56 protein-coding genes, 4 tRNA genes and 1 pseudogene (2 of these 61 cut by a window edge) are annotated in these 56,335 nt (G+C 67.9%); 30 read left to right on the forward strand and 31 right to left on the reverse strand.

The genetic code is table 11. The features are described from left to right. Both OVA31_RS21795 and OVA31_RS21800 read right to left on the reverse strand, forming a co-directional pair. Positions 1-354, reverse strand: partial view of a DEAD/DEAH box helicase gene (locus OVA31_RS21795; RefSeq protein ID WP_267628638.1) — the start only. The gene continues 1,752 nt to the left of window position 1, outside the view; 354 of the gene's 2,106 nt are visible here — the first part of the coding sequence; the start codon lies at positions 352-354; the stop codon falls past the left edge of the window. Beyond that, a complete protein-coding gene (locus tag OVA31_RS21800; protein ID WP_267628639.1) occupies positions 351-1,349 on the reverse strand; it encodes a PAC2 family protein in 999 nt (332 codons plus the stop codon). The genes OVA31_RS21795 and OVA31_RS21800 overlap by 4 nt, the downstream gene beginning before the upstream one ends. A 187-nt stretch (positions 1,350-1,536) precedes the next feature. Here OVA31_RS21800 and OVA31_RS21805 point away from each other — a divergent pair, with 187 nt between their 5' ends. Continuing rightward, positions 1,537-2,226, forward strand: a complete 690-nt coding sequence (locus OVA31_RS21805; protein WP_267628640.1) for a hypothetical protein — start codon at positions 1,537-1,539, stop codon at positions 2,224-2,226. Between the two features lie 150 nt (positions 2,227-2,376). Next, positions 2,377-3,492: a DUF4192 domain-containing protein gene (locus tag OVA31_RS21810; protein WP_267628641.1), complete on the forward strand. Its 1,116-nt coding sequence runs from the start codon at positions 2,377-2,379 to the stop codon at positions 3,490-3,492. Between the two features lie 4 nt (positions 3,493-3,496). Here OVA31_RS21810 and OVA31_RS21815 read toward each other — a convergent pair whose 3' ends face one another. After that, positions 3,497-4,180, reverse strand: a complete 684-nt coding sequence (locus OVA31_RS21815) for a metal-dependent transcriptional regulator (protein ID WP_267628642.1) — start codon at positions 4,178-4,180, stop codon at positions 3,497-3,499. 161 nt (positions 4,181-4,341) lie between these two features. Between OVA31_RS21815 and OVA31_RS21820 the strand changes: the two genes are divergently transcribed. Continuing rightward, positions 4,342-5,607, forward strand: coding sequence for an acetoin utilization protein AcuC (locus tag OVA31_RS21820; RefSeq protein WP_267628643.1), 1,266 nt, complete (start codon positions 4,342-4,344; stop codon positions 5,605-5,607). A 34-nt stretch (positions 5,608-5,641) separates the two neighbouring features. Further along, positions 5,642-8,554, forward strand: coding sequence for a GNAT family N-acetyltransferase (locus tag OVA31_RS21825; RefSeq protein ID WP_267628644.1), 2,913 nt, complete (start codon positions 5,642-5,644; stop codon positions 8,552-8,554). Positions 8,555-8,557: 3 nt separating this feature from the next. Here the strand turns inward: OVA31_RS21825 and OVA31_RS21830 are convergent, their stop codons facing one another. Beyond that, positions 8,558-9,577: a sigma-70 family RNA polymerase sigma factor gene (locus tag OVA31_RS21830; protein ID WP_164308352.1), complete on the reverse strand. Its 1,020-nt coding sequence runs from the start codon at positions 9,575-9,577 to the stop codon at positions 8,558-8,560. Positions 9,578-9,734: 157 nt separating this feature from the next. Further along, positions 9,735-10,196 (reverse strand): DUF3099 domain-containing protein, encoded by a 462-nt coding sequence (locus tag OVA31_RS21835; protein WP_267628645.1) that lies wholly within the window; start codon positions 10,194-10,196, stop codon positions 9,735-9,737. A 154-nt stretch (positions 10,197-10,350) separates the two neighbouring features. Between OVA31_RS21835 and OVA31_RS21840 the strand changes: the two genes are divergently transcribed. Next, a complete protein-coding gene (locus tag OVA31_RS21840) occupies positions 10,351-10,620 on the forward strand; it encodes a DUF3039 domain-containing protein (RefSeq protein WP_164308354.1) in 270 nt (89 codons plus the stop codon). 13 nt (positions 10,621-10,633) lie between these two features. On the opposite strand, the gene OVA31_RS21845 is transcribed toward OVA31_RS21840, so the two are convergent. Next, on the reverse strand, positions 10,634-11,896 hold the full coding sequence (locus OVA31_RS21845) for a YihY/virulence factor BrkB family protein (protein WP_267631647.1): 1,263 nt from the start codon (positions 11,894-11,896) through the stop codon (positions 10,634-10,636). A 396-nt stretch (positions 11,897-12,292) separates the two neighbouring features. Here OVA31_RS21845 and OVA31_RS21850 point away from each other — a divergent pair, with 396 nt between their 5' ends. Beyond that, the gene (locus OVA31_RS21850; RefSeq protein ID WP_267628646.1) at positions 12,293-14,062 is read left to right on the forward strand and encodes a DEAD/DEAH box helicase; all 1,770 of its coding nucleotides are present in this window, start codon (positions 12,293-12,295) and stop codon (positions 14,060-14,062) included. A 76-nt stretch (positions 14,063-14,138) separates the two neighbouring features. On the opposite strand, the gene OVA31_RS21855 is transcribed toward OVA31_RS21850, so the two are convergent. Next, a complete protein-coding gene (locus tag OVA31_RS21855) occupies positions 14,139-14,345 on the reverse strand; it encodes a DUF7455 domain-containing protein (protein ID WP_161059271.1) in 207 nt (68 codons plus the stop codon). A 257-nt stretch (positions 14,346-14,602) separates the two neighbouring features. Next, positions 14,603-15,562 (reverse strand): sulfite exporter TauE/SafE family protein, encoded by a 960-nt coding sequence (locus OVA31_RS21860; protein ID WP_267628647.1) that lies wholly within the window; start codon positions 15,560-15,562, stop codon positions 14,603-14,605. A gap of 320 nt (positions 15,563-15,882) precedes the next feature. On the opposite strand from OVA31_RS21860, the gene OVA31_RS21865 reads away from it, so the two are divergent. Next, positions 15,883-16,275: a DUF952 domain-containing protein gene (locus tag OVA31_RS21865; protein ID WP_267631648.1), complete on the forward strand. Its 393-nt coding sequence runs from the start codon at positions 15,883-15,885 to the stop codon at positions 16,273-16,275. A 39-nt stretch (positions 16,276-16,314) separates the two neighbouring features. Here OVA31_RS21865 and OVA31_RS21870 read toward each other — a convergent pair whose 3' ends face one another. Both OVA31_RS21870 and ppgK read right to left on the reverse strand, forming a co-directional pair. Beyond that, positions 16,315-17,763, reverse strand: coding sequence for an RNA polymerase sigma factor (locus tag OVA31_RS21870; protein ID WP_267628648.1), 1,449 nt, complete (start codon positions 17,761-17,763; stop codon positions 16,315-16,317). Between the two features lie 182 nt (positions 17,764-17,945). Further along, positions 17,946-18,734 (reverse strand): polyphosphate--glucose phosphotransferase, encoded by a 789-nt coding sequence (gene ppgK, locus OVA31_RS21875; protein WP_267628649.1) that lies wholly within the window; start codon positions 18,732-18,734, stop codon positions 17,946-17,948. A 192-nt stretch (positions 18,735-18,926) separates the two neighbouring features. Here ppgK and OVA31_RS21880 point away from each other — a divergent pair, with 192 nt between their 5' ends. Further along, positions 18,927-19,829 carry an inositol monophosphatase family protein gene (locus OVA31_RS21880; RefSeq protein ID WP_267628650.1) on the forward strand — a complete coding sequence of 301 codons (903 nt, stop codon included), beginning with the start codon at positions 18,927-18,929 and terminating at the stop codon, positions 19,827-19,829. 61 nt (positions 19,830-19,890) lie between these two features. On the opposite strand, the gene cei is transcribed toward OVA31_RS21880, so the two are convergent. Continuing rightward, on the reverse strand, positions 19,891-20,610 hold the full coding sequence (gene cei, locus OVA31_RS21885; protein ID WP_267628651.1) for an envelope integrity protein Cei: 720 nt from the start codon (positions 20,608-20,610) through the stop codon (positions 19,891-19,893). Between the two features lie 442 nt (positions 20,611-21,052). Between cei and OVA31_RS21890 the strand changes: the two genes are divergently transcribed. Further along, the gene (locus tag OVA31_RS21890; RefSeq protein WP_161059266.1) at positions 21,053-21,352 is read left to right on the forward strand and encodes a DUF4193 domain-containing protein; all 300 of its coding nucleotides are present in this window, start codon (positions 21,053-21,055) and stop codon (positions 21,350-21,352) included. Positions 21,353-21,400: 48 nt separating this feature from the next. Here OVA31_RS21890 and OVA31_RS21895 read toward each other — a convergent pair whose 3' ends face one another. Further along, the gene (locus OVA31_RS21895; protein WP_267628652.1) at positions 21,401-21,985 is read right to left on the reverse strand and encodes a DUF3093 domain-containing protein; all 585 of its coding nucleotides are present in this window, start codon (positions 21,983-21,985) and stop codon (positions 21,401-21,403) included. A 22-nt stretch (positions 21,986-22,007) separates the two neighbouring features. Between OVA31_RS21895 and dut the strand changes: the two genes are divergently transcribed. Both dut and OVA31_RS21905 read left to right on the forward strand, forming a co-directional pair. Next, complete coding sequence (gene dut / locus OVA31_RS21900) at positions 22,008-22,538, forward strand: dUTP diphosphatase (protein ID WP_267628653.1); 531 nt, start codon at positions 22,008-22,010, stop codon at positions 22,536-22,538. A 52-nt stretch (positions 22,539-22,590) separates the two neighbouring features. Then, the gene (locus OVA31_RS21905) at positions 22,591-23,415 is read left to right on the forward strand and encodes a DUF3710 domain-containing protein (RefSeq protein WP_267628655.1); all 825 of its coding nucleotides are present in this window, start codon (positions 22,591-22,593) and stop codon (positions 23,413-23,415) included. Positions 23,416-23,433: 18 nt separating this feature from the next. On the opposite strand, the gene OVA31_RS21910 is transcribed toward OVA31_RS21905, so the two are convergent. After that, positions 23,434-24,144 (reverse strand): alpha/beta hydrolase, encoded by a 711-nt coding sequence (locus tag OVA31_RS21910; RefSeq protein WP_267628656.1) that lies wholly within the window; start codon positions 24,142-24,144, stop codon positions 23,434-23,436. Between the two features lie 117 nt (positions 24,145-24,261). Here OVA31_RS21910 and OVA31_RS21915 point away from each other — a divergent pair, with 117 nt between their 5' ends. Together OVA31_RS21915 and OVA31_RS21920 are read left to right on the forward strand one after the other, a co-directional pair. Continuing rightward, complete coding sequence (locus OVA31_RS21915) at positions 24,262-24,639, forward strand: OB-fold nucleic acid binding domain-containing protein (RefSeq protein WP_164308364.1); 378 nt, start codon at positions 24,262-24,264, stop codon at positions 24,637-24,639. Continuing rightward, positions 24,620-25,390 (forward strand): DUF3159 domain-containing protein, encoded by a 771-nt coding sequence (locus tag OVA31_RS21920; protein WP_420714100.1) that lies wholly within the window; start codon positions 24,620-24,622, stop codon positions 25,388-25,390. The genes OVA31_RS21915 and OVA31_RS21920 overlap by 20 nt, the downstream gene beginning before the upstream one ends. A 45-nt stretch (positions 25,391-25,435) precedes the next feature. Here the strand turns inward: OVA31_RS21920 and OVA31_RS21925 are convergent, their stop codons facing one another. Both OVA31_RS21925 and OVA31_RS21930 read right to left on the reverse strand, forming a co-directional pair. Beyond that, complete coding sequence (locus tag OVA31_RS21925; RefSeq protein WP_164308366.1) at positions 25,436-26,095, reverse strand: potassium channel family protein; 660 nt, start codon at positions 26,093-26,095, stop codon at positions 25,436-25,438. 19 nt (positions 26,096-26,114) lie between these two features. After that, entirely contained in the window at positions 26,115-26,780 is a 666-nt protein-coding gene (locus tag OVA31_RS21930; protein WP_267631650.1) for a potassium channel family protein, read from the reverse strand. A 148-nt stretch (positions 26,781-26,928) separates the two neighbouring features. On the opposite strand from OVA31_RS21930, the pseudogene OVA31_RS21935 reads away from it, so the two are divergent. The 3 genes and pseudogenes from OVA31_RS21935 (at position 26,929) to dxs (ending at position 32,436) form a co-directional block, all read left to right on the forward strand. Then, positions 26,929-28,942: pseudogene (locus OVA31_RS21935) on the forward strand (APC family permease). Next, the gene (locus OVA31_RS21940) at positions 28,939-30,276 is read left to right on the forward strand and encodes a class I SAM-dependent RNA methyltransferase (RefSeq protein ID WP_267628657.1); all 1,338 of its coding nucleotides are present in this window, start codon (positions 28,939-28,941) and stop codon (positions 30,274-30,276) included. The pseudogene OVA31_RS21935 and the gene OVA31_RS21940 overlap by 4 nt, the downstream one beginning before the upstream one ends. Positions 30,277-30,441: 165 nt before the next feature. After that, a complete protein-coding gene (gene dxs, locus OVA31_RS21945) occupies positions 30,442-32,436 on the forward strand; it encodes a 1-deoxy-D-xylulose-5-phosphate synthase (protein ID WP_420714101.1) in 1,995 nt (664 codons plus the stop codon). A gap of 16 nt (positions 32,437-32,452) precedes the next feature. On the opposite strand, the gene OVA31_RS21950 is transcribed toward dxs, so the two are convergent. Then, positions 32,453-33,751, reverse strand: coding sequence for a ribonuclease D (locus tag OVA31_RS21950; RefSeq protein ID WP_267628658.1), 1,299 nt, complete (start codon positions 33,749-33,751; stop codon positions 32,453-32,455). Positions 33,752-33,769: 18 nt separating this feature from the next. Next, positions 33,770-34,402 carry a DUF3000 domain-containing protein gene (locus tag OVA31_RS21955; RefSeq protein WP_267628659.1) on the reverse strand — a complete coding sequence of 211 codons (633 nt, stop codon included), beginning with the start codon at positions 34,400-34,402 and terminating at the stop codon, positions 33,770-33,772. 69 nt (positions 34,403-34,471) lie between these two features. Here OVA31_RS21955 and hemE point away from each other — a divergent pair, with 69 nt between their 5' ends. The 3 genes from hemE (at position 34,472) to hemQ (ending at position 37,689) form a co-directional block, all read left to right on the forward strand. Beyond that, positions 34,472-35,539 (forward strand): uroporphyrinogen decarboxylase, encoded by a 1,068-nt coding sequence (hemE, locus tag OVA31_RS21960; protein WP_267628660.1) that lies wholly within the window; start codon positions 34,472-34,474, stop codon positions 35,537-35,539. Further along, positions 35,539-36,927, forward strand: a complete 1,389-nt coding sequence (locus OVA31_RS21965) for an FAD-dependent oxidoreductase (RefSeq protein WP_267628661.1) — start codon at positions 35,539-35,541, stop codon at positions 36,925-36,927. Before hemE ends, OVA31_RS21965 begins: the two co-directional genes overlap by 1 nt. Positions 36,928-36,993: 66 nt before the next feature. Continuing rightward, positions 36,994-37,689 (forward strand): hydrogen peroxide-dependent heme synthase, encoded by a 696-nt coding sequence (gene hemQ / locus OVA31_RS21970; protein ID WP_267628662.1) that lies wholly within the window; start codon positions 36,994-36,996, stop codon positions 37,687-37,689. 74 nt (positions 37,690-37,763) lie between these two features. Here hemQ and msrB read toward each other — a convergent pair whose 3' ends face one another. The 4 genes from msrB to OVA31_RS21990 all read right to left on the reverse strand — a co-directional run bounded on the left by msrB (position 37,764) and on the right by OVA31_RS21990 (position 41,988). Further along, positions 37,764-38,192 carry a peptide-methionine (R)-S-oxide reductase MsrB gene (gene msrB, locus OVA31_RS21975; protein WP_267628663.1) on the reverse strand — a complete coding sequence of 143 codons (429 nt, stop codon included), beginning with the start codon at positions 38,190-38,192 and terminating at the stop codon, positions 37,764-37,766. Beyond that, a complete protein-coding gene (locus tag OVA31_RS21980) occupies positions 38,189-39,475 on the reverse strand; it encodes a glycosyltransferase family 87 protein (protein WP_267628664.1) in 1,287 nt (428 codons plus the stop codon). Before OVA31_RS21980 ends, msrB begins: the two co-directional genes overlap by 4 nt. A gap of 74 nt (positions 39,476-39,549) precedes the next feature. Then, the gene (locus OVA31_RS21985) at positions 39,550-41,088 is read right to left on the reverse strand and encodes an alpha/beta fold hydrolase (RefSeq protein WP_267631652.1); all 1,539 of its coding nucleotides are present in this window, start codon (positions 41,086-41,088) and stop codon (positions 39,550-39,552) included. Between the two features lie 108 nt (positions 41,089-41,196). Then, on the reverse strand, positions 41,197-41,988 hold the full coding sequence (locus OVA31_RS21990; protein ID WP_267628665.1) for a dihydrofolate reductase family protein: 792 nt from the start codon (positions 41,986-41,988) through the stop codon (positions 41,197-41,199). A gap of 35 nt (positions 41,989-42,023) precedes the next feature. Between OVA31_RS21990 and zapE the strand changes: the two genes are divergently transcribed. After that, a complete protein-coding gene (zapE, locus tag OVA31_RS21995) occupies positions 42,024-43,037 on the forward strand; it encodes a cell division protein ZapE (RefSeq protein ID WP_267628666.1) in 1,014 nt (337 codons plus the stop codon). Between the two features lie 13 nt (positions 43,038-43,050). Here the strand turns inward: zapE and OVA31_RS22000 are convergent, their stop codons facing one another. The 4 genes from OVA31_RS22000 to OVA31_RS22015 are packed head-to-tail and all read right to left on the reverse strand — an operon-like array spanning position 43,051 to position 45,359. Further along, complete coding sequence (locus OVA31_RS22000; RefSeq protein WP_267628667.1) at positions 43,051-43,611, reverse strand: GNAT family N-acetyltransferase; 561 nt, start codon at positions 43,609-43,611, stop codon at positions 43,051-43,053. Between the two features lie 29 nt (positions 43,612-43,640). Further along, positions 43,641-44,090: a DUF1622 domain-containing protein gene (locus tag OVA31_RS22005; protein WP_267628668.1), complete on the reverse strand. Its 450-nt coding sequence runs from the start codon at positions 44,088-44,090 to the stop codon at positions 43,641-43,643. Between the two features lie 38 nt (positions 44,091-44,128). Continuing rightward, on the reverse strand, positions 44,129-44,767 hold the full coding sequence (locus tag OVA31_RS22010) for a carboxymuconolactone decarboxylase family protein (RefSeq protein WP_267628669.1): 639 nt from the start codon (positions 44,765-44,767) through the stop codon (positions 44,129-44,131). A gap of 25 nt (positions 44,768-44,792) precedes the next feature. Further along, positions 44,793-45,359: a VOC family protein gene (locus OVA31_RS22015; protein WP_190268292.1), complete on the reverse strand. Its 567-nt coding sequence runs from the start codon at positions 45,357-45,359 to the stop codon at positions 44,793-44,795. 58 nt (positions 45,360-45,417) lie between these two features. On the opposite strand from OVA31_RS22015, the gene OVA31_RS22020 reads away from it, so the two are divergent. From OVA31_RS22020 to OVA31_RS22040, 5 genes are all read left to right on the forward strand, one after another. Then, complete coding sequence (locus OVA31_RS22020; protein ID WP_267628670.1) at positions 45,418-46,050, forward strand: TetR/AcrR family transcriptional regulator; 633 nt, start codon at positions 45,418-45,420, stop codon at positions 46,048-46,050. Between the two features lie 41 nt (positions 46,051-46,091). After that, positions 46,092-46,520, forward strand: coding sequence for a nuclear transport factor 2 family protein (locus tag OVA31_RS22025; protein ID WP_267628671.1), 429 nt, complete (start codon positions 46,092-46,094; stop codon positions 46,518-46,520). Continuing rightward, a complete protein-coding gene (locus tag OVA31_RS22030; protein ID WP_267628672.1) occupies positions 46,517-47,710 on the forward strand; it encodes an acyl-CoA dehydrogenase family protein in 1,194 nt (397 codons plus the stop codon). Before OVA31_RS22025 ends, OVA31_RS22030 begins: the two co-directional genes overlap by 4 nt. Positions 47,711-47,715: 5 nt before the next feature. After that, entirely contained in the window at positions 47,716-49,077 is a 1,362-nt protein-coding gene (locus OVA31_RS22035) for a phosphotransferase family protein (RefSeq protein ID WP_267628673.1), read from the forward strand. Between the two features lie 251 nt (positions 49,078-49,328). Continuing rightward, positions 49,329-50,312, forward strand: coding sequence for an alpha/beta hydrolase (locus tag OVA31_RS22040; RefSeq protein WP_267628674.1), 984 nt, complete (start codon positions 49,329-49,331; stop codon positions 50,310-50,312). Positions 50,313-50,366: 54 nt separating this feature from the next. Here OVA31_RS22040 and OVA31_RS22045 read toward each other — a convergent pair whose 3' ends face one another. The 4 genes from OVA31_RS22045 to OVA31_RS22060 all read right to left on the reverse strand — a co-directional run bounded on the left by OVA31_RS22045 (position 50,367) and on the right by OVA31_RS22060 (position 51,045). Then, positions 50,367-50,633, reverse strand: coding sequence for a hypothetical protein (locus OVA31_RS22045; RefSeq protein WP_267628675.1), 267 nt, complete (start codon positions 50,631-50,633; stop codon positions 50,367-50,369). 144 nt (positions 50,634-50,777) lie between these two features. Continuing rightward, positions 50,778-50,852 (reverse strand) — tRNA-Val (locus tag OVA31_RS22050). A 22-nt stretch (positions 50,853-50,874) separates the two neighbouring features. Next, positions 50,875-50,948, reverse strand: a tRNA-Cys gene (locus OVA31_RS22055). Between the two features lie 24 nt (positions 50,949-50,972). Continuing rightward, positions 50,973-51,045, reverse strand: a tRNA-Gly gene (locus OVA31_RS22060). A 212-nt stretch (positions 51,046-51,257) separates the two neighbouring features. Between OVA31_RS22060 and OVA31_RS22065 the strand changes: the two genes are divergently transcribed. Beyond that, positions 51,258-51,332: transfer RNA gene (locus OVA31_RS22065), tRNA-Val, on the forward strand. Positions 51,333-51,627: 295 nt separating this feature from the next. Here OVA31_RS22065 and OVA31_RS22070 read toward each other — a convergent pair. Then, positions 51,628-52,935 (reverse strand): glycosyltransferase, encoded by a 1,308-nt coding sequence (locus tag OVA31_RS22070; RefSeq protein ID WP_267628676.1) that lies wholly within the window; start codon positions 52,933-52,935, stop codon positions 51,628-51,630. Then, a complete protein-coding gene (locus tag OVA31_RS22075; RefSeq protein ID WP_267628677.1) occupies positions 52,932-53,519 on the reverse strand; it encodes a TetR/AcrR family transcriptional regulator in 588 nt (195 codons plus the stop codon). Before OVA31_RS22075 ends, OVA31_RS22070 begins: the two co-directional genes overlap by 4 nt. A 143-nt stretch (positions 53,520-53,662) precedes the next feature. On the opposite strand from OVA31_RS22075, the gene OVA31_RS22080 reads away from it, so the two are divergent. The 4 genes from OVA31_RS22080 to thrS form a co-directional block, all read left to right on the forward strand. Beyond that, positions 53,663-54,238: a dihydrofolate reductase family protein gene (locus OVA31_RS22080; RefSeq protein ID WP_267628678.1), complete on the forward strand. Its 576-nt coding sequence runs from the start codon at positions 53,663-53,665 to the stop codon at positions 54,236-54,238. Positions 54,239-54,411: 173 nt separating this feature from the next. Continuing rightward, the gene (locus tag OVA31_RS22085) at positions 54,412-55,740 is read left to right on the forward strand and encodes a glycosyltransferase 87 family protein (protein WP_267631653.1); all 1,329 of its coding nucleotides are present in this window, start codon (positions 54,412-54,414) and stop codon (positions 55,738-55,740) included. A 44-nt stretch (positions 55,741-55,784) separates the two neighbouring features. Beyond that, positions 55,785-56,201, forward strand: coding sequence for a TIGR02611 family protein (locus tag OVA31_RS22090; RefSeq protein ID WP_267628679.1), 417 nt, complete (start codon positions 55,785-55,787; stop codon positions 56,199-56,201). 127 nt (positions 56,202-56,328) lie between these two features. Then, on the forward strand, positions 56,329-56,335 hold the start of the coding sequence (gene thrS, locus OVA31_RS22095) for a threonine--tRNA ligase (protein ID WP_267628680.1). The gene runs 2,069 nt beyond the window's last position; only the first 7 of its 2,076 coding nucleotides appear in the window; the start codon lies at positions 56,329-56,331; the stop codon falls past the right edge of the window.

The following is a 56,335-nucleotide window of genomic DNA, read 5'->3' on the forward strand; positions in this document are numbered from 1 at the left end:
CGGGGCATCGGCGTTGACGGCGGCGTCACCGGTGACCAGGCCAACCGACGCCGCGCCGAACATCGCACACAACTCGAAGAACTTCTCGCTCACCAACGCCTTGATGGGTGCCGTGTAGTACACCCGCTCGCCGCGGCAACGCGCGAAATGGATCGCGCCGGCAGCGACGAGGGATTTGCCGGACCCGGTGGGAGTCGCCAGGATCACATTGCTGCCGGCGACGAGTTCGAGAAGAGACTCTTCCTGGTGCGGGTAGAGCTCGATGCCGCGGTCATTCCACCAGTCGGTGAACGTCTCGAATGCGGTGTCCTCGTCGGCGACCGGGGTCAGGACCGACCCCGGTGCCGCGCTCACATCGGGGATGGGGGACCGCCTGCACCGTCGTCCGGGGCACCCGGATCGCCGCCATCTGGATTACCGCTGTCGCGAACCTGCTCCGCGAGGAAGCGTTCGAGTTCGGCACCGAGTTCGTCACCGCTCGGGAGGTCCTCTTCCGCTGCCAGCAAGGACGCTCGTTCCTGCTGGGCCTGCGTGAAGGTGTCGTACTGCGTCTCGAGCGCCGCCACGACCGACTCGATCTCGGCGTTGCCCGACACCTCGTTGTCGACCTGTAGACGGACCTTCTCCGCTGCGTTCTCCAGGGCGGCGACCGGCAACTGCAGGCCGGTCAGCTCGCCGACGGCGTCGAGCAGCCGGGCGGAGGCCGCCGGGTAGTCGGTCTGCGACAAGTAGTGCGGTACGTGGACGGACAGGCCCGCGGCGCGGTGATCGTGTTCACCCATCCGCAATTCCAGCAACATCGACGCGCTGGCCGGGAGCTTCATCTCCGATCCCCAGCGCGGGAGGTCGCCGAGCCGGTCCGGGTCGTCGCCGTGTGCGGTGATCGACGGCGGGCGGGTGTGCGGGACGGCCATCGGGATGGCGTTGAGACCGATGACGTCGGTCACCCCGAAGCGCTCGGCAAGCCGGCGCACCGCCTCGACGAACTGTTCCCAGCGCAGGTCGGGCTCCGAACCGGCGAGCAAGAGAAACGGTCGGCCCGCGGTGTCGCGGATCGCATGCATCGTCAGTGACGGCATCTCCACATCGGTGAACTTGTCGCCGCTGAAGGTGATCGTCGGTCGGCGCGACCGGTAATCGATCAACTCATCGGTGGAAAATGTCGCAACCAGTTCGGAATCGAACGCATCGCGCAGATGCCGTGCTGCCAGCGCGACAGCGTGTCCTGCGTCCGCAAACCCCTCGAGGGCGTGGAGCAGCACCGGTCCGGTGCCCTCGTCGTTCGAGACCTGGGGCGCGGGGAACTCCAGCGAGTACAGCGAACTGTTCTCGGCGGGCCGCTCGTCCATGGGTCGTCCCTCCTCGTCGTGTGTCTGTCGATTCTCTCGCATCGGCGCCCGGCAGGGCCAATTTCGCAGATCGATGCGGTATTCATTGGTGTCAACACGCCGGTGCCGGTCGCGATTCCCGCCCGGCCGGATTCGCCGGGGTGTCGGTGCGCCGGGCCTGCGCTCGTCGATGGCACAGTAGGCCCTTGTGACCACAACCAAGAGGCACCAGATACGACGTCCCGTCGTGCTCGCCCCGATGCTGGTCGGGACGGCGATTCTCGTGGCTTCCGGGTGCACGGTGGACGGACAGGGGGTCGCCGGAGCGGCCGATCTCTCCGGCGACTCGGTGGCGGCATCGGATTTCCCCGGCGGTTCGGCGAGTCGGGTGCCGGCACCCGCGGTGCCTGCCGCCCTCGCCGACATCACCGGCCGTCCGCTCCACGGATCGGTGACGCCGCCGCAGTGCACACCCGCCGGCCTGCCCGCCGATGGTGCGGCGGTGTTGGTCGGTCCGGATCCCGACGATTCGACCGCGACCTTCACCTCCGCGGTCACCCGAGCGGGCACGTCGCTCGCCGACGTGACCACGCGGGCCAGGAATTGCCCACGGGTGCTCTCCGGTTCGGCCCCGACCGCGACGTCGCTGGTGACCGTCCAGGTCCTCAAGGCCCCCAAAGCGCAGTCGATCGACACCGCGGGTCTGCGTCGGCAGATCGCGACGGGCAATGTCGGGTCGTCGGCGCTGACGACCGGGACCACCACCCTGATGGCCCAGCGCAGCGGGGTGCGGGTCACCGTCGAATACCGGCATCAGGGCGCGGAGCCGATGTCGGCACGAGAGAGCGATCAACTCGCGTCACTCTTCGACAAGGCGGTCGACGCGGCCTTCGGCTGACTCGAGGACCGTCGATCGCAGGATGCGCCTGTCGCATCGTGCCTGCGTGATCTGTGGATTTTCGCGGAGGTGTGGACAACCTCGTGTCAACCGGCGGTCGCGGGGGTCGGCGGCGGCAGATGTGCCGGCGGTGCAGCCGACGATGACCGCATGTCTGCATCCATTGATTCCCGGTCCCTGTCATCATCTGCACTGCTGACGGCCGTGCCGGGTCTGCTCGGCTTCATCCCCGATCGTTCCTTCATCCTGATCGCATTCGGCGACGACCCGCACGTGGTCCGGACGGCGATGCGTCACGACCTCGTCCTCGACGAGAGCGGAGAGATCGTCCCGGCCCTGAAATCGGTGTTCGGCGATCTCGCAGAGGTGTGCGTACGCAACGAGATCCGTGATGTCGTCGCCGTCGTCGCCGACGATCGTCACCCGGCAGGCGACGATCGATATCGCCGGATCTGTGCCATCGCCGATCGCCGATTCGCCGAGATCGGCGGGATTGCAGCGGGGTTCGTGGTGCCGGAGTTCACCGACGGGGCGCGTTGGCAGCGGATCTGGGACCCACGCCCACCGACTGCCCGGCCGATGTCCACGCCGCCGATCGCACGGTCGGCGTCGCCCCGCGGTCGGCTGGGCAACCCACACACGAGCCCGACCGCCGTTCACCACGCGGTCGCCACGGGCAGGCGGGTGCTCGCCCGCCGCTCGGACATGGTGGCGATGCTCGCGCCTCTCGACCATTGCACCGGTGATCACCGCGACGCGAGCCAGGGCGAGGCCGGCCCCGCGAGCGATGCCGGGCTGCTGCGGGGCGTCGTCGAGCAGGTCATCTCCACGATGCCGACGCCGACGGGCGAGGTGGACCGACCACGCGAGCTCGACTGCGCGACGGTGACGATGCTCGGTACCGCGCTCACCCGGCTGCCGGTCCGGGACGCGGCACTCGCCCTCGCGGTGACCGATCTACGGCATGCCGCCGAGATGTTGTGGCGGGAGCTGGCGCGGCGACTGACCGGCTCGCAGCGGGCGAGTGCGGCAACGCTCCTGGCGCATCTGCACTACATCAACGGGGAGGGAGGATATGCCGGTGTCGCGCTCGACTGCGCGCTTGCGGCCGACCCGGGATGGTCGTTGGCCGTGCTGCTCGACAGCGCGCTCCGCGGCGGCATGCCACCACGGATGCTGCGGGCCATGCTCGACGACAGTTACGAGATCGCGCACTCCCTCGGGGTTCCGATGCCTGCGCCGACACCGGAGCTCGAGGCAGGCTGAACGATCACACCTTGTCGACGAAGACCGAGTGGGCCATCTCCTCGGACAGCTCCAGGCCGTCGTGGCCCGGTGAGTTGACCATCGCCTTCTCACGATTGATCGTGACCGTCACACGGGCATTGGGCACCACGCCTGCATCGCGCAGTTCGCTGATCAACTCATGATCGGACTGGGCGTGTTCGGACAGCCGGCGCACGATCACGACGACGGGGTCACCCTGGGGCAGGTCGGAGAGCCGGGTGGCGCCGTCGGTCAGGGGGGCCTGCTCGGCGCCCAGCAGTTCGAGCCCGGGAATCGGGTTGCCGTAGGGGGAGGTGGTCGGGTTGTCGAGAACGGTCAGCAGTCGCCGCTCGACGTTCTCGCTCATCACGTGCTCCCAGCGGCAGGCCTCCTCGTGGACCTGGTCCCAGGGCATCCCGATGACGTCGACCAGCAGTCGCTCGGCCAGGCGATGCTTGCGCATCACGGCGACGGCCAGGTCACGGCCTCGATCGGTGAGCTCCAGGTGCCGGTCGCCTGCGACATGCAGGAGGCCGTCACGTTCCATCCGGGCCACCGTCTGCGACACGGTCGGACCGCTCTGCTCCAACCGTTCGGCGATGCGTGCGCGGAGGGGGACGATCCCTTCTTCTTCGAGGTCGTAGATCGTCCGCAAGTACATCTCTGTGGTGTCAACCAGATCGTTCACTGTGCGCAGTCCCTTCGTCTAGGCCCAAGGGTACCCTGATCAGGCCATGTGACTTTCGCGCGTGTCGGACGACACGCATCGAGGTGCGACAGCGCGGTACCGCGATGCCGCGCTCGGGACGAAGTGCGTCGGTGGCCATCGGAAGCCACTAGCCTGAGGTCGTGACGCGGACGACGAGCGACGAAGCGGCGGCAGTCATCTGGAGCGAGGATTTCCTGTCCTACAAGTGGGCGCACACCCACCCGATGAACCCTGTCCGCCTCGCCCTGACGATGACGTTGGCGCAGAGCCTCGGAGTGCTCGACGGTGTCGACAGCCGCGCCCCGCTCGACATCGACGACTCGGCACTGACCGTGGTGCACTCGACCGACTACGTCGATGCGGTGCGGGCGGTCGGGTCGGGGACGGCATCTCTCTCGGGGCCGCTGCTCGAGCGGCTCTTCGGGTTGGGGGATTCCGACAATCCGGTGTTCGACGGGATGCACGAGGCCGCCCGGTTGCTCGTCGGCGGCACGCTGGCAGCCGCACAGGCGGTGGCGTCTGGGTCGGTGCGACGGGCGGTGAACATCGGTGGTGGCATGCATCATGCGATGAAGGCGAGGGCGGCCGGCTTCTGCATCTACAACGACTGCGCCATCGCCATCCGGTGGTTGCTCGAGAACGGGTATGACCGGATCGCCTACGTCGACATCGACGCGCACCACGGGGACGGTGTCCAGGTCGAGTTCGCCGCGGACCCGCGGGTACTGACCGTCTCGCTGCACCAGCACCCGGCGACACTGTGGCCCGGAACGGGATGGCCGACCGAGGTGGGTGAGGGTGACGCCCAGGGGTCCGCGGTGAACGTGGCCCTGATGCCGGACGTCACGGATCGATTGTGGCTGCGTGCTTTCCATGCGGTGGTGCCCTCGGTCCTCGAAGAGTTCCGGCCGCAGATCCTGATCAGTCAGTGCGGCGTGGACAGTCATCGCGCCGACCCCCTCACCGATCTGGCGCTGACGGTCGACGGCCAGCGCGCCGCGATGCAGGCGATGCGCGGGTTCGCCGACAAGTACTGCGACGGGCGTTGGATCGCGGTCGGCGGCGGTGGCTACGGCGTCGTGAACGTGGTCCCCCGCAGCTGGGCCCATCTGATCGGGATCGTGCTCGGCCGCGACGTGGACGTCGACACCACGATCGACGAATCGTGGTGTGCCACGGCCGAGCAGATCGCCGAGCAGGTGCACTCCGACTACTCGCAGGCCCCGGTGACGGTGATGGGCGACGGCGGAGATGTCGGCTACGTGTCGTGGGACGGCGACACGGGTCAGGATCCGCCGGAGGGGATCAGCGACTCCGCCCAACGCCAGACCGACCGGGCGATACTCGCCACCCGCCGCGCGGTGTACCCGTTGCACGGTCTCGATCCGGAGGACCCCCGTGACTGATCCGAGTGACGACCAGACCCCATCGAGAAACCCTGTGACGGAATCGAATCCGACGGGCTCCGCGAAACCGGACGTCGCGGCGGAGGCGACCGGGGAGGCGGCCGACCGGCCCCAGCCACGCGAGCCGTGGGACTACCCGCGCCATTGGATCGCCGATGTGCTGGCCTCCGATGGCGGCGTCGTCCACCTGCGACCGATCATCCCCGACGACGCCGATCGCGTGGTCCGGTTCCATGCCGGGCTGTCGGAGCGGACCCGATACATGCGGTACTTCGGGCCGACACCGACGTTGCCGCCGCGCGAGGTGGCGCGTATGACGACGGTCGACTATCAGAAACGTGTCGCGCTGGTCGCGGTCCTCGGGGGCGACATCATCGCGATCGGCCTCTACGAAGGACTCGAGTTCGACGGCAAACCCGAGTCGGCCGAGGTGGCATTCGTGGTCGCCGACGATCACCAGGGTCGTGGGCTCGGCCCCATCCTCCTCGAACATCTGGCCGGGGCGGCGGCGGAGAGTGGCTTCGTCCGTTTCGAGGCGGAGGTACTGAGCGAGAACCCGAACATGGTGGCCGTGTTCCGCGATGCCGGCTACCAGCTGTCGCGAAGCTTCGACGGCAGCACCGTGCACGTCGAGTTCCTGATCGACCCGACCGAAGCATTGCTGTCGGTGCGCAACGCGCGCGAACGCGCCTCCGAGGCGCGCAGTGTCGCCAATCTGCTCCGGCCGTCGTCGGTCGCCGTCATCGGCGCCTCGACCGACCCGAAGAAGGTCGGTAATGCCTTGCTCGCCAACATCATCGCCGGAGGTTTCACCGGCCCGGTGTTCCCGGTCAACGGGCCCGGCCCGGCCGACGACGAGAGCTCAGCGGAGACCGGTGCGCAGGCGGCGCCGCACGGACCGGGCCCGGGTCGGTCCACACCGGCGCAGCGGCGTAGTCACGAGCGTCCGCCGTCGGTGCGCGGCATCCGGGCGTACCCGACCGTGCGTGACATCCCGGATCCGGTGGATCTGGCCGTGGTCGCGGTACCCGCGGCCACCGTCGACGACGTCCTCGACGACTGCCTCGTGAAGGGGGTTCGGACGCTGGTGGTGGTCTCGTCGGGGTTCGGCGAGAGTGGTGAGGCGGGCCTGGAGAGTGAGCACCGACTCCTCGAGCAGGTCCGGGAACACGGCATGAGGCTGGTGGGCCCCAACGCACTCGGTGTGGCCAACAACGAACCGTCGGTGGCGCTCAACGCGACGCTGGCACCGCGCATCCCGGCCGCCGGGCGCGTCGGCTTCTTCTGCCAGTCCGGCGCGTTGGGGATCGCGATCCTGGACACCGCAGCACGCCGCCAGATCGGCCTGTCGACCTTCGTGTCGGCGGGTAACCGCGCGGACGTCTCGGGCAATGACCTGCTCCAGTACTGGGACAGCGACACCGCCACCGACGTGATCCTGCTGTACCTCGAGAGCTTCGGAAATCCGCGCAAGTTCTCGCGGATCGCCCGGCGGGTCTCGCGTTCGAAGCCGATCGTGGCGGTCAAGTCGGGCAAGGGCGCGATGACGGCTGCGCGCGCGGCCCGGTCGTCGGCGGCCAGCCTCGACGACCAGATCGCCCAGATGGTGCTGGAGCAGGCGGGGGTCATCCAGGTCGACACCATCTCCGAACTCTTCGACTGCGCAACGATCTTCGCGTACCAGCCGCTGCCGCGCGGTCCGCGTACCCGCATCATCGGCAACTCGTCGGTGCTGGGCAGCCTGGCCGCGGAGACCGCCCGCGGTGGTGGGCTGGAGGTGACCGAGACGATCGACCTCGGCGCGGGTGCGAGCGAGGACGCGTTCGAGGCCGCGGTGACCGACGCGATGGCCGATCCGTCGGTGGATGCGGTGATCGTCGTGTTCGTCCCACCGGTGGCGGTGGACGCCGACTGGCATGCGCGCGCGCTGATGGCGGCCGCCAACACTCAGATCTCACGTGCCGCAGACGGCGAAGGCGGGCCGGACGCGAACCACCCGAAACCGATCGTGACGACCTTCCTCGCGGTCGAGGGCATTCCGCCCGGCCTGATGAAGCCCGGCGTCAACGGCCTGCCCGACGTCGGGTCGATCCCGTCCTACGGGAGCCCCGAGCGTGCGGCCAATGCGTTGGCCCGCTCGTGGCAGTACGCGCGGTGGCGGGAGCGGCCCGAATCGGAGATCCATCGGCCCGACAACACCGATCCGGGGGCAGCGCGCGGGTACGTCCGGGAGGCGATGGAGGATCTCGTCACCGACGGCGGCGACACCGATTCCGGCCTGACTCTCGGCCATGTCGAGTCGGCGACCGTGCTCGGCTGGTACGGCATCTCGATCGTGCCGTTCCGCGAGGTCACCACCATGCATGAGGCGTCCGCCGCGGGACGCGAACTCGGATTCCCGGTCGCGGTGAAGGCGACCTCCCAGACGTGGCGCGGTCGTCTCGACCGCGAGGGCGCCCGTCTCGACCTCCCCGATGCGACCGCGGTGGTCACCGCCTTCGCCGAGCTCAGCGAGCTGACCGGTGATCAAGTGCTGCACATCCAGAAGATGGCGCCGAAGGGGATCGGGACGATGATCCGGGTGCGCGACGACCGTTCGTTCGGATCGCTGATCTCGTTCGGGCTGTCGGGGCGGACGTTCGATCTGCTGGGAGACCACGGATACCGGGCCATCCCGCTGTCGGCGCTCGATGCATCGGAACTGATCGACGAACCGCGGTCGTCGGCACTGCTGCGGGGATATGCCGGCGAACCGCCGGTGGACCGCACGGCGCTCGCCGATCTCCTCCTGCGGATCTCGACGCTCGTCGAGGACATCCCCGAGGTCCGTGAGGTGGTCCTCGACCCCATCCTGGCCTCTCCGGACGGCGCCGCGGTGCTCACGGCCCTGATACGTGTCGGTCCGGTGCCCACACGAGCGGACACCGGACCGAGACGATTGGGTTAGAGATCAGCTGGCATAGGCGCGCAGGCGCTCGGCGCGCTCGCCCTGACGGAGCTTGCCCATGACCTCGCGCTCGATCTGCCGCACGCGTTCGCGCGACAGCCCGAACATCCGGCCGATCTGGTCGAGGGTGCGCGGCTGACCGTCGTCGAGGCCATAGCGCATCCGGATGACCTGCTGCTCACGCTCGTCGAGCGTCGACAGCACCGAGCGGATGTCGGAGTGCAGCAGACCGGCAATCACGGCGTTCTCGGCGGAGGTCGCCTCGGCGTCCTCGATGAAGTCGCCCAACGGCGCCTCCTCGTCGCTGCCGACCGGCATGTCCAGGCTGACCGGATCACGGCTGTGGTCGAGAAGATCGGCGATCTTCTCCGCCGGGATGCCGGACTCGCTGGCGAGCTCGTCGTCGGTGGCCTCACGGCCGAGCTGCTGATGCAGTTCACGCTTGATCCGCGCCAGCTTGTTGACCTGCTCGACGAGGTGGACGGGCAGGCGGATGGTGCGACTCTGATCGGCCATGCCGCGGGTGATGGCCTGACGGATCCACCACGTCGCGTAGGTCGAGAACTTGAAGCCCTTCGCGTAGTCGAACTTCTCCATCGCGCGGATCAGACCCAGGTTGCCTTCCTGGATCAGGTCGAGCAACGGCATACCGCGACCGGTGTACCGCTTGGCCAGCGAGACGACCAGCCGGAGATTGGCCTCGAGCAGGTGCGCCCGTGCCGCCTCGCCCTCGCGGACGATGACGGCGAGGTCACGCTTACGGGTGGCCGACAACCGCTTCTTGGTGGCCAGGAGGTTCTTGGCGTAGAGGCCCGCCTCGATCATCTTGGCGAGTTCGACCTCCTGCTCGGCGTTGAGCAGAGCCGTACGGCCGATGCCGTTGAGATAGACGCGAACGAGGTCGGCGGCCGGGGACTGTGCATCCAGATCCTGCTCCGTCATCGCGGGGCGGGTCCGGGTGGAATCGAGATCGTCGGCGAATCCTGTAGTCGTGGTCGGGCGTGAAACTGTCGAGCGTGACATTCGGCCTCCTGACTTGAGTGCGTTCATGAGGTCCAACGCGTTCGAGGGGGTGAAAGTTCCCGGGGGTTCCCGCGACTGTGTCGACGGAGATACGGGTGACCAGCGGTTTCCGCGAGACGATTCAGCGGGCTACATGAGAAGTTGCTGAGAGTGTCGGTCAGCGGGAACCGCGTTCCGAATCGCCCTCGGCCTGTTCGCGCCCAGTGTCAGTGGTCGAGTCGACGACGCGGGATTCGGGGCCTGCGGCCGGGCCGCCCAGCGACATCGGTCCGACGACGGAATGATCGGCGCCGTACTTGTATTGCGGTGCCTCGCCACGCTTACGCGGCGGGCGGTCGTTGGCGATCAGGACCGCGACCCACGGGATGGGTATCGAGATCGCGACGATGGCGAGTGCGAGCAGCCCGTTGTGCGTCGAGCTGTAGACGATCCCGGCGATCACCAGGGCGGGAACGCGAAAGGCCATCAAGGTCAGGTACTTGCGCACCCGGGCGCGTTGCTGATCTTCGAGGGATTGCTGGGCATCGGTGATCAGGAAGGCGTCGCGGTCGTCGCGATGGGGTACTCGGGCACCATCTGTACCGGTGCCCCCTCGTGCCCCAGATCCGTCGCCAGCCATGGTTCCACTGTCCCACTTTCGGGTGGGGATTGCACCGGCGGGATCCCGGCGCCCGGATCCACCGCGGGGGTGCCTCCGACGATCGATCGGAGCGCGACGGCAGGTGATCGACGCGGCTGGCCGCGGACACCGGCTTTGTCGCACAATGGAGCCCATGGGAACGCAGACGATTGAGCGGCCGGACCTCGACGAACGGACCGACGTCGACGAACGGCCGGATGCCGACGCCACCGACAGGGGCGACGACGATCGGCCAAAATTCTTTCACTATGTGAAGAAGAACAAGATCGCCGAGAGCGCCGTGATGGGGAATCATGTGGTCGCGCTGTGCGGCGAGACCTTCCCGGTCACACGCTCGGCCAAGCCCGGGTCACCGGTGTGCCCGAAGTGCAAGAAGATCTACGAGCGGATGAAGAAGAGCTGAGCGTCGCGGTCGCTCACGCGACCGGACCGTCGTCGGGCGGACGTGCGCGGGTGGGTCGTGCACGTATCGGCTGATCGTGCCCGCTGCCGGGATCGCCGGAGGACCGGCCACGCCGGATCGGTCCGGAGGACAGGCGGTCGGGCAGTGTCTTGAGCTGACCGGTGATGTCGGAGGTCTGCGACGACACCCAGTCGCGCACCTGGGTAGACGCGGCAGGCTTTGCGGGCCACAGCGACTGGACCGCGGCGTTGAACTCGGCACCGACGACGATCGCGAATCCCAGGAAGAACGTGAACAGCAGGAACGCGATCGGGGTCGCCAGCGCGCCGTAGGTGTAGCCCGCCCGGGTGATCGCGGTCAGGTAGATGCGCAGGATGTAGCTCGCGATCCAGAAGAACACGCCGGCCACCACGGCGCCGCCGACCAGGCGATGCCAGGGCAGCGGATTGGGCAGCGCCAGGTGGTAGAGCGTGGTGAGCACGATCAGCATCAGCGCCGCGACGAACGGGAAGTAGCCGTAGTCGATCAGATGGGTGACGATCGGATCCCAGGATTCGGGCACGATCTCGTGCAGATAGTTCGGACCGAGCGCGACCAGTGGCAGCAGGAACACCGCGATGATCAGGAACCCCACGTAGAGGAACAAGGCGAAGAAGCGCTGCCACACGGGGTTTCGTACCTGGTGCTGGTCGTGGGCTCGCACGATCGACGCGACGAAGCAGGAGACCGCCGACGAGCCGGCCCACAGGGAGATGATGAAGCCCGCCGAGATCACCACGACCTTCCCGCGCCCGAGGACGTTGTCGACGGTGGGTTTGATGATGTCGCTGACGACGTTGTCGGAGAAGGTGCGGTTGGCGAACGCGATGATGCGCTCGTAGATCACCTCGACGGTGTCGGGGCCGAACCATCCGGCGATGTAGCCGACGCTCCCGAGGATCCCGAGTACCAGCGGTGGCAGCGAGAGGGCCTGCCAGAAGGCGGCCTGGGCGGCCCAACCGACGATGCCGTCGTCCCAGGACTTCTTGATGGTCCGCCACACCAACCGGTGCAGATTGGGCAGCACCGGCGGGCCGGGCGGGTGCGGGAGCTCGACGGCCGGGTCATCGTGGCCGGCCGGCTCCGGCCCATCGGTGCGCCGGGGTGCACCGCTCTGTCCGGCGTCGAGTGGCTCCGCGTCGAGTGGACGTTCGGGGGTCCGTCGTGGTGGAGGCCCGGAATCCCGACGCGGCGGCCGGGCCGACTGGGGGACGGTGGGCGGCGCGGGGCCGACGATCGGGGTGGTCGGCGAGGTGGCGTCGGGGGGACGGCCCGCATCGCCCCGGTTCCGCGCATAGCGCCCAGCCGCCGACGACGTGCTGTCCTCGGTGATCGGTACGGGGTTCCGATTGCGACTGTTTATGGCTCCAGCATCCCTGATCACGTACCGAAGCGGGTGACCCGGTCCCGGCGTGGTGTGTGGTCTGTCGGATCCGTCACCCGACGGCCGCGACGATCTGTGCGACACCCGCGGCCGAGTGCGCGTCGCCCGAGCCGTCGTCGGTGACCCCCGGTAGCATGGCCCGCGTCCCCTTGAGTGTGCGGATGGATCAGGAGCCGAGCGACCGGGCCGGCCGAAGATCGCGTGCACGAGGGGATGTTTCATGCCCCCGGAACGTGGTGTCCGGCCCCGATGACAGGTGTCAGGAGCAGTGCAGGAGTGACTTCAGCAGCCCACGACGACCCGCCCGCCGACGAGGTGCCAGTCCCGGCAGACCCGGCGCTGCGCGCCTGGCAGCGGCGCGCACTGACGAAGTACCTGACACGCCGTCCGCAGGACTTTCTCGCGGTTGCCACACCCGGCGCAGGCAAGACGACCTTCGGGCTCCGGGTGGCGCGCGAACTGCTCGACGACCGTACGGTCGACCAGATCGCCGTCGTCGCGCCGACGGAACATCTCAAGCACCAGTGGGCCGAGGCGGCCGCCCGGGTGGGAATCGCCCTGGACTCGCGGTTCAGCAACTCGACCGGCCAGACCAGTTCGGATTACCACGGGGTCGTTCTCACCTATGCGCAGGTCGCGGCCCATCCGACTCGCCATCGTGTGCGGACCGAGAACCGGCGGACCCTGGTGATCCTGGACGAGATCCACCACGGCGGTGACGCCAAATCGTGGGGCGACGCGATCCGCGAGGCATTCTCCGATGCGACACGGCGTCTGGCATTGACCGGAACGCCGTTCCGCTCAGACGACTCGCCTATCCCGTTCGTCACCTACGAACCCGAAGCGGGCGGGGTGTTGCGATCGAAGGCCGACCACACCTACGGCTATGCCGACGCGCTCGCCGACGGAGTGGTCCGTCCGGTGGTCTTCCTCGCCTACAGCGGACAGGCCAGCTGGCGAACCAGCGCAGGCGAGGAGTTCACGGCGCGCCTGGGCGAGCCGCTGTCCCAGGAGCACACCGCGCGGGCCTGGCGGACCGCCCTCGACCCACACGGCGATTGGATTCCCGCTGTCCTCGAGGGCGCGCACACGCGCCTGCGCCAACTGCGTGCCGGCGGTATCCCCGATGCGGGTGGCCTGGTCATCGCCACGGATCAGACGACCGCCCGTGACTACGCCGAGCTGCTCACGGCGATCACCGGGAAGCGGCCGACCATCGTGCTCTCCGACGATCCCAAGTCGTCGTCGCGCATCGCCGAGTTCTCGGCATCGGACGACGAGTGGATGGTCGCGGTGCGCATGGTGTCCGAAGGCGTCGACGTGCCGCGTCTCGCGGTCGGTGTCTACGCCACCAGCGCCTCGACACCGCTGTATTTCGCACAGGCGATCGGTCGCTTCGTGCGTTCGCGGCGACCGGGGGAGACCGCCAGTGTCTTCCTGCCGTCGGTGCCGGTACTCCTGGGCCTCGCGAGCGAGATGGAGGCCCAGCGCGACCATGTGCTGGGCAAACCACACCGCGAGAGTGACGGTCTCGACGACGCGCTGCTGATCGATGCGAACAAGCAGAAGGACGAGCCCGGCGAGGACGAGAAGGCGTTCGAGTCGCTCCACGCCGACGCCGAACTCGATCAGGTGATCTTCGACGGTGCGTCGTTCGGCACGGCGACCTTCGCGGGCAGCGACGAGGAATCCGATTACCTGGGGCTCCCGGGCCTGCTCGACGCCGATCAGGTCCGTGCGCTGCTCCGTAAGCGGCAGGCCGAGCAAGTGTCTGATCGGACGGCCGCGGCAGCCGTGGACTCACCTGCACCCACGCCGACCCCCCGTCCCGCGGGGGAGAACCTGCACGCGTTGCGCAAGGAGCTCAACGGGCTGGTCGCGATGCACCACCACCGGACGGGCAAGCCGCACGGGATGGTGCACAACGAGCTGCGTACCCGACTCGGCGGGCCCCCGACGGCCATGGCCAGTGCCGATCAGCTGCGTGAACGGATAGCTGCGCTGCGCGAGTGGCGCTGACACGTCACCGTCGGACACGGATACGACAAGACCCGGCCGGAAACCCGGCCGGGTCTTGTCGGTTTGCTCGTGTCGATCAGACCAATTCGCTCGCGGACTCCACGACCGTGGCGGACAGCTCGACGAGCTTCGCCTCGTGCTCGTTGAAGTGATGACGGCAGAAGAGAAGCTCTCCGCCCGCAGGCAGTACCGCCCGAACCTTGGCGGCTGCGCCGCAGCGGTCACAGCGGTCGGCAGCAGTGAGCGGCATGGAGATCGGGGATGTGGTGGCGGTGTCTGACATGTTTCCTCCGTCCCGGTCCGGCGGGTCCGTCCGAGGCCGGTCGCCTTTCCCTTCGTGAGCCGACACATCGGTCTGATGCGTCGCCCTCACCTTCTCAGACGTTTGGGGGTTTCGTATTGTTCCGAGAGCCCGCGCGGGTGTGTCGTCACTCACCCGTAACACAGCGATCTGCTCTGGCAACAAGGCCGCGATCGGGTGTTACACGTGGTGCGACCCCGATCACACTCCGGGCAGCACTCACGCCTCGCGGCCGACGCTCAGCCCGCGGGTGACACGGACTCGACTCCGGCCGGTGTCACCTCGACCTCACGTTCTTCGCGCGCCCGGCTGATCGCGTCCGAGGACTCGTTCTCGCGGTCGCGCAGGTACTCGCGCAGCGAATAGGCGAACGCGGCAGCCCAGACGGCGACGACGACCACGTAAATGGCCGTCTGTGCTGCGGACGGGACGTCGACGAGGTCGCTGCGCAGCAACGAGCGGGTGTTGGTGAGAACGATCAGGCCGCCGACCGACGCGCCGAGCAACCGCGGCGGGATGTGGCGCACCAGCCAGGCCGCGATGGGAGCGGCGATGACGCCGCCGACCAGGATCGCACCGACCCACGCGAAATTGATGCCCTGCGATCCGAGGCTGAACAGGAAGCCCAGGCTCGCGGCGACCGCGATGATGAACTCGCTGGTGTCGATCGAACCGATGACCTTGCGCGGCTCGAGTCGGCCACTGGCGAGGATCGCCGGCGTGCCGACCGGCCCCCAACCGCCGCCTCCGGTGGCGTCGACGAATCCGGCGATGAGGCCGAGAGGGGAGAGGAAGCGTTTGCGCAGCGGCTTGCCGAGGTGATGGCGGGGGATGCCCTGCAGGGTGAAGCGGGCCAGGATGTAGATGCCCAGGAGCAACAGGATGATCGCCATCAGCGGTGCGGCGGCTTCGGTCGACAGTTTCGACAGCACTGTCGCCCCCAGGAAGGCGCCGATGGCTCCGGGGATCGCGATCCGTCGGACCACCTTCCAGTCGACGTTGCCGAAGCGCCAGTGGGAGATCCCGGACACCAGAGTGGTCCCGATCTCGGCGAGGTGGACGGTGGCCGACGCCGCGGCCGGATTGGTGCCGACGGCGAGGAGCAGCGTGGTGGTGGTGACGCCGTAGGCCATACCGAGGCTGCCGTCGACGAGTTGTGCGGCGAGGCCCACGAGGCCGATCAGAACGATGGTTCGCATGGTGGTCGGGATCTTTCAGGTCAGGTGACGGTGACTGAGCAGAAGTCGACCGGACACGGACCGTGCCACCAGCGGTGGCGGGTACGGGGGATCGTGACCGGGACTTCGCGGGTCGAGGCGCCGCGGGGATCAGGTGATCGGGCCGCGACGCCGACGACACAACATCGACGCCACGCGCAGCAGGTCGACGGTCCGTCGGGTCACAAGCATGCGCAGAATCCTAGGACGTGCGGCCCCGAAAACGGACATTGCGCACCTCGTGGAAATCTCCGCGGGCGCAACCTTGACAAATGGTCTACCCATGGGCGTTGCTGATCGGCATGACCGGACCCGATGAATCACACGTCGCCGTCGACGACGACCGGCCGCGACTCCTCGTGCATCTGTGCACACGCGACGAATGGGACACCGCGCGGCACACCGGCCACCGTGAGCCGCCATCGCTCACCGATGCCGGGTTCGTCCACTTGTCCGATCCCGGACAGGTACACCTGCCGGCGAACCGACTGTTCGGGGGGCGCGACGACCTCGTGCTGCTCGTCGTCGACAGCACCCGGCTGGACGCACCCGTCGTGTGGGAACCCGGGATGCCGGACGATCCCGAGGGTATGCGTTTTCCACATCTCTACGGCGCACTGCCCGCCCACGCGGTGGTCGAGGTGCGCACCTACCGTCCGGACGGTGCCGGTACGTTTCTGCCGCCGTCGATCTGAGATCGACGGCGGCAGAAACGCAGGTTGTGGTGGTCGGGCCTAGTCGAGATAGTCGCGCAGCACCTGCGAACGCGAGGGGTGCCGCAACTTCGACATCGTCTTAGACTCGATCTGACGGATGCGCTCGCGGGTGACGCCGTACACCTGCCCGATCTCGTCGAGGGTGCGCGGCTGACCGTCGGTCAGCCCGAAGCGCAGGCGTACCACGCCGGCCTCGCGTTCGGAGAGCGTCTCGAGCACCGACTGCAGCTGATCCTGCAGCAGGGTGAAGCTCACCGCGTCGACCGCGACGACGGCCTCGGAATCCTCGATGAAGTCGCCGAGTTGGCTGTCGCCCTCGTCGCCGATGGTCTGATCCAACGAGATCGGCTCACGCGCGTACTGCTGGATCTCCAGCACCTTCTCGGGCGTGATGTCCATCTCCTTGGCGAGCTCCTCGGGAGTGGGCTCGCGGCCCAGGTCCTGGAGCAGCTCGCGCTGGATACGGCCCAGCTTGTTGATGACCTCGACCATGTGGACCGGGATGCGGATGGTGCGTGCCTGGTCGGCCATCGCGCGGGTGATCGCCTGACGGATCCACCAGGTCGCGTACGTGGAGAACTTGTAGCCCTTGGTGTAGTCGAACTTCTCGACCGCACGGATCAGACCGAGGTTGCCCTCCTGGATGAGGTCCAGGAACGCCATTCCGCGGCCGGTGTAGCGCTTGGCCAGGGAGACGACCAGACGGAGGTTCGCCTCGAGCAGGTGGTTCTTGGCGCGGTTGCCGTCCCGGGAGATCCAGTTCAGATCACGCTTGGACGCCGTGCTGATCTTGTCGCCGGAATCGACGAGCCTGCGCAGTCGCTCGGTGGCGAAGAGACCTGCCTCGATGCGCTTGGCGAGCTCGACCTCCTCCTCCGCGTTGAGGAGGGCGACCTTGCCGATCTGCTTGAGGTAGGCGCGGACCGAGTCGGCCGATGCGGTGAGCTCGGCATCCTTGCGCGCCTGACGGAGCGCCTCTGACTCGTCCTCGTCCCAGACGAAGTCGCCTGCCGTTCGTTCTTTCTCTTCCGGGACCTGTTTGCTCTTGGCAGCGGCAGGCTTGGCTGCGCCTGCTGCTGCCGGGACCACCACGGTCGTCTCGGCGTCATCGGTCTCGGCGTCCTCGCTGTCGGGCGAGTCGTCGTCGTCGTCATCATCGTCGACGGCGATGTCGTCGATCTCGACATCCTCGTCGAGCTCGCCGTCGGGGGCGTCGATGTCGTCGATCGTGCCGGTGTCGTCGGCGTCCTCGGTCGACTCGACACCGTCGGCATCCGACGGTTTGGTGGCCTTCTTGGCTCCGCGCTTCGCAGGGGCCTTCTTTGCCGCCTTCTTGGCGGTTGCCTTGCGAGCGGGCGCCTTCTTGGCCGCTTTCTTTGCGGGTCGCTTGGCCGGCGCGTTCTCCGTGGCGGTCGTCGCGTCTGTCGAATCGTCGACGTCGGCCTGGCGGGTCTGGGTGGCTGCCACGTACAACCTTTCGGAACTGACTATCGTGAATCTCTCACGGCGGCATGCGCCGACGCGGATCAGGGCTTGATTTCTCGGTGCGTGATCACCGGTGAGGACCATTGTAACGACATCGCCCCGCCGGATGTGACAAAGACCAGGTCAGTGAGTTGTCGAGACGGCGCCGACGGTCCACAACCGGACTAGGTGCGAAGGCCGGCATCGACAGCCATCGCCGCACCCACGATACCCGCGGTGTTGAGCAGGGTGGCCGGCACCACGGGCGTCTTGTTGGTCAGGTGGGGGATCCATTTGTCGGACTTGCGGCTGATCCCGCCGCCGACGATGAAGAGCTTCGGCCACAGCAGTGCCTCGTATGCCTCGAGGACATGTGAGAGCTTGTGTGCCCACTTCTCGTAGGTCCACCCCTTGTCCTCCTTGACCTTCGACGACGCCCGGTGCTCGGCCTCCTTGCCGTCGATGATCATGTGGCCGAGCTCCGTGTTGGGGACCAGGGTGCCGTTGATGAGGATGGCGGTGCCGATGCCGGTGCCCAGGGTGAGCAGCATGACCACACCGTCGACGTCTGCGCCACCGCCGTGGCGGTCCTCGGCCATCCCGGCCGCGTCGGCGTCGTTCAGGACGGAGACGGTCCGGCCCGACAACGCGGAACTGAAGAGTTCGTACACGTCCGTGCCGATCCAGCCCTTGTCGATGTTGGCGGCGGTGCGCATCGTGCTGTCGGTGATCACGCCGGGCAGCGTGATCCCGACCGGTCCGGTCCAATCGAAGTGACCGACCACCTCGGCGACAGCGCCGGCGACGGCGTCGGGGGTGGACGGTTGCGGGGTCAGCACCTTGAACCGGTCGCCGACGAGCAATCCGGTGTCGAGGTCGACGACCCCGCCCTTGATCCCGGAACCGCCGACGTCGACTCCGAATCCGAGATTGGCTCCCGGTTGGGCGGTGCTCGCTACCTCGGCGTCGGTCATGTCGGAGTCCTCTCTGATCCACCCAATGGGAAATGGCGCGGCCTCAAGGCTATCCAGCCGGTGCGCACCGTGCGCGGGGTCGATGCAAAGTCGTCACCCACCGGACGGCTGCCGTTGCCGACACGCAGCACGCGATTGCTCGGGACCGAGCCCCTGTCGGCGGATCCCGCGCCGGTGTGCTCACATAGGGGCGTGACCGATCATTCCGGGCCAGAGGTCCTCGAGCGCGTCGCGATCGACGTGGCGCAGCGTGCGGCCGACCATGTGCGACGACGCCGCCCGGAGCTGTTCGGTCCGGGACCGGGCCACGATCCCCACGCGGTGCGCGCGGACGCGGACGACCCGGACGAGGACGCGGCGCCCGTCAGCACCAAGTCGACCCCGACCGATCCGGTGACCCTCGCCGACACCGAGACCGAGCAGCTGATCCGCTCGGAGCTGCGGTCCCGGCGCCCGGGGGACGAGATCCTCGGAGAGGAGGCCGGTGGCACCGTGGACGTGCCGTCCGGGGTGCGGTGGGTGGTCGATCCGATCGACGGCACGGTGAACTTCATGTACGGCATCCCTGCTTACGCCGTCTCCGTCGCGGCGCAGATCGACGGCAGGTCGGTGGCCGGTGCCGTGGTCGACGTGGCTCGCGCCGTCACGTACTCGGCCGCGCTCGACGCCGGCGCCTGGGTGGATGCCGGTGACGGGCGGATCAAGCTGTCCTGCAACCCGATCGGTCGCCTCGATCTGGCGCTGGTGGCCACCGGTTTCTCCTACGACGCGAGTCGACGGGCCACCCAGGGCGCGATCATCGCGGAACTGCTCCCGCAGGTGCGTGACATCCGCCGGGTCGGTGCCGCCGCGCTCGATCTGTGCATGGTGGCGAGCGGTGCGGTGGACGCGCATTTCGAACACGGGCTCAGTCCGTGGGACTGGGCCGCCGGTGGGCTGATCGCGGCCGAGGCAGGCGCGCGGGTGTACATGCCGCCCCCGGACTCGCGTTCGGGCGACGGCCATCCGACGATCGCGGTGGCGCCGGGAATAGCGGACGAATTCCTACGACTGCTCGACGGCCTCGGGGCACGAAGCATGATGCCGTCGGCCTGAGACCCTCGGCCTGAGGTCGCCGCCGCCGCGCCGGGATGGCCTCGTCAGCGCGACAGTGGTCTCAGCAGGACGCCGAGTGGACGGCTTTGACCAGCGTCGGGTCGGCGCCGGTGCGCGGGTCCTTCGGATCGGCCGATCGCAGCGCCTCGAGGGCGGCCTGTGCATCCTGCGATTGCTCGCGGCCCTCGTAGTACTTGCCCAGCGCGACGTCGACGCCGGTGCCCTGGCGTCCGTCGTCGACGAGCTGGGCACACGGGATGGCCAGCCAGACCGCGGCGGCGCTCGCCTTGCCCGCCGGACCGAAGCGGATCTGTGCGTAGCAGGACAGGTCCTGGTTGGTGTAGACGGTGTCGTCGCCATACGGGTTGTCGGGGACCGGATTGAAACCCTGGGCGGTCAGGTCGTCGGAGACCGATCGCGCCGCGCCGCGTTGCGACGATGCATTGAGCACCCGGACCTGGAACGTCGACAAGGCGGCCGGGGTGACGGCCAGCATCTCGTCGCGGTTGGCCGGGGCAACCGTCGCGGGCGCCGCGGAAGGCGCGGGCAGCCCGGGATCCGGAGCGGCCGCGGCGGCGGAGGGTTCGGCGGATGCCGGAGTCGGCTGGTTGCAGTTGGTCGGCACGGCCACCGGACCGGAATCGGCGAGCGCGACCGCCCAGGTGATCAGACCTGCGACCAGCAACACGACGGCGACGATGATCGCCGGGCGCGTTCGGCGACGACGGAACGGCCGACCTCTCGCGTCGACCGAAGACCCCGATGTTAGCTGCGACACCACCGTGAACTGGCTCCTTCTCCGACGCCCAACCTTGGCGCCCACTGTAAACGGTGGTCGTCGGCGCGCGGCGCAGGCAGGCCGCACCGGCGGATAACGCCTGTACAGGCCGCCTGCCCGCTCCGTCGGGAGTACGGGTCCGGCCCGATCGCGCCGTGTGCAACGACGCGCGGGGAATGATCCGGCCGAGGAGATCGTTGACCGAGCCACGCCGGTGGACTAAGCTTCGGGCGCCCGCCCCTCCAAACAGTGGGGGGCACGTGGATTGAATGTGATGGAGATCACGCCGATCTGCAGGGTTCTGGGTAACGAATTGCACCGGTCACGACGTTGTAGAGACGCCGCCGGCAAGACAATCCCGGCGGGCTCGCGCACCTACGTTTGTTCGGTCACAAGCCGACATCCGAGAGCGCCCCTCACACTCTCTCAATAGGTAAGGCACACAATGGCTACTGATTACGATGCGCCACGACGCACAGAGACCGAGGACATCAGCGAGGACTCCCTCGAGGAGTTGAAAGCGCGACGCAGCGAAGCCCAGTCCTCGGCCGTCGATGTCGACGAGAGCGACACCGCCGAATCGTTCGAGCTGCCCGGTGCGGATCTCTCGGGCGAGGAACTGTCGGTCCGGGTGATCCCCAAGCAGGCCGACGAGTTCACTTGTACGAGCTGCTTTCTCGTCTACCACCGCAGCCGGCTCGCCCGCGAGAACGGCAATTCGATGATCTGCGTGGACTGCGCCTGACGAACCGATGAGGGAGGCGGGTCGTCGATACCGAACCCGCCTCCACGCTCAGTCGGCGATACCCGCCTCGGCTGCCGCATCGGGTAGGTCGAGAGCGGCCAGCAACGCCGACGGATCCCGGGTGGACACGAGCCAATACGGTGTCGGGTCATCGGGATCGTCGAGCACCAGCAGGACCATCGTCTTGACCCATGCCTTGTGCATGAGGAATGCGGCCGGATCGAGCTGGCGACCCAGTGCTGCACTCTTCGCCGTCGCGGGCACGGTCGCCCCGCGAGCGATGACCGCCCGCGGTAGGCGGGCTCGACCGGCATGGAGTTCACGATCCGGGGTCACCCGGACCGACGCGCGGCCGAGCGACCACAGCATCCACGCGCACAGCAATCCGACCGCCACGTAGCCCACCACGCTCCACGCCGCGCGGTGTGCCGACAGCTGGATCTCGTAGCCCAGTACCCCTGTCACGACCGCTGCGGCCACCCACCACCACCACGGCACGTGGAGGCGTTCATGGAAGCGGTCGGAACCCGAGTTGCCTTCTCCCGCCGATCGGTCTGCGTCGCCGGGGACGCCGGGATGATCGTCGCCGGACGACGAATCGGCCGGATTCTCAGGTGATGCTGGAGGAGTCACGCGACCAGCGTAGTCTGCCCTCGTGACGCCGAAATCCTCCACCGCGGCATCTGACCGACCCGACCCGATCGGGTCGCTGCGGGTCCGCCGACTCGACCCGGACATCCCGTTGCCCACCCGCGCACATCCCGGCGACGCGGGTGTCGACCTGTGTTCGACCATCGACCTCGAACTGCCGCCCGGTCGTCGCCAGCTGGTCGGGACGGGCCTTGCCGTGGCCCTGCCCGTCGGCACAGTCGGGCTCGTTCATCCCAGGTCCGGGCTCGCCGCACGGGCCGGACTCTCGATCGTCAATTCGCCGGGCACGATCGACGCCGGGTATCGCGGGGAGATCAAGGTGTGTCTGATCAATCTCGACCCCGACGAATCGATCTCGATCGCCCGTGGGGACCGGATCGCCCAACTGCTCGTCCAGCGCGTCGAACTGCCGGAGCTGGTCGAGGTCGACGAACTCGACGACACGAGTCGCGGTGGCGGGGGGTATGGCTCCAGCGGTGGCCATGCGGTGCTGGCAGAGGCCGCTCCGGAGATCGACGGGGATTCGGGTCCTTGACCCGACCGACGGTCCACCCCGACGAGCGAACACTTCCCTAGGAGTACACGACATGGCACGAGATGAGCAGGGCGAGTTGAGGATCGGTTCGGCAGAGGGTCCGTACGACATCGAGGCCCTCGACACCCCCGCCGAGGAGCTCGAGAACTCGCATCTCGACCTGGGATCGGTGCTGGTGCCGGTGGTCGAAGGTGGTCAGGTCACGGTGGAGATGTCCGCCGAGCACGAGCCCGAGGCCGTCTACCTGGTCACCCCACACGGGCGGATCAGCGTCAGTGCGTTCGCCGCACCGAAATCCCCGGGCCTCTGGCGAGAGGTCGTGACCGAGCTCGCCGCCTCTCTGCGTGACGAAGGCGCGCAGGTGGCGATCGAAGACGGCCACTGGGGACGCGAGATCATCGCCACCGTTCCCGGTGCCGCACATCGTTTCGTCGGCGTGGACGGCCCGCGATGGATGGTGCGCTGCATCGCCAGCGGGCCCGACGAGACCGCAGACGAGCTCGGCAGGCTCGCTCGCGCGGTGTTGGCCGAGTCCGTGGTGCGTCGCGGTGACGAGCCCCATCCGCCGCGGGACGCGCTGCCGATCGTGTTGCCCCCGGTCCTCGCCGAGCAGGTCGCCGCCGCGCAGCAACAGATGCTCGACGACCAGACGCCGGTCGATGAGGCGGGCACACCGGCAGGTACCGCGGACGCGTCGGTGCCCGGTGGCGCGCTGGAGCAGGTCGCCTCGGCGACGGTGATCAGTGACGAGGCCGTTCCGGCGCCGACGACAGGCGAACCCGCGCCGATCGAAGAGCCCGAGGTGGAGGACGACGAGCCGATGCCGCGCTCATCCGGGTCGGCGATGCAACGCTTCCGGCGCAACCGGCGCAGCTGAATCGGCCGACCGGCCACGTCAGCTGATACCGAGCCACCCTCGCGCGCAACCGAATCCGAGAACGGCAGGGTTGTTGCCCCAGTCCGCGAGGGTCACCTCTGTCAACGCGGACCTCGGTGCCGCCGCCGCCCAGTCCCGACCGACCTCACCGGGATGGACCGGGTCGTCTACGGCCGCGGTGATCGCCAGCGGCGCGGTCAGGGTGGCGATCTGCGCGAGGTCGGGGGAGTGGAACCCGGCGGCCTCGGTGAGCTGATCGGTGAGGCCGGGATGCAGCGCCCGCCATGAACGACTCAGTTCGGCCGCGAGCCAATCGGGACTCGACGCGGCCATCGCGACGATGGTCGGTTCGAGGCCGTCGGTGGCGAGCGCGCCTGCCGTCGCGCGGGCACTCCATGCGGCAGGCGCGGCCTCCGGATCGCCGGTCCAGGCCGGCAGGGCCGCCCACACCCCGGCGCACGGGGTACGCAGCGCCCAGGAGAGCGCGATCGCGGCACCGATGGACACGCCGCCGACGATGAGCGGACCGGCGCTCTCGGCGAGCTCGTCTAGACGTCTGAGATGCCCGTCGACCAGGTTTTTCGACGGTTCGAGCGCGATCAGTGTGAGACCGATCTCATCGGCGGCGGGCCCGAAGGCGCGGTGCACGTAGTCGGCATCGGACCCGGTACCGGGCATGGCCACGATCGTTGTCGGCACCCTCCGATCCGACCTTGCTGTATCGGGCATGTCATGATCATCCCCGACGTTGAACAGGGAGCAAGAAGAGGATTACGCTGGCGGGTGCGAGCAGGGCTTTTCAGCTCAGCCCACTTCGCCTCGCAACAAGTCACCCAGGAGGGTGTGATGGCTACCACCGGTTATCTCAAACGGTTGACGCGCCGGTTGACCGAAGATCTCGGAGATGCCGACGCCGTACAGATCGCGGAGGAGTCGCGTGCCACGGGTGCGCAACGCGCCGCCGAGTGTTGTCGTGGCGATGAGGTCACGATGCACGGTGAGCTGCGGGCTGTGGAGACCTGTTCGCGGTCCGCGAAGGTAGGGGTGAAGGCGGAGTTCTTCGACGGTTCCGACACCGTCGTACTCAAGTGGCTGGGCCGGAACCGGATCCCCGGGATCGAACCCGGCCGGAAGCTGACCGTACGGGGTCGGCTGGCCGAACACGACGGCACCAAGGTGATCTACAACCCGTACTACGAACTCTATGGCTCAGACGACGAATGATCCGTCGGCCGGTGGCCCTGCCGACGACGCAGTCGGTGCCCACAGCCGACCGGACCGTCTCGACGAACCCACCGACGATGACCCAACGCCCGCACCGACGATTCTCGAGCAGATGGGCGGGGTCTCCGGCCTGATCTACTCGACGGTGCCGATCGTGGTCTTCGTCCCCGTCAATGCGGTGTGGGGCCTCACGGCCGCGATGATCGCGGCCCTCGCCGTCGCCATCGCGATCTTCTGTGTGCGCCTCGTCCGCCGCGAGCCCCTCAACCCGGCCATCTCGGGTCTGATCGGTGTCGCGATCTGCGTGTTCATCGCGCACAGGGTCGGAGACGCCAAGGGCTACTTCCTTTTCGGCATCTGGACAACCCTCGCGTACGCCGTGGTCTTCGTGGCGTCGATCGTGGTCCGATGGCCGTTGGTCGGCGTCGCGTGGAACCTCATCAGCGGCGAGGGCATGGCGTGGCGAAAGCATCGAAAGACCTTGCTCGCCTACGACATCGCCACCGCGTTCTGGGCACTGGTGTTCCTCGCCCGATACCTGACCCAGTCCGAACTCTATGACCACGGCAGCACCGGATGGCTCGCCGTCGCGCGCATCTCCATGGGCTGGCCGTTGACCGCACTCGCGGTGCTGGCAACCGTTCTGCTGGTCCGGCGCGCGACGCGGGAAGAGGATCGCATGGAGATCTCCGACGATGCCGCCGGACCGGATCGCGATGGCGCGGAGATCACGGACAACCCACCGCGCTGAACCGCCGCGCTGCTGACGTCCTGCCCACCATCGCGGTTCGGCGGCTCAGTGGATCTGCATCGCCTCGTGCAGTGCGGGCTCGGCTTCGGCGGGCGCGATGAACACCAGCTCGTCGCCGCCCTCGATGGCGTCGTCGCTCTGCGGCACGATCACCCGGCCGCCGCGCAGGATGGTGACGAGTGCAACATCCCGGGGGAGCTCGAGCTTGCGTACCGGCTTGCCGGCCAGCGGGGTGTTCGGAGGCAGGGTGAGCTCGACGAGGTTGGCCTGCCCCTGACGGAACGTCATCAGGCGGACCAGATCGCCGACCGAGACCGCCTCTTCGACCAGGGATGCGAGGATGCGTGGCGTCGAGACCGCGACGTCGACGCCCCAGTCGTCGTCGAAGAGCCATTCGTTGCGCGGATCGTTGACCCGCGCCACCACCCGGTTGACCGCGAATTCGGTTTTCGCGAGCAGGCTCACGACGAGATTGGCCTTGTCGTCACCTGTTGCCGCGACCATCACGTCGAACGTCTGCAGTGACGCCTGCTCGAGATTGCTGAGCTCGCAGGCGTCTGCCTGCACCCACGTCGCCTCCCGCACCGACTCACGGTCGATGTGGGAAGGGTTGCGCTCGAAGAGGGTGACCTCGTGGGAATTGAGCAGGAGCTCACGGGCGATCGAGCGCCCGACTGCGCCGGCACCGGCGATGGCGACCTTCATCGTGTGTTCTCTCTCACCCTCAGTCAGATGTGGTGTACGGGGACCGTGCGGTTGCGCGGGCATTGACGAGATTGTCGATCAGTGTGGCTGCGTAGATGACATCTTCTTGTTGGAGAACGGTTTTCATATCCGGGAGAATCGGGCGGCCGAGTCGGGTGAGGAAGGCGATCCGGGCGCCGGTCTCCTCCTGGAACTTCCCGACGGTCACGCCGATCCACGTCTCGTCGATGTCGAGCTGGGCGATGGCCAGCGACCCCGACGGATCTCGCCACGCAGTGGTCGTCGAGGTCTCCCCGAGAGCCGAGACGAAGCGTTCGGTCGTCCACGGCACGGTCGCGACGGTCGGGATGCCCAGTCGTTCGTAGACCTCGGCGCGCTTGGCGTCGTAAATGCGTGCCACGACCCTTTCCACGCCGAATGTCTCGCGGGCGACACGTGCCGCGATGATGTTGGAGTTGTCGCCCGAGGAGACTGCGGCAAATGCGTCTGCGGTCTCGATCCCGGCCCTTGTCAGGACATCCCGGTCGAATCCGACGCCGATCACGGTGGTGCCGCGAAAATCAGGGCCGAGCCGGACGAAGGCCGAATGGTCGCGATCGATGACCGCCACGGTGTGGCCGCGCTTCTGCATCGCCATCGCCAGCGACGACCCAACGCGCCCGCACCCCATGATGACTACCTGCACGTCCATCCTCTCCACGGCCCTTGTGCCCGAGTCGGTGCCCGGCGCGATACGCGCTGGACGCATCGAACCTACCCGCACGGGGTGGACCCCCGTGCCGGACCTTCGGCCCCTTGTGGCCTTTGTCTACTACACGCTCTAGTGTTGCCTGGTGTCCACCGTGTCCAAGGTGTCCGTGGCGACAAAACGTCTGCTGCTCGGCCGCCCGTTCCGTAGCGACAAACTGGGTCACACCCTGTTGCCCAAGCGCATCGCGCTTCCCGTGTTCGCCTCCGACGCGATGTCGTCGGTGGCATACGCGCCGCAGGAGATCTTCCTCGTCCTGTCCGTCGCGGGCCTGAGCGCGCTGGCCTTCACCCCCGTGGGTCGCCCTGGCCGTGGCCGTGGTGATGGTCGTCGTCGTGGCGAGCTATCGGCAGAACGTCCACGCGTATCCCTCCGGCGGCGGCGACTACGAGGTGGCGACGGTCAACCTCGGTCCCAATGCGGGTCTGACGGTCGGCAGTGCGCTGCTGGTCGACTACGTCCTCACGGTCGCGGTGTCGATCTCGTCGGCAGCGGAGAACATCGGCTCGGCGATCCCCTTCGTGTCTCAGCATCGAGTGTGGTTCTGCGTGGCCGCAATCGTCCTGATGGCCGCCGTGAACCTACGCGGTATCAAGGAGTCGGGCTCGGTGCTCGCCATCCCGACCTATGCGTTCATCATCGGTGTTCTCGTCATGCTCATCTGGGGATTCACCGAGCTGTACATCCTGGACGAGCCGGTCCGGTCAGAGGCCGCGGATTTCGGGATCCGTCCCGAGCAAGATCACCTCGCCGGGATCGCCTTCGTCTTCCTGATCGCGCGGGCGTTCTCGTCGGGTTGTGCGGCGCTCACCGGTGTCGAGGCCATCAGCAACGGGGTGCCTGCCTTCCGCAAGCCGAAGTCCCGCAACGCGGCGACGACACTGTTCCTGCTCGGCGCGTTCTCCATCACCTTGCTGCTCGGTATCGTCCTGCTCGCACAGCGCATCGGTGCGAAATATGTGATGAACCCGGCCACCGACCTGATCGGCGCACCCGAGGGGTACCAGCAGAAGGCGATGATCGCCCAGCTCGCCCATGCCGTCTTCCATTCGTTCACGCCCGGCTTCTATTTCGTCGCGACGGCGACCGCCCTCATCCTGCTGCTGGCCGCGAACACCGCGTTCAACGGCTTCCCGGTGCTCGGCTCGGTGCTCGCGCAGGACCGCTTCCTGCCCCGGCAGCTGCACACCCGCGGAGATCGCCTCGCGTTCAGCAACGGCATCCTGTTCCTTGCCCTGGCGGCCATCATCTTCGTGGTGGCCTTCGGGGCCCAGGTCACCTCGCTGATCCAGCTCTACATCGTCGGCGTGTTCGTGTCGTTCACCCTCAGCCAGACCGGCATGGTGCGGCATTGGACGCGTCATCTGCGCACCGAGACCGACCCGCGGGCCCGGCGGCGGATGATGCAGTCGCGGGTGATCAACTCGATCGGCCTGGTCATGACGGCCACCGTCCTGGTGGTGGTGCTGATCACGAAATTCCGTGCCGGCGCGTGGATCGCGATCCTGGCGATGGTGGCCATCTTCGTGATCATGAAGCTCATCCACCGGCACTATGCGACCGTGCAACACGAACTCGAACTCGAGGAAGACGAACCGGTGCTGCCCAGCCGGACACACTCGATCGTCCTGGTGTCGACACTGCACCTGGCCACGAAACGCGCGGTCCTCTACGCCCGCGCCACCCGACCGGACGCCCTCGAGGCGATCACGGTGAACGTCGACGACCGCGACACCCGCAAGCTGGTGTCGCAGTGGGAGGCGAGCAACATCACCGTGCCGCTCAAGGTGATCGCCTCCCCATATCGTGAGATCACGCGTCCGGTCATCGAATACGTCCGGCGGGTCCGGCGCGAATCGCCCCGGGACGTCATCACCGTGTTCATCCCCGAGTACGTGGTGGGGCACTGGTGGGAGCAGATCCTCCACAATCAATCGGCCCTGCGTCTCAAGGGACGTCTGCTCTTCGAGCCCGGGGTGATGGTGACATCCGTTCCGTGGCAGCTGACGTCGTCGGATCGCCTGAAGAATCGCGATCTCGCGTACTCGGCTCCCGGCGACACCCGTCGTGCCCTCGGCGGCGACTCGGATCAACCGTGAACGAATCCATCGGCGGCGCAGATGGCGTGGGTGCCGAACTGATCGTGCGGCCCGACCGCCCGGCCAACGGCGGTGAGTCCGTCGGCCGCGTGGACGGGCGCGTCGTGTTCGTTCGTGGCGCCATCCCCGGCGAGGAGGTCCGCGTGCGGATCACCGACGACCGGCGGGAGAGTTTCCTGCGCGGTGAGGTGATCGAGGTCCTGGAACCGTCGATGCACCGGATCGATCACCTCTGTGACGCCGCCCACCACGGAGCCGGTTGTTGCGACCTCGGTTTCGTCGACCTCGCGCACGCCCGGGATCTGAAAGAACAGGTCGTCCTCGACGCGCTCGACCGGATCGGCGGGTTCTCGGCGGCCGATCTCGACGGCGTCGGCGCGGGTGAGGTCGTCTCGCTCGGGGACGACGGCACCCACTGGCGAGTCCGCACCCGACTCGGTGTCGACGCCGCCGGTCGCGCCGGGATGCATGCGTTTCACGGTTCGTCGATCGTCACCGACCATCCTTGTGTCGCACCGGAATCCGGGATGGTCGACGGACTCGACGGGTACACCTTCACGCCGGGTGCCGATGTCGCCGTGGTCGCCGACATGGCAGGCAGGCGCCACATCACCGAGATCGCTCCACCGCGGGTGCGCACCCGCGGGCGTCGTCCCGGTGCCCGAGGGCGCACGCAATCTGCACGCCGGGGCCGCGAGGCCCCCCGCGCCCACCGGGTGGTCGACGGTGAACCGGTCGCCGCCCATCGCGTCGGAGACCGGATCTGGCAGATCCCCGTCACCGCGTTCTGGCAGGCTCACCGGGCGGCGCCGTCGGCGTATGCGCAGACCGTGATCGACCTGCTCGCCGACGCGGAACTCCCGGCCGGGCCCGACCCGCTCGTCGCGTGGGACCTCTACGGCGGTGCCGGTGTCTTCGCGGCGGCGATGCTCGACGCCCGGATCGATGTGCTCGACGCGCTCGGTGCCGTGCACGTGGTCGAGTCCGATCCGGCCGCCCTGTCCGCCGCCGAGCAGACGTTCGCCGACGACGACCGCGTGGTCCTGCATCGCGGCGAGGTGGCAGGCGTGGCGGCCGATCTGCCTTCGCCAGACGTGGTGGTCCTGGATCCGCCGCGCACCGGCGCCGGGTCTGCGGTGATCGACGTCGTCGCCGATGCCGACCCGGCCGTGATCGTCCACGTGGGCTGCGATGTGGGCCGCTTCGCCCGTGATCTGGCGCTCTTCGCCGAACACGGGTATCGGCCTCGGGCGATCCGCTCGTTCGATGCTTTTCCGCTGACACATCATGTGGAGGCCATCGCCTGTCTGGTGCCTGCGCATCGCGGGGTGTGACGGAGTCGTCGTCGGGGCGCCGCCTTGCGGGGCGAGGAGCCGATGGTCGGGTCCGTAGACTGTTGAGAACATGACCGTGTGTGCCGTATGGGCCCGGTATGCCGATCGCGCCGACAGCCCCGGTGCGCTCACGAACCGGACCGTGGAATTGTGATGGAGGATTCGATGGGCGTGCTGGACACGATCGGTTCGCCGGCCGACCTGCGGGCGCTGTCGTCGGAGGAGATGACCGCTCTCGCCGCGGAGGTCCGGGAATTCCTCATCGAGAAGGTCTCGGCCACCGGCGGGCACCTCGGTCCGAATCTCGGCGTGGTGGAGCTGACGCTCGCATTGCACCGCGTCTTCGACTCGCCCGCCGATCCGATCGTCTTCGACACCGGTCATCAGAGTTACGTCCACAAGATCGTCACCGGCCGCACGGGGGGATTCGACACGCTGCGGCAGAAGGACGGTCTGACCGGCTACCAGGACCGGGGCGAGAGCGAACACGACTGGGTGGAGTCCTCGCATGCGTCGGCGGCGCTGTCCTACGCCGACGGGCTCGCGAAGGCCTTCGAACTCACCGGGCAGGACACCCGCACGGTGGTCGCGGTGGTGGGCGACGGCGCGCTCACCGGCGGCATGTGCTGGGAGGCCCTGAACAACATCGCCGGTGGTGACCGGCCGCTCGTCATCGTCGTCAACGACAACGGACGCTCCTACGCCCCGACGATCGGCGGGCTGGCGCGGCACCTGTCGGGGCTTCGCCTGCAGCCGGGTTACGAGCGCTTTCTGGACGAGAGCCGCAAGGTGGTCAAGCAGCTGCCCGTCGTCGGGCCGCCGGCCTACGCCGTCCTGCACGGCATGAAGAGCGGGTTGAAGGATCTGATCGCGCCGCAGGCGATGTTCACCGACCTGGGACTGAAGTACGTCGGCCCGGTCGACGGGCACGACATCGGCGCGTTGGAGTCGGCATTGGGTCATGCGAAGGCCTTCGGCGGTCCCGTGATCGTGCACACCGTCACCCGTAAGGGGATGGGCTATGCGCCTGCGGAGAACCACGAGGCCGACCAGATGCACTCCACCGGCATCATCGATCCGCGGACCGGTCGCGCCACCAGTGTCTCGCCGCACGACTGGACGTCAGTGTTCTCGGCCGCCCTGGTCGAGGCGGGGGCACGCCGCGACGACGTCGTCGCCATCACGGCAGCCATGCCCGGGCCCACCGGATTGACGCCGTTCGGCGAGAGATTCCCGGAGCGCATGTTCGACGTCGGGATCGCCGAGCAACACGCGATGACCTCGGCCGCCGGGTTGGCGCTCGGCGGGTTGCATCCGGTGGTCGCGATCTACTCCACGTTCCTCAACCGCGCGTTCGATCAACTGCTGATGGACGTGGCGCTGCTGCGGCTGCCGGTCACGGTGGTGCTCGACAGGTCGGGGATCACCGGCCCCGACGGTCCCAGCCATCACGGCATGTGGGACCTGTCGCTGATGTCGCTCGTCCCCGGGCTGCGTGTGGCAGCTCCGCGTGACGCCGTGCGTCTGCGCGAGGAGTTCGACGAGGCGCTCGCCGTCACCGACGGTCCCACTGCGGTGCGCTTCTCGAAGGGCGCTGTGCCGGAGGACATCCGGGCGGTCGAGCGTCTCGACGACGGCGTCGATGTGCTACATCGGGCCGCACCCGGGGTCGGAGAGGCATCCGGTGACGTCCTGATCGTCGCGGTCGGTGCGTTCTGCGGGCTCGCGGTCGACACGGCGCAGCGTTTGGGTCGGCAGGGCATCGAGACGACCGTGGTCGACCCTCGATGGGTGCTGCCGGTCGCCCGGTCGATCCCGGCTCTCGCCGCGCGGCATCGTCTGGTCGTCACGCTGGAGGACAGCGGCGTGCGCGGTGGCGTCGGGTCGGCGGTCAGCGACGCGCTCTCGATGGCCGATGTCGCGGTTCCGGTGCAACACCGGGGGATACCGCAGGAGTTCGTCACGCACGCGTCGCGCGGGGAGTTGCTCGCCGAATTCGGTATCACCGCACAGGATCTCGCGCGCACCATCACGGCGACGGTGGCCGGTATGCAGGCCGTGCCGGGCATCGACGACACGTCCGACCTCGGTGACCGCACGGAGAGCGCGGAGAGCACGAACGTCGAACCATCGAGTCGGAGCGTCGACCCGGACGCCTGAGCCCTTCGGGCGGGCGTCAGTCCGTCGGCTCGACCGTGACGTCGTTCAGCGCTTCGGCGATGGCCGCCGCGCACAGGTCGCGCTGCCACTGCCGGGCGCCGAGCTCGGCGAGACGATGGTCGACGGACTCCGCGCTTGCGGGGAGATCGACACCATCCCAACACAATTGGCGAACCGTGTCGGGTGCGAGCAGGTTCTCGACCGGGAGATCGTGCGCTTCGGCGATGTCGCGGACCAGAGGTCGGACCTTGGCCGCACGGGCAGCCGCATCCGGATTGCGCTGATCCCATCGGTTCACCGGTGGGAGGCCGATCGATGGTGACTTGCGCGACGGCAGTTCGTTGTCCGGCAGTTCGCGGGCGCGCTGTAGCGCCGCGAGCCAGATGCGCGCGTGCCGGCGCTGCCGGGGTCCACCGAACACCGGCAGCCGGACGAGCTCGGCCTGCGTGGTCGGGTCGGCGTTGGCCGCGGTGACGATCGCCGAGTCCGGCAGGATTCGTCCGGGGGCGACATCTCGGCGCTGCGCGAGTTCTTCGCGGGCTGTCCACAGTTCCCGGACCGCTGCCAGGGTGCGGGTGTTCTTGATGGTGTGGATGTTGGAGGTCTTGCGCCAACGGTCGGTCCGCGGCGGCGGGGCCGGACGCTCGAGAACGGCACGGAACTCCTCGCGGGCCCAGTCCGACTTCCCCGCCTCGACCAGCGCGGCGTCCATCGCGTCGCGTAATTCCACCAGGACCTCGACGTCGAGAGCGGCGTAGTTGAGCCAGTCGTCGGGGAGTGGGCGTCGTGACCAGTCGGCGGCGCCGTGGCCTTTGACCAGGCCGAGACCGAGGAACTCGGCGACCATGGCCGCGAGATTCACCTTGGCCAGGCCGAGTAGACGTCCGGCCAGCTCGGTGTCGTAGAGATCCCGGCAGACGAAGCCGAGTTCGCGCAGACACGGCAGGTCCTGGTCGGCGGCGTGCAGAACCCATTCCGGGCCGTCGAGGGCGGCGATGACAGGTGCGAGCGCGTCCGGGTGTTCGATCGGGTCGAGCAGAAAGGAGCCGGCGCCGAGCCGTCTGATCTGCACCAGATACGCCCGCTGGGAGTAGCGGTAGCCCGACGCCCGTTCGGTGTCGACCGCGATCGGCCCGTCGGCCGCCGTGATCAGCGCGGCCGCCTCGGCGAACTCCGACGGCGTGGTGAGCACCGCGGGAACGCCGTCGGCGGGGTGGAGGAGCGGAGTCGTGGGCGGTCCGGCCGGTTCGCCTGCTTGCGCGTCGTCGGGCTCACCCGGTGGTGGGCCCGTGGGCTGATCGTCACCGGTGGTCATGGCCGAATCCGTGGCGACTCAGACCGAACCCAGCTCGGTGACGCCGGCCGGTGGCAGTCCGGCCGCCGCTGACAGGACATCGCAGAACGCCTCGAGGTGCGCACCGAGGTCGAGGCCGGTCGCGGTCCACGAGGCGCGCAGTTCGAGCTGATGAGCCCGCGGCGGCCCGGCGATGTCGCCGTAGCGCACCGACGTCGTCGAGGTGACGGTGCCGCCGAGTGCGGTCACCTCGACGACGCGTTCCGTCGACGACGCCTCGGTGGTGGCGGTCTCGCCCGGCGGCACGCCGAGGGCATCGGACAGCCAGCTCCAGGCCACCTCGGGTAGGAGCGGGTCCATTGCGAGCGCGGCCTCCACCTCGGCCTGGATGTAGGCGACCAGGCGCATCGTCCCGTTCCAGGCGTCCTGGCCTGCCGGGTCGTAGAGGAGGATCAGGCGGCCGAAGGAACTGCCGGTCGAGTCGACCGGGATCTCGTCGGCATCGTCGGTACCGGGCCGGACCTCGGCACCCACCGCGTAGCTGTAGGGGGCCAACCGTTGCGGTGGGCGGATCGGACCGACCTCGATTTCCGGCCGGATCCGCGCGGCGTGCAATGACTCGACCGCGGTGCGGAAGTCAGCAGGCTCCGTCGGAGCTCCAGAAGAGGTCACCGTTCGACGGTAGGGCGGGCCACCCCACCGCCGTCGGAGGCGCGCCGACACATGGCAGAGTAGGCAGTGATGTCCGAGAAAACGCGATCCCAGGCCCGTCGTGCGCACCATCGTCCGCTGGTCGCCGCCGCCACCGGTGGGACACCCAGCCGTCGACCCGTGTGGTTCATGCGCCAGGCCGGGCGATCCCTGCCGGAGTACCGCGCCATCCGGGCCGACCACGGGATGCTCGAGTCGTGCTTCGATCCGGAATTGGTCTGCGAGATCACCATGCAGCCCGTGCGCAGGCACGACGTGGATGCCGCGATCCTGTTCTCCGACATCGTGGTGCCGTTGAAGGCAGCGGGCATCGACCTCGACATCGTGGCAGGCACCGGGCCGGTGATCGCGCAGCCGATCCGGACGTCCGCCGACGTCGCGGCACTGCCGCGGCTGGAGCCCGAATCCGTCGGCGCGATCGCCGGTGCGATCGAGCTCCTTCTCGACGAACTTCCCGAGGCCGCGGCACTGATCGGGTTCGCGGGCGCGCCGTTCACCCTGGCGTCGTACCTGATCGAGGGCGGCCCGAGCCGGAACTACGCGCGGACCAAGTCGTTGATGCACGGTGAACCCGAGACGTGGCATGCCCTGATGGGCCGGCTCGCCGACATCACCATCGCCTTCCTGCGCGTCCAGCTCGACGCGGGCGTCGATGCCGTTCAGTTGTTCGACTCCTGGGCCGGCATGTTGTCGCTCGCCGACTACCAGACCTATGTGGCGCCGCACAGTGCACGTGTCTTCGCCGAGGTCGCCGACTACGGCGTGCCCCGCATCCACTTCGGCGTCGGAACCGGCGAACTGCTGGCCGCGATGGCCGACGCGGGCGCCGACGTGATCGGGGTCGACTGGCGCGTGCCCCTCGACGAGGCGGTGCGCCGGGTCGGACCCGGAAAAGCCGTCCAGGGCAACCTGGACCCGACGCTCCTGTTCGCCGGTTCCGACGTCGTCGAGCGTGAGGTCCGGCGGGTGATCGCCGACGGCGAGCGGGCGGTCCGCGCGGGCGCGACCGGGCACATCGTCAACCTGGGCCACGGTGTGCTGCCCGACACCGACCCCGAGGTGCTCACCCGGGCCGTCGAGCTGATCCACACGATCTGATGACGCGGGTCGCGGTGGTCGGCGGCGGCATCTCCGGACTGACGGCCGCATACCGACTGCGCCGGGCACTGGGCCACGACGCGCAGATCGACCTCTTCCAAGCGGGTGAGCGACTGGGCGGCGACCTGCGGACCCTGGAGGTCGGTGGTCAACCCGTCGACGTGGGGGCCGAGGCGTTCATCGTGCGCCGGCCGGAGGCGCTGGACCTGATCACCGAACTCGGACTGTCCGACCGGATCGTCTCGCCGACCGCGCGTCGGCCTGCGGTCTGGGCCGGGGGGCGGCTGCACCCGATGCCCACCCCGGCGCTGATGGGCATCCCCGTCGGCGCGGAAGCCGTTGCCGGACTGGCCGATCCGGACGACTTGGACCGGATCCGGGCCGAACCAGAGCGAACCCTCGACTGGCATGCGGACAGCGCACCGACGGTGGGGGAGCTGGTGGCGGACCGCTTCGGCCCGTCGGTTGTCGCGCGCAGCGTCGACCCCATGCTGGGTGGCGTCTACTCGAGCCTGGCGGGCGACATCGGCGTGCGCGAGTCGATTCCGGCCCTCGCGGCCCGCCTCGATGCCGGCGCACCGAGTCTGTCGGCGGCGGTGGCGGATCTGACCTCCCAGGCGACGGGGTCCGGTCCGGTGTTCGGGACGCTGATCGGCGGGTACTCCGTACTGCTCGACACCCTGGCGGACGCCGCCGGGATCGAACCGCAGTTCTGCTCGTTCGTCACAGGAGTGACGCCACGGTCGGGTGGCTGGACCCTCGACCTGGGTGACCGGGCCGCCGACTACGACGGGGTGGTGCTGGCGATCCCGGCCTGGCTGGCCGGCCACATCCTGCGCCGCTCGCTGCCGGACCTCGCCGCTCCGCTGATCGCCGTCCAGCGGGCCTCATCGGTGGTGGTGTCCATCGCGCTCGCGCCGGGCACGCCGCTGCCGGACCATTCCGGGGTGCTCGTGGCCACCGGAGACAGCTTGCGCGCCAAGGCCTTCACCTTCAGCTCGCAGAAGTGGCCGCATCTGTCGGGCGACGACCGTCCGGTGTCTGTGCGGGCGTCCTTCGGCAGGTTCGGCGCCCCGGTGCCCGACGACTGCAACGAGGAAGGAGTCGACACCCGGATTCGCGACGAGGCTCTGGAGGATCTCGACGACGTCTGTCGGGCGGCGGGAGTCCCGGCGCCGTCGGCACGCGTGACCGACGTGTTCGTGCAGCGCTGGACGAACGGGTTGCCGGTCTATCGTCCGGGACACCTGGCGGCCATGGCCGACGTCGTGCGGTCACGGCCCGCCCGCCTGGCTTTCGCGGGCTCCGCCTACGCCGGGGTCGGCGTACCGGCCTGCATCGGCCAGGCCGGGCGCGCGGTGACCGACCTGCTCGCGGATCTCACCTGATCGAGCCGACCTCGACTCGCTCGACCTGACTGTCCGGATGGTTTCGTCCGGTGGCACCATGAACCCATGAGCCGCTTGGACTATGCAGAACTCAATGCCACCGTTCGTTATCTGATGTTCTCGGTGTTCGCGGTCCGCCCCGGCGAGCTCGGGACCGACCGCGATCAGGCGAAGGCCGACGCCACGGACTTCGTCAAGTCGCTGGAGGACTCCGGGGTGGTGGTCCGCGGCGTGTACGACGTCTCCGGCCTGCGCGCCGACGCCGACTTCATGATCTGGTGGCATGCCGAGGAGGTCGAGCAGCTACAGGCGGCGTATGCGCGGTTCCGTCGGGAGACGATCCTCGGAAAGGCGTGCGATGCGGTGTGGAGCAACGTCGCATTGCATCGTCCGGCCGAGTTCAACAAGAGTCACATCCCGGCGTTCCTGGCCGGCGAGGAGCCCGGCAACTACATCTGCGTCTACCCGTTCGTCCGGTCCTACGAGTGGTACCTGCTGCCCGACGAGGAACGCCGCAAGATGCTCGCCGACCACGGCATGGCCGCCCGCGCCTACAAAGATGTCCGAGCCAACACCGTGTCGTCGTTCGCGCTCGGCGACTACGAGTGGCTGCTCGCCTTCGAGGCGCCGGAGTTGCACCGGATCGTCGACCTCATGCGCGACCTGCGCGCCACCGAGGCACGTCTGCACGTACGTGAGGAGACCCCGTTCTTCACCGGCCCGCGGGTCGAACCCACCGCGCTGATCGATGCACTGCCCTGAGTGTTGCGTGGTCTCGATATGCCGACGAACCTCGATATGCCGACGAACGGAGTGAGGGCGTATCGAGACTGCTCTCAGTCCTCGGCCGGCTCGAGCGTGAGGCTGATGGAGTTGATGCAGTACCGGAGATCGGTCGGGGTGTCGTAGCCCTCGCCTTCGAAGACGTGGCCCAGGTGGCTGCCGCAGTTGGCGCACAGCACCTCGACGCGGCGCATACCGAGTGAGCTGTCGACGCGTTCGATGATGGCGTCCCCGGCGAGCGGGGAGAAGAACGACGGCCATCCGCAGTGCGACTCGAATTTCTGCTCGCTGCGGAACAGTTCGGCCTCGCACGCGCGGCAGCGGTACACGCCGAGGGTTGTGGTGTCGGTGTACTCGCCGGTGAACGGTGCCTCGGTGCCTGCCTGCCGCAGGACGCGATACTCCGCTGGGGTCAGCCGTTCACGCCACTGCTCGTCGGTGATCTCGGCGGCATGGGAGTCGGCAGGAGGGTTCGAGGTCATTTCTCCACGGTAGCCACTGCGCCGCGACCCTCGCCACCGTCGCCGGACCGCTCGGTCGGCGACGGCTCACCGACATCGGCTGCGGCGTCGTCGTCGAGCGACGTGACGCCGTCGCGACGCATGTCGAGGTATCGGAACAGCAGCGAGCAGAAGACTGCGATCATCAGCAGCGACCAGCCCCAGGTGACCTTGTTGAACTCCAGCTGCCGGCCGAAGGCTTCCCACCGTACGGAGTAGAACGAGTCGAAACTCATGCAGCCGTACACGCCCAGCCATGCCGGCCAGTTGCGCATCGTCGAACCGGTGAGGAAGACGGTCATCAGCAGCGGGAACAGGAGCATCGAGTAGTAGCCCTGACCCAGTGCGCCCACCAGGAAGGTGGTCACCAGCAGCACCCCCGACGACGTGGTGAGCCACAGGAGCTCGTCGGTGCGACGGTAGTAGCGATAGAGGAACCAGAGGGCGAACACCGCCATGGCCAGGAACGCGACGCGGAGCAGGATGATCAGCCAGTCCGCGACCCCGAAGTAGGCGCCGTTGCCCGCGATCGAGCTGTTGTAGTAATCCCGGGCCTCGTTGAGATACGGCAACGTCCGGCTGATGAATTCCTTCGGATCCACGACGAGCGGCCAGGCCACCACGGTCAGGATCACCGGAATCCCGATGGCGGTGATCAGGACCCGCCACTGTCGGTTGAGCAGTGGCAGCAGCAGCAGCGGCAACAACACGGGTTTCACCGCGATCGTGAGTGCGATCGGGACCCCGGCCCAGAGATCTCGGCGCCGCATCATCAGCAACATGAAGGCGAGCATGCCCAGCAGGACGAAGGAGTTGAAGTTCGTGAAGATCAGTGTGTGCGCGACGGTCTCGGTACTGAAGAAGAAGAACAGCACCACCGGCACCACCCACGACCGCGCGGAGTAGCCGAAGAGTTTGGCGAGCAGGTACGCGCTGGCGATGAGCGCCAGGACGCTGATCGCGATGAACAGCCAGCGCGCCCGCTCGGGATCGACGATGGCCATCGGGGCCATCAGCAGGGTTCCCGACGGCGGGTACAGGTAGTGGGGATCGACGGTGTTGAGGTTCTCGCCGTAGACCGGTTGACGATTCAGGAACTGCAGGGCTGCCTGATAGACGGGCTTGAAGTCGTCGGTGCGGTCGCCGTTGACGCCGAGGATCACCGAGCGGTGGAAGATCATCATGATGGTGATCGGCCACAACACCAGCGGGATGATTCGCTGCGCACTCATCTGCGGGTGGAGGTACCTGTCGAGAATCGCCACCCGCGAACCGTACTACGTCGGCGCGCCCACATCCGCACAGCCTGTGTCCTTCGCGCTGCGCCGGTGCAGGTCGGTCAGGTCGGGCAGCCGCGTTCGGTGGGCTCCCCGAGGGGCCGATTGCCGAGGTACTGCGTCACCGTGTCGGCGGCGCATCCGCTCCGCGCCAGCACCGAGTAGCCCAGCCCGTCCCACGAGACGGTGGTCGGCGTGACGCCCGCCTTGATGAACAGCGCCTTGAGGGCGTCTGCCCCGCCGGCGCCGTTGACGGGATCGTTCGTCCCCGCGAGCACCAGCGGATCGATCGGTAGCGCATTGGGCGGATTGGTCGGTGTCGACGACGCCCAGCCGTTGCACCGCAGCATCGAGAGCGCGCTGTCGGCGCCGGTGAGCGGATTCTGCTTGGTCCACGCATCGACCAGCCCCGGGATCTCGTTCTGGCCGATCGGACCGCTGACGTCGTTGCAGCGGGAGACCAGCTGCCCGTCGCCGGTCCGCAGTCCCTCTGCGCGCTCGGCAAGAGCCTTCAGCGCCGCGGTGTCGCCACGATCGGCGCTCGAGATCGACGAGGCCAGATCGGTCACCGCCTGCGGGCGATTGGGTGCCAGCGCCAGTGCGGAGGTGATCGCCGACAGGGCTTGGGTGTCCGACAGGCCGCCGAGACGCCCGGTCCGGCCCTTGGCGAGGACGTCGCCGATGGTCGACATGCCGTCGGCGCCCAGCGGGCAGGATCCGGCGGCGGCGCAACTCTGCGCGAACGACCGCAGGGCGGCCTGCACCCCGGTCGCCTGGGCGGACGCACGGTCACGCGCGTTGGCCCCGAACGCGGTCGGGGTGTCGAGGATGATGCGCCCGGCACGTCCTGAGTAGTTGCTGGCGTAGGCGAGCACCACGTCGGAACCCTCGCCGACCCCGATCAGACCCAGATGGTCGACGCCCCATCGGATGCGCAGGGCCTCGATGTCGGCGGCGGCAAAGGCCGCGCCGAAGTCGAGTTGATGCGGGGTCAGTGTCTCGGTACAGCCGTCCGACGCCGACGATGCGGCCCGCGCGAGCCGGCTGATGCGCTCGGACTGGCCCGAGGTCCCGGCTTCGGGGAGTCCGTTGCGGCTCATCGCCGACCGCTCGATGCGCGTCATGCAGTCGAGGTCGCCGCTCGTCGGGGTGCCCCGACGGTCGATCGCCACCACCGGATGCTGCGACAACAGGCTTCGTCCCGGTCCGGTGGCGAGCAGGAGGAGTGTTCGTGACGACGGCAGGTCCGAACCGGAGGTGAGCACGAGCGGTGCCGCGTCCTTCGGCGTGGCGGCCATCCGCGCCCGGGTCAGCGCGACCGTCAGCGTGTCGCCGGTCGGATTGTCGGGGTTGACGGGCACGTCGAGTTCGGCGCACTCGACGGTGACCCCACCGGGCGCCGGGACACCGAAACGTGCCGCGGACGGCCGGGCGCAGTCCTTCCATTCGAGGTCGGTCTTGGGCGCACCGAGTGCGGGGAGGGCGGGAGCCGCCTTCGACGAGGACGGTGCGGCATCGCCACCACCGCCGCCGCCGGTCACGGCGTCGGGGCCCAGGTCGGGCCCGATCGCGCATCCCGCCAGGCCCATCACCGCCGCCATCGCCGCGGCCGCGAACAGCATCACGGCGGACCGGGATCCGATGCCGGCGGGCCGCCGGGGTGCTCGTCGCATGTCCGCGAGCCTAGTCATCTCGGCGGGACATGCCTGTCATGCCTCCTCGGGGGATGCGCGGGTCCAGCGGATGAACACGAAACCGTCGTCGTCGGTGATGATCGTGACCGGACGCATCCGATGCAGGGCGGCCTGCGCGGGGTGATGGGCGATGCGTCCGGCGTCGCCGGCCACGGCATTGGGACTCGTGGTGACGCAGAGTTCGTCGAGGACGTCGTCGTCGATGAACGATCCGAGCAGTGTCGGGCCGCCTTCGCTGAGCGCGCGCACCCAACCCCGCTCCGCGCACACCTCGAGGACCGATTGCATGTCGACGTCGTCGTCGCCGCAGTCGATCACGGTGGCACCGGCATCGCGGAGTGCGGCGCGCCGGTCCGCGGACGCGGCACGGCAGGTCAACACCACGGTGTCGGGCCCGGCCAGGGGCGCGTAGTCGGTCGGGATGGAGAGGGTGCGTGAGAGCAGGGCGAGCGCGGGTGCCGGGGCCTGCTCGCGTTCGGCGCGCACGGCCGTGAACACCTCGTCGGGCGACGGCTGCCGGTAGCCCTCGACGACGGCGGTGCGGGCGCCGACGATGATCACGTCGGCCAGCGCCCGCAGCACCCGGAAGATCGCCTTGTCGCCGGGTCCGGCGAGGTCACCGGAGCGGCCGTTGTGGGTGACCGCGCCGTCGATGGAACTGACCATGTTGACCCGGAGATAGGGGCGGGGCAGGCACGGCGGAGACGCGGGCCGATCGGGATAGGGATACTGCTCGGCGAGCCACCGCAGCGTGGTGGCCTCGTCCTGCGTCGATGTGACCTGGGTCGCTTTCTGAAGACCGAACATGACTCCATCATCTCCGAGGTGGCTACCCTCCCCATATGACGGCACGACTCTGTGATCGGAATCCGATGGTCGCCCCCGAGGCGCTCATCGACGAGATGGTGCCACCGTCGACCTTCGACACGGTCAGCTTCGACTCGTACATCCCGGATCCCGCCGAGCCCTCACAGGCACAGGCGGTGTCGAAGGCGCGGGATTTCGTCGCACGCGCAAGCAAGGTCCGGGGCGGCAAGCGTGGCCTCTTCTCGCGCAAATCGACCGCTCAGGGGGTCGGCCTCTACCTCGACGGCGGGTTCGGTGTCGGCAAGACCCACCTGCTGGCGTCGATCTACCACTCGATGCCGGAACCGAAGGCGTTCGCGACCTTCGTCGAGGTGACCCATGTGGTGGGTGCCCTCGGATTCGTCAACGCGGTCGAACGGCTCTCCGATCACACGGTGCTGTGCATCGACGAGTTCGAGCTCGACGACCCGGGCGACACGATGCTGGTGTCGCGACTGCTGACCGAGCTCACTGCGAAGGGGGTCTCGATCGCCGCGACCTCCAACACGCTCCCCGGTCAGCTCGGCGAGGGTCGATTCGCCGCGCAGGATTTCCTGCGGGAGATCCGCAAGCTGTCGGCGGTCTTCGAGACGATCCGGGTGGACGGCCCCGACTACCGGCACCGCGACCTCCCGCCCGCTCCGGAGCCCCGCAGTGACGCAGAGCTCGCAGAAGTGGCCGACTCGACACCGGACGCCACGCTCGACGATTTCGACGCGCTGTGTGAGCACCTGAGCACGTTGCACCCGTCGAAGTACAAGGATTTGGTCGCCGGTATCTCGCTGGTGTGCATCCGCGGTGTGCATCCGGCGAAGGACCAGTCGGTGGCGCTGCGTCTCGTCGTGCTGGCCGACCGCCTCTACGACGCCAACATCCCGGTGACCGTGTCGGGCAGCAAACTCGACGAGATCTTCACCGAGGAGATGCTCGCAGGCGGGTATCGCAAGAAGTATCTGCGCGCGACCTCCCGTCTGCTCGCGTTGTCGCGGTTCGCCGAATCCGCCGTGTGACGGGTGTGCCCGGTCAGTTCAACGGCTGCGCCATGATGAAGTCGTGCTCGATCGACCCGTTGAGGTCGAAGGTCTTCACGCCTGCCCGGGTGAATCCCATTTTCGCGTAGAAGCGAAGTGCGCGAACGTTTTCCTGGTTGACGCCCAGCCACGCCAGTACGCTCCCTCGCTCCCTCGCCAGATCCAGTGCGGCACGCATCAACTCGTGCGACGGCGGGGTGTCGCGCCCGAGCGCGTGATGGTCGGGTGCGACATACATCTTGGAGATCTCGGTGACCGGCCGCGCGGTGACCACCGCCGCCACATCCGGGTGGGCCGGGGCACAGTGGTGGATCAACGCGTAGCCCACGATCGGACCACCGACGCCGTCCCGCGCCGTGAGTACATCGCTGTCGGGACTGTGGATGTACGCGGCGAACCGCTCGGGGCGCAGGTTCTCCCGGATGAACCCCGCGATGTCCTCCGACGTCGAGTGCGGTGGACACGCCAGGGGGAAGGTGGCTGCCGCCACCTCGGCGACGGCACTCGCCTGGGCCGGATCGGTGACGGTCTCGATCAATGCTGCGACGGGCACCTTCGCAATCTACGCCAGGCGTGAGACGGTCACTCGCCGGTCGTCGGGGCGGCATCCGGCGGAAGCCCACCAGAGCGTCGTGCGGCCTGCGCGTCCCGGGCCACCGCGTCGCCGATGAGTTGTCCACCGCTGGTGAGTATTGCCCGCCGCCAGGGCACCACACCGTCGATCTCGATCTGGATCGACATGGACAGGACCGTCCGGATCAGCACGATGAGGCCGAGGATCAACGCGTCCTCGATGGACGGCTTGGATGTGATGGTGCGGATGAGGTCGGCGGCCACCAAGACTTCGAGCCCGAGGAGGATCGCGGCGCCGAGGGTGTTCCGGAGGATGCCGAACGCGACCCGCCCACCATCGTCGCGGAGCAACGATCGGGCGCCGAGCACCACCGCGATGACGAATCCGACGATCATCGCGAGCGCGCCGATCACCTCGAACGCCACTGCGACGCCGGTGAACACGGACTCGAAATCCATGGACGTCACCCTACGCACCGACGAATGGTGAGGAGGGTCTACTCGCCCGCGAGATCGGCGGACAGGTCCGCCACCTCCACGCCCTCGGGCACCTGCACCTCGGTGATCCGTTCCGGGACATCGTCGAACTCGAGCTTGAGTGCCTTGCTCATCGTCGCGTGCATGTCGTACATCGCGGTGATGTAGGTCAGCTGGAGGATCTGATCCGGCGGCAGCTGTTCGGCGAGCACGTCGAACACACCGTCCGGTACCCGCCCGCCGTCGAGCACGAGGGCGTCGGTGTAGGCGAGCACCGCCCGCTCGAGCGGGGAGAACAGGTCGCTGACCTGCCACGCCGGGATGGCCGCGATCTTGTCCTCGGGCATCCCGAGCGATCGCATCTGCTTGCAATGCTGCGAGAAGACGAACTGGCTGCCACGTGCATACCCCGCCCGGCCCTGGCCGAGTTCACGCAGCAGCGGATCGACGGTCGAGTTGCGGTACAGGGCGAATCCGCGCACCGCGTGACCGAACACGGCGGGGGACTGGGCGAAGACGGTCCACCAGTCGCCCGGGGTCGCGTGGATGGTGCCGTGGTCGACGGCCGGGTCCTTGTCCTTTCCGAAGAGGTGATCGTAGAAGTAGAGGATCTTCTCGTCGGTGACGTCGGCGCGATGGACCTCGGGCAGGCGTGGCATCGGGTTCCTTTCTCGGTGGTGCAGGTCAGTTGGATGCGCGAACGTGACGGTCGGCCGCGGTCTTCGGTTCGTGAGACACATCCGCGTCGGTGAACTCTCTTGTCCAGCAGGCGAACTCCAAGAGAACACCGTCGGGGTCCTGGAAGTAGAACGACCGCACGAAGGTGCCCGGGTGAACATGGCGCGAGACGCCAGCCGGGCTGTCGTCGTGGTTGAGCACCGGGCTGACCGCGACCCCCTCGGCCTCCAGTCGGGATCGGTACTCGTCGAACTGTTCCGGCGGCACGGCGAACGCCACATGGTTCATCGACCCGACTGCGCTGGCGAGTTCGCCTTCGTCGGGCCGCCCCTTGGGCGCGGCGATTCCGGGTGCGGCCTCAGGGGAGTCCGCCAGCCAGAAGAACGCCACCGTGTTTCCGCCGCCGCAATCGAAGAAGAAATGCTGTCCGAGTCCGGCCGGCAGGTCGAGCGTCTTGACCAAGGGCATACCGAGCACGCCCGAGTAGAAGTCGATCGTCCGGCGCATGTCGGCACACACCAATGCCAGGTGATTGATGCCGCGGAGTTCGAACTTGGGGTTCGTGGTCGACATGGAGCTCCTTCCCGAACATGACTTGACTGTCATGTCATCTTCTTGGATAGTCTTGAACGTGGCGAAGTCGTCTGTCAACACCCCGACAGCACCGGTTGATTCGCTGTCGCCGCGGGGGAGGGCGACCCGTGACTCGCTCCTTGACGCCGCCACTCGGGTCTTCGAACGCGTCGGCTTCCTCGACGCCCGGGTCGAGTTGATCGCGCAGGAGGCCGAGGTCTCCTACGGCACCTTCTACCGGTACTTCGAATCGAAAGAAGAGATCTTCCGAGAACTGAGTACGCGGCTGTTCGTCGATGTCCATCTCCGCGAACCGTCGGCACCGGGCGAGACGCCTGCTGAGCGGTTGATCGCCTCCAATCGCGCCTATTACCAGGCGTATCGCCGCAACGCTCGCATGATGGCCATCGTCGAACAGGTCGCGACCTTCAACTCCGAGTTCCGGGAGTTGCGGCACCAGCATCGGGCCCAGTGGATCGACCGGACGGCCGCAGCCATCAGACGATGGCAGGACGAGGGCCGTGCGCGGGCCGCGCTCGACCCCACCATGGCTGCGCGGGCGATGGCGGCGATGGTCGATCACAGCCTGTATCTGTGGCTGGTCCAGGGCGAGGACGCCGACGAGACGAAGTTGCTCGACACCCTCGACCAGATGTGTTTGGGCGCATTGGGTCTCGACGACCGAGGATAGGGCAGGCCGGCATGGGCGGCCCGAGATGAACGGGGAGATCGATGACGATCGACGAGCTCGCGGATCGCTTCTTCACGGCGATCGAGTCCGGTGACGGCGATACGGTGCGCGCGATGTACGCCGACGACGCGGTGATCTGGCACAACGAGGATCGGACCGTGCAGACCGTCGACGAGAATCTCCGAGTGCTCCGATGGCTCTCCCGGACGGTCGCCGCGCTGCGATACCGCGACGTCCACCGGATCGTCCACGACGGCGGATTCGTCCAGCAGCACGTGCTGACCGGCGTCCTCACCGACGGGACCGAGCTGTCGATTCCGGCGGCCCTGTTCGTCACCGTCACCGACGGCATGATCTGCCGCATCGACGAATACGCCGATTCGGCACACCTCGGCCCTCTGCATGCCATCGCGGCCCGACGCCGCGCGGCCAGGATGCAATCCGACTCCCATCAGAAAGAGCACACATGACCGATCTGGCGACTTCCGTACCCGGCGACGACCTGACCCGACTCTGCGCCCGCATGCGCGCATTCATTGACGACGAGGTGATCCCCCGCGAGCGCGAACTGACCGGCGAAGACGACGCGTCGGCCAAGGTTCTCGACGAATTGCGCTCGCGCGCCAAGGAACTCGGCCTGTGGGCACTCGGCCACCCGTCGGAGGTCGGCGGCGGGGGTGTGCCGTTCATCGACTTCGTCTATCTGAACGAGATCATCGGACGATCGGAGTTCGGTCAGCTCGCGGTCGGTTCGGTGACCATGCAGGACACCATCATGCTGCACAAGCATGGCACCGAGGAACAGCAGCGCAGGTGGATCCCCGGCATGGTCGCCGGGGACCTGCTCCCGTCGGTGGGACTGACCGAGCCCGAGGTCGCCGGATCCGATCCGACACTGATCGCGACCCGCGCGGAACTCGACGGCGACACCTGGGTGATCAATGGCCACAAGTGGTTCACCACCGGCGTCAACCGCGCGGCGTATTGCTCCGTGTTCGCGCGGACCGAGGACGAGTCGGCGCCCCGACATGCGCGGATCAGCTCGATCATCGTGCCGACCGACACTCCGGGATTCGAGATCGTCCGGGCGATACCGACGATGGGCCATGACCCGAGTGACCACTTCGAAGTCCGTCTGACCGATGTCCGGGTTCCCCGGGAGAATCTCCTCGGCGAACGGGGTAAGGGCTTCGTGATCGCGCAGGACCGGCTCGGCCCGGGCCGGATCTTCCACTGCATGCGGTGGCTCGGCCAGGCCCAGCGTGCATACGAATTGATGTGTGAGCGAGCCAATTCCCGCTTCGTCCACGGCTCGTTGCTGGCCGAGAAGGGCGAGATCCACCGATACATCTCGGAGTCGGCGGCGGAGATCCAGGCGGCCCGCCTGATGACCCTCGATGCCGCCCGGGTGATGGACACCGGCGACGATGCGCGCGTTCAGATCGGCCTGATCAAGTTCTGGGGTGCACGGATGCTCCACAACGTGATCGACCGCTCCATCCAGGTGCACGGTGCTCTCGGGCTGACCGCCGACACCCCACTGGAGCGGATGTACCGACAGGCCCGCTACGCGCGCGTCTACGACGGTCCGGATGAGGTGCATCGGATGTCGACCGCGCGCCGGTTGCTCCGCGATCCCAACGCCGCGCCGTGGCGGTGAGCGCGATGAGCGACAGCATTGAGGCGCTCGCGGCCGGGATCGGGGCCGTGCTGGCGGAGGCCACCGGTGCGGAGTTCGTCGTCGACGACGTTCGCCGGCTCACCGGTGGCGCCAGTCGGGAGACCTGGGCGGCCCGCACACACTCCGGTGGAGGCGAACGCACGGTGGTGCTGCGGCGTGACCCACCCGGTCATGGCGAACCGGCCAGGATGCGAGCCGAGGCAGCCTGTCTGAGGGCCGCGGCCGACGCAGGCGTCCCGGTGCCGAGATTGATCGCCGCGGGCGACGACGCGCCGGGGATCGACGCCCCCTATCTCGTGACCGACATGGTCGACGGTGAGGCGATCGCCCGCAAGATCCAGCGGGACGAGGATTTCGCCACCGTTCGTGGTCACCTCGCCCGGGACATGGGTCGGGTGCTGGGGTTGATCCATCGCACTCCGACCGGAACGCTCGACATGCTCGACGATCGCGATCCGGTCGATCTCATCGAGACGATCTACCACGACGTCGACGATCCGCGGCCCGCCGTCGAGACCGGTCTGCGATGGCTTCGCGACCATCGGCCCGACCGTCGGCCGAACACCTTGGTGCACGGCGATTTCCGCATGGGAAACCTCCTGATCGACGGCGCGGGTATCCGTGGTGTCCTGGATTGGGAGCTGGCGCATCTCGGGGACCCGATCGAGGATCTGGGGTGGCTGTGCGTGCGCGCCTGGCGCTTCGGCCAATCGGCGCCGGTGGCCGGGATCGGCTCACGCGAGGACCTGCTGGACGGTTATCGTGACGTCACCGGGGATCGCCCCGACCCCGACGAGCTGCACTGGTGGGAGGTCTTCGGAACACTTCGGTGGTTGGTGCTCAGTCGATTTCAGGCCTACCGGCACCTCGGCGGCGCCGAACACTCGCTGGAACTGGCGGCCGTCGGTCGCCGGGTCTGCGAATCGGAGTACGACCTGTTGCTCGCGTTGGATCTACTCGACGACACTGCTCACGACGCGGAGGTGACGGCCGAGAACAGCGGGGTGCATGATCGGCCCGCGCTGACCGAGATTCTCGACTTGGTGTCCGAGACGCTCCGAGCTGACGTCCTGGCTGCGCTGCCGGCCGAGAGTGGACGTGAGAAGTATCTGCTCAAGATCTGCCTCAATCTGCTCGGCACGGTTGATCGCGAGATCGGCAGCAGCGCATACCAAGTCGCCGTCACGGATGGTCTGGCGGCACTGGGTTTCGCCGACGAGGTGGCGCTCGCGCAGGCGATCCGCGCCGGAGACGTCGACCCGACGGCGGCCGATGTCCGGCACGCGATGTCGGCGGCGGTGTCCGCTCGCCTTCGGGTCGCGAATCCCCGTCATTTCGTCCGTTGATGACGGCGTGAGGTCCACGACGGCCGGGACCCGGTGGTCGGATGGTGTCGGTGGTGGTGAGGGAGACACCCGCAATCAGTGCCCGTGACCGCGCCAATCGTGGTTCACTTGTCGCGGTCAGCCTGTGCCGGTGGCTGTCCGCGCCTGGTAGTCATACGTCGCATCGCCGTCCCTGACGGGCGCAGGTTGGGGGAGTGCCGGGCGGGCTGGGGGAAATGGGGAAGACCACCATGTGGCGGAAACCTGTCGTCATGGGCGTTGCCGTGTGCATCGCGATCGTGGGCGCGCTGACGGGAGCCCCGTCCGCGGGGGCGGAACCGGGGCCGGACGTGTCGACGCCGGCTGCAGGCGGGGCGAGGTTCGTCGCCGTCACCATGTCGTCGCCGGCACGCGCGACGGTGACGGTCTATTCAGCCGCGATGGGGAGGCCCATCAACCTGTCGGTGCTTCTTCCGCGGGATCAGGGGACGCCACGGCCGACGCTCTACCTTCTCGACGGTATCGACGGCGGCGTATATACGAACTACACCGAGAGTGGGTGGACTCACCAGACCGACATCGCGCGATTCATGGCCGACAAGGATGTCAACGTCGTGCTGCCGATCGGGGGCACGGGTTCGTATTACACCGACTGGACGTCGCGGGATCCGGTGCTCGGACTGAACCGCTGGGAGACGTTTCTGACCGAGGAACTGCCGCCGCTCATCGATTCCCGCTTCCGTGGAAACGGGGTGAACGCCATCGGCGGGCTCTCCATGGGGGCTTTGGGCGCGATGTCGCTGGCCGTACGGAATCCCGAGCTCTATTCGGGCGTCGCGGCATTCAGCGGTTGCCTCGACCAGGGGAGCGCCGAACTCCGCCAGGCGACCGCGGCAACGGTGGCCACCCGCGGCGGCAACCCCGACAACATGTGGGGACCGCTGGGTAACTCGGACTGGGCGGCGCATGATCCTGCTGCTCGTGTTTCTGCACTCAAAGGAAAACCGATTTATGTGGCGGTCGGCAACGGGCTCCCTGATCCCTCGCTCGGGCTCGCCGGTATCGCGTCGCCCGTGGGCGGCATCCTCGAGAGTGTTGTCCTCCGATGCACGATGAGTTTCCGAGAGAAGGCTGACCGGGCAGGCGTCAGGGCGACCTACGACTTCCGTGCCGGACTACACTCGTGGGGTTACTGGAATCAGGATCTCCACCGCGCGTGGCCGACGCTGGCAAAGGCTCTGCGCGTCGGCCGCTGACGGGTCGCGCGACGCGGACGCCACATCGTCTGCGTTGCACGAGACTTGCAGGGGCTAGACCGATCCGGCCCAACGTGCGATCAGATCGCGAATGCGTTGCTCGGTGAAGATGTCGGCGCCCGTGTCCGGGTCGATGTACGGCGAGGCATCTGCGGCGACGATCACCCGGTACCGATCGGGATTGTCGAGGTGGTGCACGACTCCGCCGATCTCCACCCGCGCGGTCCTGCCGGGCGTCGTGACATGGAAACCGTGCGGCCGCGTGAGCGCGTTCAGTTCCTCGATCTTGGAATGTGCTGGACCCGGGACCTGAAAGCTCACAATGCGACCTCCTCGGTATCGACGATCTTTCCCACCGTCCCAGGGTAGGGCGGCGACGGGAGACGACGGACGACCCGTGCGGCGCGGGTGGTGGACAACAACAAGAAAGGCACCCTCGAAAGGGTGCCTGACCTGCGATGACAGTGGTGCGCGATACTGGGATTGAACCAGTGACCTCTTCCGTGTCAGGGAAGCGCTCTCCCACTGAGCTAATCGCGCGAGACTATGAAGTTGGAGATCTTGGAGGCGGCGACGGGAATCGAACCCGTGTGCACGGCTTTGCAGGCCGTTGCCTCACCACTCGGCCACACCGCCAATTGCGAGAGGACTCGCTCGCCGAGCGGATGACGGGATTCGAACCCGCGACCCTCACCTTGGCAAGGTGATGCGCTACCAGCTGCGCTACATCCGCATGGTCGGGAGCTGATCTTGTGGATCTTTTGTTGCTCTCGACGCGAAGCAGAACACTATCGGACCACTCCGCACCTAGCCAAATCGCCTGGTCAGCGCGTCGCGTCACGACGGTGAAACATGACGACACGAGAACGGGGTGGGGATTTGGGTTCCGCGCGCCAACCCGTGTAATCTTCCTCCTCGTGCACCGGCGCCGAGCGCGCCGAGCGCGGTCCCGTGGCTCAGTGGAAGAGCGTCCCGTTCACACCGGGAAGGTCGCTGGTTCGATCCCAGCCGGGACCACCAGGTCAGACCGATATTCGCCTCTGCGCGTGCTATTTCCACATCATTTCGTCCCGATTCCGGGCTCTTCCCGAAGGCTGGAGGCCTTTCGCCCGTCCGCCCCGGTCGGTGGACGGTGCGGGTCGCGACATCCCGCGAAGGATTGTCGAACAGCACGACGCGACTGAACGTCGCGAGCCGGTCGGAGAGGCCTTGCACTCAATGAGATCGCCGCACCGTAAATCTGCGACGTTCCGGCACGAACCGCGACGGTGCGGCGTTCTTGCGCTGTTCACGCAGGGTTCGAGCGGTGCGCGGCTCAACTCGGCGTCGGGCTGATCAGATCGTCGCCGTTCGCGCCGTGCCGAACCGGTTCGATCTCCTCGAGTTCGGCGATCAACCTGCCCGCCTCCGCATCACGCCGGATGATCGCGCCGAGCCGTCCGGCCGCGTCGGCATATCCCGGGTCGTCGAGCAGCCCCTGTGTGGCTGCGGCGATCTTGCCGGGTTTCGCCTTGCGGGACAGTGTGATCCCGGCGCCGCGCGTGCTGATGCGCACCGCGTTGTCGGCCTGATCGCGGCCATGGGGGAGTGCGAGTACCGGTACACCGGCAGCGAGTGCTCGCACCACCGTGCCGTGGCCGGCGTGGGTGATGACCACATCCGCGTGGGGGAGGACCTGTGAATGCGGCGCCGCCTCGACGACGGTGACGTTGTCGGCGGCGGTCAGCATGCCGGGATCGACGGCGGGCCCGGTGGTCACGTATCCGCGCACCGGTAGCCCAGCCAGTCCATCGATGACCCGTTGCAGACAGCTCGTCTGATCCTGGAACGTCGATGACAGCGCCACCAGGATCAACGGTCCGTCACCGGCGGGTGGTGTCCACGGGGTGGCCGACGTCCAGGCCGGATCGTCGAGAACCGCTCCGACGTATCGGACGTGGAGTGGCATCTGCGCGGGGAAATCGAATTCGGCAGAGGTCAGGACGAGGTGTTTGCGGGCCAGGTGAACCTGGTCGAAGAACTCCTGCACCGGGGGAAGGCCATACGACGCGCGCACGGAGTTCAGCGCGGGAACGCCCTTGTTCCATTGCCGCAGCGTGAGCGACCGGACGATGCGATCACGAAATCGGGTGACCGGGCCGTGGGCCGGACGCAGACCGAGACCGACCGGAGGCATCCCGTCGACGGGGAGCAGGTACGTGTTGGGGAAGGGCACATCGAACGGGACCCCGCGGGCCTGTGCCGCAACCATCGCGCCGATGGCGAAGAAGGAGCACACCGCCAGATCCGGCTTCACCGTGTCGATGGCGTCTGCCATGTCGCGTGCGTACGCCGGGGCCGGGCCGGCGAACTGGAACTCGAGGAGGCGACTGAACAACTCGAGCGGATTGGTGCACTCCCAATCCCGGTAGGGATCGTCCTCGGGGCGGCGCGAGGCGCGGTTGGGTGCCTCGGTCCACGGGACGAAGGTGGCGCCGGCGGCGGCGACATCGGATGCCATCGAGTCCTCGCCGAGAACGGTGACCTGATGGCCGCGCTCGACAAGGCGTTGGGCCGCACCGAGTTCGGGGGGCACGGTGCCGCCGCCGTCGACGAGTGCGAAGAGGTAGGTGCGAACGTTCATGGTGCGATGCCTCTCAATACACCGACCACGAGGTCGGCCATGGTGGTCTCGGTCTCGGCGCGACTGCGCCGAAGGTCTCGTCGGAGCAGTTTCCAGACGTAGACGTCGGTGGCAGCGTGCAGTGCATCCAGGATGTGTTCGCGCCGTGCCGGATCCGTGGGCAGCGCTGCGCCGAACATCGTCGCCAGCCAGGTTCGGTGGCCGGCGCGGGCGACGTCCATCTGGGTCGCCAGCTCGGGGAAGCGATCTCCAGCCGTCGCCCATCGGACGTTCGCGTCGCCCATGTGTTCGTAGTCGCCGACCAGAGCGCCGACGGCGCCTTCGACGTCACCCGGCGCCGCCGTGTAGCGAGCCGCAGTGGCCTGCTCCGCGAACAATTCCGTGACCCCGACCACCACGCCGGCCTTGGACTCGAAGTGGTTGAGCACGGTCTGGTGTGACACCCCGGCCGCCTTGGCGATCGACGCGAGGGTGACATCCTCGAACGCCTTCTCGAGGAAGAGATCCTTCGCGGCGTCGAGGATTCGGGCCCGCGTGGCGACCTTGCTGTCGGCGCGGCCGGATTGGGTGTAGGTACGTGTCATTTTCATTTGACTGTCACTCAACCACTGATTTGAGTGACAGTCAAGCGAAATGTCCGATTCGCGGCGCGACGATGAGTTGTGAGGTCCCCGTCGGTCTGTCCCTTCGGCACCGACATCCGGTCGGTGGAGTACGGGAGCGACACATGGGCGAGATCGTGGTGACCGAATACGTCTCCGTCGACGGTGTGATGGAGGCACCCGGTGGGGAAGAGGGCTATCCGCACACGGGCTGGACCATCGGGTATCACACGCCCGAACTGCGCGAATTCAAGCGCGGCGAGGTCATCGAGGCGGAGGCCCATCTGCTGGGCAGGCGTACCTACGAGTCCTTTGCGGGGGCATGGCCGCACTACGAGGACGACGACGGTTTCGCCGACAAGATGAACACGATGCCCAAGTACGTGGTGACTTCGACGCTGACCGACCTCGCCTGGAACAACTCGAGCATCCTCGACGGCCCGGTGGTGACGTCGGTGCGGCGTCTGCGGGATGCGATCGACGGGGTGGTCCTCGTCGCCGGCAGCCGAATGCTGGTGCACGCGTTGCTCGAGCACGGGCTCGTCGACGAGCTCCGTCTGACGGTGTTCCCGATCATCCTCGGATCCGGATTCCGCGTCTTCCCGGACACCGAGCAGACGATCCCGTTGGCGTCCGACCAACAGCATGTGCTCGCCGACGGCGTCCGGGTGGACACCTATCGGCTCACCGTCAGCACCTGATCCGGCGGCGTGCGTGCGCGTGACGCCCGAAAGTGTCTGCGACAGTGCGGCGATTCGTCGCGCTGGATCGGGATCTGCGGGAGTAGGTTCGGCACGTGCGCGTCTCCGCTGACGACCCGGTGAGTCGGCGGTGCGCGCCCGAGATCGCCTGGTGGCTCATCGGTGTCGCGGCGATGGCAGCACTCGGCGCGGTCGTGTGGCATGCGACGGCGGTCTCGCCGGGCAATCCGTTCTACGGCCTGTTCAACAACTTCACCGACCTCCGGGTCTATCGGGCCGGGGCCCAGACGGTCCTCGACGACCGGCCGCTGTACACCGCGCCGGTCCTCTGGCGACTGGACTTCACGTATCCACCGTTCTCCGCTGTCGTGTTCCTCCCGTTCGCCCTGATGACCCAGCTGACTGCGGCGGTGGTGTGGTGGACCGCATCCTTCGCCGCACTTCTGGGGGTGATCGTGCTGGGCTTCCGCAGCCTCGGCTACCGGATCGGCGGGCGCCTCTGGACTTTCGCGGCCCTCCTGACGGTCTGCTCCACGGTGCTCGAACCGGTGCGCACGACGATCTGGCTCGGACAGATCAACATCTTCCTGATGGCGCTGATCCTGGCCGATCTCGTTCTCCTGGATCTGGTGCGGCCGGGCTCGCGACTCAAGGGTGTCGGTGTCGGGCTGGCGGCGGGAGTGAAGCTGACGCCCGCGTTCTTCCTCGTCTACTTCGCGGTGAACCGCCAGTGGCGTGCCCTTGCGACGGGCGTCGCGTCGTTCGCGGCGACGATTGCCATCGGGTTCCTGGTGATCCCGCGGGACGCGTGGGCGTACTGGACCGACTACGTCGGCGGTGCGACGCGGATCGGTCGGGTCGACTCGCCGGCCAACCAGTCGGTCAACGGATTCATCTCACAGCTGTTGGACTACTTCGACATCCGACGGTTCGCGCATCCGCTGAAGGGCATCCCGGTCTACGAGGCGCCTGCGTGGCTCTGGGTGCCGATCGCGGTGGTCGCCGCGATGCTGGGCCTGTGGGCGGCTCGGGTCGCCCACCGCAGAGGCCAGGAGCTGCTGGCGGTGACCATCGTGGGCATGACGGCCTCGACGGTGTCCCCGTTCTCGTGGGGTCACCATTGGGTCTGGTTCGTGCCGCTGCTCGTCGTCGCGTTCGATTTCGCTTACCGAGGGTCCGTCGAGTGCGGGGCCGGGGCGTGGTGGCGCTGGCTCGCGCCTGCCACCGTGATCACGCTGTCGTTCACGTGGTGGCACCACTGGTACCAGAGCGGCCCGCGGCTGGGGTCCGATCACGCGATCGCCCTGGGGCTCTTCATGATGCCGCGCTGGCCCGACCCGCAGTGGTTCGATCGGGTGGAGGTGATCCTCTACGCGGGCTGCTACCCGCTGGTGCTGTTGCTGACGAACGTCGTCACCCTGGTCGCGGATGCGAGACTACGCCGGCGGGAGCGCGAGGAGGACGTCGTCGCGCGTCCGGAGCCGGTGGCGTCCGTCGCGTAGGCTGGGCGGGCGAATTCGGTCAGAGCGGTCACGGAGCGGGGAAAATGTCGGCCTGGAAGCGGTTGCGGCTGTGGGGCCGCCAGCGGCGGTATCTCATCCGCCGGAACCCGAAGCTGCACCTGGCGTACCGCATCGTGGTCGGTGTGGTCGGGACGGTCGTACTGGTGTGCGGCATCATCACCATCCCGTATCCCGGTCCGGGCTGGCTGATCGTGTTCCTGGGACTCGGCATCCTGGCCTCGGAGTTCGCCTGGGCGCACCGGGTGCTGACCTATGCCCGGGGCAGGTACGACGCCTTCATGGACTGGATGCAGCGCCAGCACTGGTCGGTGCAGGCAGCCGCGTGGCTGGGGACCGCCGCGATCGTCGTCGTGACCTTGTGGCTGCTCGGCGCGATCGGGATGGTCGCAGGGTGGGTGAACATCGACGCCGACTGGCTCGCGAGCCCCATCCTGTCCTGACGACGCCGCTGCGCCGCGCCGAACGGGTCGGCGGATGCGGGTCGTCGAACAGGCGCAGATACGATCAGATACGCAACCAACCCGCCTCGACACGTCCATCGTGTTCTGACTGCTGAGGAGCGTCCTCGTGCCCG

The sequence above is a fragment of the Gordonia sp. SL306 genome (assembly GCF_026625785.1).
Lineage (GTDB): Bacteria > Actinomycetota > Actinomycetes > Mycobacteriales > Mycobacteriaceae > Gordonia.

Bases quoted from the DNA above. Each gene is read 5' to 3' on its own strand.
- OVA31_RS21800 (WP_267628639.1), bottom strand. From the start codon at position 1,349: ATGGACGAGCGGCCCGCCGAGAACAGTTCGCTGTACTCGCTGGAGTTC.
- OVA31_RS21810 (WP_267628641.1), top strand. From the start codon at position 2,377: ATGTCTGCATCCATTGATTCCCGGTCCCTGTCATCATCTGCACTGCTG.
- OVA31_RS21830 (WP_164308352.1), bottom strand. From the start codon at position 9,577: ATGTCACGCTCGACAGTTTCACGCCCGACCACGACTACAGGATTCGCC.
- OVA31_RS21835 (WP_267628645.1), bottom strand. From the start codon at position 10,196: ATGGCTGGCGACGGATCTGGGGCACGAGGGGGCACCGGTACAGATGGT.
- OVA31_RS21840 (WP_164308354.1), top strand. From the start codon at position 10,351: ATGGGAACGCAGACGATTGAGCGGCCGGACCTCGACGAACGGACCGAC.
- OVA31_RS21850 (WP_267628646.1), top strand. From the start codon at position 12,293: ATGACAGGTGTCAGGAGCAGTGCAGGAGTGACTTCAGCAGCCCACGAC.
- OVA31_RS21855 (WP_161059271.1), bottom strand. From the start codon at position 14,345: ATGTCAGACACCGCCACCACATCCCCGATCTCCATGCCGCTCACTGCT.
- OVA31_RS21860 (WP_267628647.1), bottom strand. From the start codon at position 15,562: ATGCGAACCATCGTTCTGATCGGCCTCGTGGGCCTCGCCGCACAACTC.
- OVA31_RS21865 (WP_267631648.1), top strand. From the start codon at position 15,883: ATGACCGGACCCGATGAATCACACGTCGCCGTCGACGACGACCGGCCG.
- ppgK (WP_267628649.1), bottom strand. From the start codon at position 18,734: ATGACCGACGCCGAGGTAGCGAGCACCGCCCAACCGGGAGCCAATCTC.
- OVA31_RS21890 (WP_161059266.1), top strand. From the start codon at position 21,053: ATGGCTACTGATTACGATGCGCCACGACGCACAGAGACCGAGGACATC.
- OVA31_RS21905 (WP_267628655.1), top strand. From the start codon at position 22,591: ATGGCACGAGATGAGCAGGGCGAGTTGAGGATCGGTTCGGCAGAGGGT.
- OVA31_RS21910 (WP_267628656.1), bottom strand. From the start codon at position 24,144: ATGCCCGATACAGCAAGGTCGGATCGGAGGGTGCCGACAACGATCGTG.
- OVA31_RS21915 (WP_164308364.1), top strand. From the start codon at position 24,262: ATGGCTACCACCGGTTATCTCAAACGGTTGACGCGCCGGTTGACCGAA.
- OVA31_RS21920 (WP_420714100.1), top strand. From the start codon at position 24,620: ATGGCTCAGACGACGAATGATCCGTCGGCCGGTGGCCCTGCCGACGAC.
- OVA31_RS21925 (WP_164308366.1), bottom strand. From the start codon at position 26,095: ATGAAGGTCGCCATCGCCGGTGCCGGCGCAGTCGGGCGCTCGATCGCC.
- dxs (WP_420714101.1), top strand. From the start codon at position 30,442: ATGGGCGTGCTGGACACGATCGGTTCGCCGGCCGACCTGCGGGCGCTG.
- OVA31_RS21950 (WP_267628658.1), bottom strand. From the start codon at position 33,751: ATGACCACCGGTGACGATCAGCCCACGGGCCCACCACCGGGTGAGCCC.
- hemE (WP_267628660.1), top strand. From the start codon at position 34,472: ATGTCCGAGAAAACGCGATCCCAGGCCCGTCGTGCGCACCATCGTCCG.
- OVA31_RS21965 (WP_267628661.1), top strand. From the start codon at position 35,539: ATGACGCGGGTCGCGGTGGTCGGCGGCGGCATCTCCGGACTGACGGCC.
- hemQ (WP_267628662.1), top strand. From the start codon at position 36,994: ATGAGCCGCTTGGACTATGCAGAACTCAATGCCACCGTTCGTTATCTG.
- msrB (WP_267628663.1), bottom strand. From the start codon at position 38,192: ATGACCTCGAACCCTCCTGCCGACTCCCATGCCGCCGAGATCACCGAC.
- OVA31_RS21985 (WP_267631652.1), bottom strand. From the start codon at position 41,088: ATGGCGGCGGTGATGGGCCTGGCGGGATGCGCGATCGGGCCCGACCTG.
- OVA31_RS21990 (WP_267628665.1), bottom strand. From the start codon at position 41,988: ATGTTCGGTCTTCAGAAAGCGACCCAGGTCACATCGACGCAGGACGAG.
- zapE (WP_267628666.1), top strand. From the start codon at position 42,024: ATGACGGCACGACTCTGTGATCGGAATCCGATGGTCGCCCCCGAGGCG.
- OVA31_RS22005 (WP_267628668.1), bottom strand. From the start codon at position 44,090: ATGGATTTCGAGTCCGTGTTCACCGGCGTCGCAGTGGCGTTCGAGGTG.
- OVA31_RS22010 (WP_267628669.1), bottom strand. From the start codon at position 44,767: ATGCCACGCCTGCCCGAGGTCCATCGCGCCGACGTCACCGACGAGAAG.
- OVA31_RS22015 (WP_190268292.1), bottom strand. From the start codon at position 45,359: ATGTCGACCACGAACCCCAAGTTCGAACTCCGCGGCATCAATCACCTG.
- OVA31_RS22025 (WP_267628671.1), top strand. From the start codon at position 46,092: ATGACGATCGACGAGCTCGCGGATCGCTTCTTCACGGCGATCGAGTCC.
- OVA31_RS22030 (WP_267628672.1), top strand. From the start codon at position 46,517: ATGACCGATCTGGCGACTTCCGTACCCGGCGACGACCTGACCCGACTC.
- OVA31_RS22035 (WP_267628673.1), top strand. From the start codon at position 47,716: ATGAGCGACAGCATTGAGGCGCTCGCGGCCGGGATCGGGGCCGTGCTG.
- OVA31_RS22040 (WP_267628674.1), top strand. From the start codon at position 49,329: ATGGGCGTTGCCGTGTGCATCGCGATCGTGGGCGCGCTGACGGGAGCC.
- OVA31_RS22070 (WP_267628676.1), bottom strand. From the start codon at position 52,935: ATGAACGTTCGCACCTACCTCTTCGCACTCGTCGACGGCGGCGGCACC.
- OVA31_RS22075 (WP_267628677.1), bottom strand. From the start codon at position 53,519: ATGACACGTACCTACACCCAATCCGGCCGCGCCGACAGCAAGGTCGCC.
- OVA31_RS22080 (WP_267628678.1), top strand. From the start codon at position 53,663: ATGGGCGAGATCGTGGTGACCGAATACGTCTCCGTCGACGGTGTGATG.
- OVA31_RS22085 (WP_267631653.1), top strand. From the start codon at position 54,412: ATGGCAGCACTCGGCGCGGTCGTGTGGCATGCGACGGCGGTCTCGCCG.
- OVA31_RS22090 (WP_267628679.1), top strand. From the start codon at position 55,785: ATGTCGGCCTGGAAGCGGTTGCGGCTGTGGGGCCGCCAGCGGCGGTAT.